Below are 57,090 nucleotides of genomic sequence, written 5' to 3' on the forward strand. Positions count from 1 at the left end.
GGGTGGGGGTGGCGGGGGGAACGCCGGGTGGGGGTGGCGGGGGAGTGCCGGGCGGCGGGGGTCAGCGATCGGCCAGGGCGCGGCGCAGGAAGGCGAGGCCGTCGGTGGCCAGGGCGTCCTGGCTGTCGGCGAGCGGGCGCCAGACCGAGGCGGCCACCGCGATGCTGTCGTTGTGCGCGGTGAAGGACTCCAGGCACAGCGGGCCGGTGTAGCCGGCCGCCGGCAGGGCCCGCAGGAAGCCGGGCCAGTCCAGGTGGTCGGCGCCGGGCGCGCCCCGGTCGTTGGCGCAGACCTGGACGTGCGCGATCCGGCCGGCGGCCTCCCGCACCGCGCCGACCAGGGACCGTTCCTCGATGTTCTGGTGGTAGGTGTCCAGGGCCAGCCCGACGCCCTCGGGTGGCAGTCCGGCCAGCGCGGTCAGCGTCTGGCCGACCGTGTTCAACAGGCTGGTCTCGTACCGGTTCAGCGGTTCGACGGCCAGCCGCACCCCGGCGGCGACCGCCTGTTCCACGACCGGCGCCAGGTACTCCCGCCACTGCGCGTAGGCCGCCGTCCGTTCGGCCGGCGTCATCCGCCAGGTGCGGCCGACGGCCGCGTAGACGGGCCCGGCGACCACGGGGGCGCCGGTGGCCTGCGCGGCGTCCACGCAGTGCAGCAGGTAGTCCTGGGTGCGGCGGACGGTGGCCGGCTCCGCGCACACCAGGTCGCGGCCCGGCGGCATCACCGCGACCACCGCGGCCGGGCGCAGCCCGTGCGTCGCCAGCAGCGCGGCGACCGGCCGCGGCGCCCAGTCGCCGGGCGACTCCAGCGGCAGCTCCACCGCGTCGAACCCCCAACGCGCCAGCCTGGGCACCGTCTCGGCCAGCGCGGCGTCGGTCACCGGGGAGTGCCAGATCCACGGGTTGGCGCCGATCGGCACGCCCATCAGCGGCCTCCCCAGTCCCCGGGGTAGCCGGGCAGGTCCGCGCAGCCGCACAGCGCGTAGTGCAGCGGCGGCAGCTCCGGGTCGAGGTAGGCGTCCCGGTTCTCCTCGGTGATCACCGGCTGCGGCAGCACCCACTCGCCCGGCACCGGCTCGCCGCGCAGCACCTTCAGCGCCGCGATGACCGGGGTGCGCCACTGGAACGTCGGGTAGCCGGGGGCGATGGCGGTCAGGTCGCGGTCGGCCCACGCCTGGAGGAAGTCCTGCTGGTCCTCCCCGGTGATGGGCGGCACCGGCAGGCCGGCGTCCTCGAACGCCTCGACGGCGGCCACGGCGGTGGCGCCGGAGTCCATCCACACCCCGTCGATGGTGCCGTGCCGCTGGATGGCGTCGGTCACCGCGGCCTTGGCCACCGCCGGGTCGCCCTCGGTGAACCGCACGTCGGCGACTTCCAGTTCGCTCTCCTCGAACGCCAACTCCGCCGCCGACCAGCGGTTCTCCAGCACGTCGACGCCGGGTGAGATGCGCAGGGCGAGGATCTTCCCGCCGGGTTCCACCCGCTCCACCAGGAAGTCGGCGGCCGCCGCGCCGTAGGCGTAGCCGCCCACCGGGTGGACGAAGGTCACCGGGCAGTCGGTGTTGACGCCCCGGTCGAAGACGATCACCGGCAGCCGCTGGCACGCCTCCTCCACGGCCGGGGTCAGCGTCGCCGTGGTGTTGGGGGAGACGATCAGCAGGTCGCAGTCCTGGGTGCTGAGCTGCTGGATGTCGGAGATCTGCTTGTCGTCCTTGCCCTCCGCGTCCAGCACGGTGAACTCGCCGATCTCCGGGTGCTGCGCCACCTCCGCCTCCATGGTGGTCAGCCCCACCTGCCGCCACGGGTTGAAGACGCCCGCGTTGGAGAAACAGAGGTGCACCTCGGCGTCGGGGATCGCGTACTCCTCGGTGCTCACCGGCTCGGGCCGGAGCATCTGCTCCCACGGCCGGTCCGCCGGGCCCTCCGGCGTCTCGCCGGCCAGCGCCAACTGCCGCTGGTACTCGTCCTCCTCGAAGAACTCCGCCGCCTCGGCGTCGCCGCCGGAGGCCGCCGGGTCGGCCGGCGCCTCGGGTGGCGCGTCCGACGAGCAGGCGGCGAGCAGGCCGGCGGCGAGCGCGGCGGCCAGCGCCGGGACGGCGCGCCGGCCGTTGTCGCTCCGGGGGTGTCGGCTCGTGGCGGGTCGGCTCACGGGGTGTCGGCTCCTGGTGGGTCGGCTCATGGGGTGGGGCCTCCAGACGAGGGGGTGAACGGGTCGGCGGGGGCCGCCGTCGGCGGCGGCCGGTTGGCGGAACGGCGGCGCCGGCGCGGCCGGTTGGCGGCGCCCACCGCCACGGCCGCGATCACGATCAGGCCCTGCACGGTGGACTCCAGGGCGCCGGCGACGCCCCGCAGGTTGAGCAGCGCGAAGAGCGCGGTCAGCGCGAAGGCGCCGGCCATCGCGCCCAGCACCGAGCCCCGGCCGCCGCCGAGCAGCACCCCGCCCAGCACCACGGCGGTGATGGCCTCGAACTCCATCCCGGAGCCGGCCTGGGCCGAGACCCCGGAGAAGCCGCCCACCAGCACGGCGGCCAGCGCCGCCGCCGCGCCGGACAGCACGAACGCGACCACCCGCACCCGGCCGGTGGCCACCCCGGACAGCTCGGCGGCCCGCTCGCTGTCCCCGGTGGCGATCAGTGTCCGGCCCAGCCGGGACCGGGTCAGCAGCCACACCGCGGCGCCCACCGCGGCACACACCAGCACCGCCCACGGCAGCCAGCCGAACGCGTCGTGCCGGCCCAACGCCCGGAAGTCGTCCGGCAGGTAGCCGGTCGGGGAGCCGCCGGTCCAGTAGAAGACGCCGCCCTCCAGGATCAGCATCATGCCGAGCGTCGCGATGAAGGACGGCACCCGGAGCACCGTGCTGACCAGCCCGTTGACCAGGCCGACCAGCGCGCCGGCCGCGACCAGCGCCAGCGTCACCAGCAGCCAGTGGGCGTCCGGGAACCGGTGGTAGACCTCGGCCGCCGCCACCACGCCGGTGGTGACGATCGCGCCGACCGACAGGTCGAAGTTGCCGCTGACGACGACCAGGTACTGGCCGGCGGCCAGCAGCACCAGCGGCGCGGCCCGGCGCACGAAGGCCAGCAGCCGGTCCGGTTCGAAGAACCCCGGGTCGGTCACGGCCAACGCGGCCAGCAGCAGCGCCAGCAGGACGAAGACCGGCAGCGCGGTGCCCAACCGGGCCGCCAGCCGGCCGAGTCGGGCGCCCGGCCGGGCGGTGGTCGCGGTCATGACGTCCTCCCGGTCCGGCGGCGGCCCCTGGCGTGGACGGCCACCGCGGCGATGATCACCACGCCGCGCAGCACGTTCTTGACGAACGGGTCGACGGCCAGCTGGTTGAAGACGCTGTCCAGCACCGCCAGCACGGTGACCCCGCCCAGCGTGCCCACCACCCCGCCGCGCCCGCCGGCCAGCAGCGTGCCGCCCAGCACCACGGCGGCGATGGACTCCAGGTCGTAGCGGGCCTCGGTGCCGGCCCAGGGGGAGCCGGCGCCGAACCGGGCGGCGAGGAAGAGCGCCGCCACGCCCACGCACAGCGCGCACAGCACATGGGCGATCACCACGGTGCGTTCGGTGCGCACCCCGGACAGCCGCGCGGCGTGCTCGTCGCCGCCGGTGGCGAACATGTGGTGGCCGAGCCGGGTGCGCCGCAGGACGAACCAGAGCAGCAGCGCCACCCCCAGCAGCAGGAACACCGAGATCGGCACCGGGCCGATCCGGTCGTACCCCAGCCGCTGGAAGGACCGCGCCACCTCGCCGGCCGGGCCGGTGTAGTTGTCCTCGATCCAGCCGCGCAGGATCAGCGCCACGCCGAGCGTCGCGATGAACGCGTTCACCTTCAGCCGGGTGACGATCAGCCCGTTGGCCAGGCCGACGCCCGCGCACAGCGCGAGCACCGCGAGCACGGCCGGCAGCATGTTGCCGTCCTGGCCGGCCATCACCTCGGCGGCCACCAGGGTGCCCAGCGAGGCCAGATAGGCGACCGAGAGGTCCAGTGAGCCGGTGAGGATCACCAGCGTCTGGCCGAGCGCGATCAGCCCGAGTGCCACGCTGTTCTGCAGGATGCCGGTGATGTTGGGCTGGGTGAGGAACTCCCCGCCGCGCGCGGTGACCACCAGCCAGCCGAGCAGGGTCACCGCCAGCGCCGCCAGCCAGATGCCGACCGCGGGGTCGGCCAGCCCGCGGCGTGCCCGCGCCCAGCCGCCGGCCGCCGGGGCCGGCGCGACCGCCGCCGCCCTCACGCCGCCCCCGTCCGGGCCGCGGCCGAGGTCGCCAGCCGCATGACCGCCTCCTCGTCGGCACCGGCCGGGAGTTCACCGGCCGGTCGGCCGTCCGCCAGCACCAGCACCCGGTCGCTCATGCCGAGCAGCTCGGGCAGCTCCGACGAGACCAGCAGCACCGCCAGCCCGTCCCGCGCCAACTCCCGTACCAGGGCGTGGATCGCGGCCTTGGCGCCCACGTCCACGCCCCGGGTCGGCTCGTCGAAGAGCAGCACCCGGGGGCGGGCGGCCAGCCACTTGGCGATCACCACCTTCTGCTGGTTGCCGCCGGAGAGGTAGCGCACCTCCTGCCGGGTGCCGCGGCCGGTCAGCCGGACCCGGTCCAGCAGCCGGCCGACCGTCGCCTCGTCGTCACCCCGTTCGCCGACCCCGACCGCCCGGGTCACCAGCAGGGTGTTGTCCCGCACGGACTGGCGCGGTACGAGCCCCTCGCTCTTGCGGTCCTCGCCGACCAGCGCGATCCCGGCGCGGATCGCCTCCCGGGGCCGGCGCGGCCTGACCTCCCGGCCGGCGACCGTCATGCCGCCTCGGGTGAACGGGTCGGCGCCGAAGAGCGCGCGGGCCAGCGCGCTGCGCCCCGAGCCCTGGAGCCCACCGACGCCCAGCACCTCGCCGGCCCGGACGGTCAGGTCGATGTCGGCCAGCCGTGCGTTCCCGCCGCCGGTGACGGTGAGCACCGGCGGGCCGAGGCTGCCCGGCGCGGCCCGCGGCGGGTAGTAGGCGTTCAGCTCGCGGCCCACCATGGCGCGCACCACCGTGGCCACGTCGGTCGCCGCGGTGGGCAGGCAGGTCACCCGCCGGCCGTCCTTCAACACCGTGATTCGCTGGGAGAGTTCGAAGATCTCCCGCATCCGGTGCGAGACGTAGAGGATGCCGAGGCCGCGTCGGGCCAGCCGGCGCACCAGGGCGAAGAGGGTGGTCACCTCGTGCTCGGCGAGCGCGGCGGTCGGCTCGTCCATGACCAACACCCGCACGTCGGCGGCGAGCGCCTTGGCCACCTCGACGATCTGCTGCCGGGCGACGGACAGTTGGCGTACCGGGGTGTGCGGGCCGATCTCCTCGGCGTGCAGCTCGGCCAGCAGCCGCGCGGTCCGCGCGGCCATCGCCGACCGGTCGACCAGCCCCCGGCGGGTGGGCTCCCGGCCGAGGAACACGTTCTCCGCCACCGTGCGGTCCGGCAGCAGGGCCAACTCCTGGTGGATGATGCCCACTCCGGCGGCCTGGGCCTGGGCCGGGTGGTCGAAGGCGCGCGCTGTTCCGTCGATCTCGATCCGGCCGGCGTCCGGGCGGTACTCGCCGCTCAACAGCTTCATCAGGGTGGACTTGCCGGCGCCGTTCTCGCCGACGACGGCGTGCACCTCACCCGGGGCGAGGTCGAGGGAGACGCCGTGAAGGACGCGGATGCCGAGGAAGCTTTTTGTCATGTCCTGCATCGACAGCAGCATGGGGGCAATGTCGAGGCGAAAGTAGTGGCTGTCAAGGCACAAAGAGCCGTCAACCGCGAGCAGAATGCGGGGAGTTGGTGACAGAAGACGGCCTACTTTCGCTGCCGGCGGCGAAAGTTCCCCTGGTCGTGTCGGGGGTGGGACAGGGTGGCCGTGTCGGGACGGTCGTTCGGGCACGCCGTTACCCTGGCCGGATGTTCTCGCCGCAGGGGCCCTCCGCGCGTGAGCTGGTCGGGCAGGCGCTCACCTCGGTGGAGCGCGGCTACGACCTGCTGGCGCCCGCCTTCGACCACACGCCGTTCCGCACCCCGGACGCCGTCCTGGCCGCCACCACCCGGGCATTGACCGGGCTCGGCCCGTTCGACCGCGGCCTGGACCTGTGCTGCGGCACCGGCGCCGGATTCCACGTGCTGCGGCGGCTGTGCCGGCGCGCGGTGGTCGGCGTGGACCGCAGCGCCGGCATGCTCGCGCAGGCGGCGGCGCAGGCGCAGGCGGCGGGTGGGGAACGCGCCGGCGGCCCGCCGCCCGCGCTGCTCCGGGCCGACGCCCGGGCCCTGCCCTTCCGGGGCGCCTTCGACCTGGCCGTCAGCTTCGGCGCCTTCGGCCACTTCCTCGCCGCCGACCGGCGCGCCCTGTTCGCCACCACCCGGGCCGCGCTGCGTCCCGGCGGCCTGCTGGCGTTCCCGGTCGCCGCCCCGCCCCGGGTCGGCTCGGCCGGCTACTGGCTGCTGTGGGGCTTCGACGCGGCGATGCGGGCCCGCAACGCGCTGTGGCACCCACCGTTCGTGATGTACTACCGCACCTTCCCGCTCTCCGTGGCCCGCGCCGAGCTGACCGCCGCCGGCTTCACCGGGGTCCGCACGCTGCCGCTGCCCGAGCTGGGGCTCCGCCCGGACGGTGCCCCGCGCTGCCGCCTGGTCCTCGCCCGGCGCCCGCCGGAGCCCGCGGCAGACCAGGCCGGACCGCCGCTGACCAGGAGGGACCACACCTGACCAGGACAGACCGCGCCTGACCAGCACAGATCACGGCCGTCCACCGCCGGACCGGGACCGACCGGGACCGACCGGGACCGACCCGCGGGTGTGACCGGCGGCCAGGTTGGTACCCGGCCCCCATGACGGTGACCAACACGGACCCCGATCCCTACCGGACCCCCGGCTACCGGCCCGGCGGCGCCACCCGCCCGGACGCCACGCCGCCCGGCGAGACCCCGCCCGCCGAGGGCGGTACCTCGTTCACCGGCCCGGACGACTCCCACAACCCGGTGACCGGCTGGGCGGCCGGCCCGCTGATCGCGGTGCTGGTGGTGGCCGGCCTGATGGTGGCCTTCTTCCTCGCCTACGCGGTCTGGTTCCTGGTGAACTGACCGGCGCGCGGTGGCTGCCCCGCCGCTCCGGCGGGGGCTTCCCTCAGCGGCCCGGCGTGACCAGGCCCGTCTCGTAGGCGACGACCACCGCCTGGGCCCGGCTGTCCAGGTGCAGCTTGCTCATCGTCCGGTTGAGGTGGGTCTTCACGGTGGCCGTGCTGATGTGCAGCCGGCCGGCGATGTCGGCGTTGGACAGGCCGAGGCCGGTCAGCCGCAGCACCTCCCGCTCCCGCGAGGTCAACGCCCCGAGGTCCCGGCGCGGCCCGGGCGCCGCGGTGGCGCACGGGGTGGCCTGCCGGGCGTAGGCCGCGACCAGCCGGCGGGTCACGCTGGGCGCGAAGAGCGAGTCCCCGCCGCCCACCGCCGCCACCGCCGCGAGCAGCCGCTCCGGGTCCGAGTCCTTCAGCAGGAACCCCGAGGCGCCGGCGCGCAGCGCGCCGTACACGTACTCGTCGAGGTCGAACGTGGTCAGCACCAGGACGCGCGGCGGCGGGTCCCGGTCGGCCTCGGCCAGGATGCGTTCGGTGGCCTGAATGCCGTTGGTGCCCGGCATCCGGATGTCCATCAGCACGATGTCCGGCCGGGTGCTGGCGGCGAGCCGCACCGCCTCCTCGCCGTCGCTCGCCTCCCCGACCACCTCCACCCCGGGGGCCGCGTTGAGCAGCCCGACGAGCCCGGCCCGGATCAGGAACTGGTCGTCCACGATCAACACCCTGGTCATGGCCTGCGGTCGTCCTCCTCTCCGCGGGCCGCCCCCGAGGTGGGCAGCGTCAGCTCCACGGCGAACCCACCCGCCGCGCGCGGGCCGATGGCGATGGTCCCGCCGTAGAGCTTGGCCCGCTCCCGCATGCCGATCAACCCGTGGCCGCCGCCCGGCGCGACTTCGGCCTGAATCACCCCCTTCCCGTCGTCCGTGACGCTGACCGCCACATGGCGTGGCCGGTACCGGAGTTCGACCGTCGCGTGCGCGCCGGGGGCGTGCTTGAGCACGTTGGTCAGCGCCTCCTGCACGACGCGGTAGGCACACAGGTCCACGCCAGGCGCCAGCGGGCGCGGCTCGCCGTCGACGCGCAGCGCCACGTCCAGTCCACCGCCCCGCACCCGGTCCACCAGCTCGCCGACCCGGGCCAGCCCCGGCATCGGCGCCGCGCTCTCCCCGGCCAACTCCCCGCCGCCCGGCGCGTCGTCGCGCAGCACGCTGAGCATCCGGCGCAGCTCGTCCAGCGCCTCCCGGCTGGTGCCGGCGATGGTGCCCAACGCGGCCCGCGCGGTCGGCGGGTCCGAGTCGAAGACGAAGCCGGCCAGCCCGCTCTGCACCGAGATCACCGACATGTGGTGGGCCACGATGTCGTGCAACTCCCGGGCGATGCGCCGCCGTTCGTCGGCGACCGCGCGCTGGGCGCGGGCCGCCTGCTCGGCCCGCAGCCGGCGGGTCAGCTCGGCGGCCCGTCGCGCCAGGGCGCCGAACCAGACCAGCACGCCGCAGAACAGCAGCGCCTGCGCCAGCACCGAGAGCAGCGACTGCCCGCCGCTGACGATCCCGCCGTACAACCACAGCGTGGTCAACACCCCGGCGCAGCCGACCGCCACCCGCACCGGCCGCGCCGAGGCCACCGTGTAGAGCGCCAACAACGGGCCGAAGGTGCACACCACCGGCCAGAAGCCGAGGCTGACGTACCAGAAACCGACCACCTGGGTGGCGCCGAACACCGCCACCGGCGCCCGGTTGCGCAACGCCACCGGCAGTTGGGCCGCCGCCGCCAACACGTGCGCCCGGGCATCCGGTTCCGGCCACCCCTCGGACGGCGCGTCGCGGCCGAGCAACAGCGCCACGCCCACCATCGCCAGGGCGATCGCCGCGTCCACGGCACTGGTGGCGCGCGAGGGCGCCGGGCGGTGCCGCCGGTCCGGGGATGACGACGTCCAGGGGCGCATCACCGCAGCGTAACGCCGGTCCGGCCGGGTCGAGTCAACCCAGCGCGGTACCGCGGAAGGTGGAGAAGCCACCTGGCTACTCCGTTGGTCGGTAGGGGATTTCCACCCCCGGCCGGACGCCAACGCCGCCCCCCGGTCCGTACTTTCGTACAACGGCCCCGCCCGAAACGGGTGTTCGGCCGCCCCCGGGCGTGCCGGCCCGGCCTCCTCGCGAGGGGGGAGGAGGAAGGCCGGCGCCCCGGGGCGCCCCCGCGCCCTCTCCCCGGCCGGCCTGCCGCCCGACCGCCCTGCCCCCGATCGCCCTGCCCCCGATCGCCTGCCGCCTCGCGCCCCGACCGGGCCTACTCCGGGCCCACCAGCGGGAGTCGGGCCGAGACCGCCGTCCCGTGCCCCGGCTCGGACTCGACGGTGAGCGAGCCGGCCACCCGCTCCGCCCTGGCCCGCATCCCGGCCAGCCCGAAGCCGCCGTGCCGGCCGCCGGGCGCCGGCCGCCGTGCGTCGAAGCCCCGGCCGTCGTCCCGGACGTCCAGCGTGACCTCGCCGTCCATGTAGCTCAGCGTGACGCCCACCCGGTCGGCCGCGGCGTGCCTGGCCACGTTGGCCAGTGCCTCCTGGGTGATCCGCAGCAGCGTGGCGGAGAGCTCGCCGTGCAGCTCGCCCACCGCCCCGGTGCGGGTGAACTCCGCCCGCACACCGCTGTGTTCGGCCCACCTCGCGACCGTGTCGCGGAGCACGTCGGGGAGTTCGTCGTGGGCCAGCCCCGCCGGGGCCAGGTTCCGCACCGAGCGGCGCGCCTCGCCCAGGCTGCCGCGGGCCAACTCGGCCGCCCGGTCGACGTGTCGGCGGGCCGTCGCCGGATCGGTCGCGGTGCTGACCGCCTGTAGCTGGGTGATGATGCCGGTCAGGCCCTGGGCGATGGTGTCGTGCAGCTCGGCCGCCAGCCGGGTGCGCTCGTCGGTGACGCCCGCCTCCCGCGCCTGCAACAGGAGTTGCGCCTGGAGGGCGGCGTTCTCGTCCAGCGCCCGCTGGAGCGCCGCGTTGGTCGCCTCCAGCTCGGCGATGGTCGCCGCCCGCTCCGTGGAGCGCTCCTCCTCCATCAGCAGCAGGTGCGTGACGACGGCCAGCAGCACGTTGTTGGCCAGCAGCAGCCCCGCGAACATCGCCCACCACTGCGCGCCGTCGAACGGCACCCCGCTGGCCTGCGCCGCGGCCACCGGGAGCGAGGCGGCGAAGGCCCCCAGCCGCGGCCAACGCCGGCCCCGTAGCAGGTCGTTGTTGTCGATGTAGCCGGTGACCGCGTAGAAGGCGAAGAACGGCGCCAGCCAGGTGAGCGCCACCGAAAGCGCCCACCGCGCGACGAAGTACCCGGCGGAGACGGCGTCCGCCGTCGGGTGCCGGCGGCCGGCCCGCCCCCACCACAGCTGGAGCGCCAGCGCCCCGACCACCAGCGCCAGCACCGCGCCGCGCTCGCCGGCCGTCGGCGTCAGTTCGGCCGCCGCGACCGACAGCACGGCGCCGGTGGCGAGCAGCCCGTACGGATGCCACCGGAGCACGGCCGCCCACCGGCGGTCCACCTCCGTCCCCGGTCTCGTCATCCCCCCAGTCTGCACAGCCCCGCCCCCCGTCCCCGTCCCGGCTCTGCTCCCCGCTGTTCCCCGCTACTCCCAGCGGAACCAGCGGACCGCCGCCGCCGAGGCGACCACGCCCCAGCCGACCAGGACCGCGAGCTGTGACCAGGCCGGCCAACCGCCGGCCGCCGCCCGGTCCAGCGCCTCGGCCGCCGCGCCGAACGGCGTGTACGCCACCACGTCCGCCAGCACGTCCGGCATGCTCCGCACCGGGATCCACAGGCCGGTGCAGAACAGCGCGGGGAAGTACACGGCCGTGCCGATGCCGGAGGCGTGCTTCGCCGTCCTGGCCAGCGCCGCGACCACGGCGCCCAGCGCCAGGCAGGCGACCGCCGCCAGCAGCAGCACCAGCGCGTACCCGGCGGCCTCGCGCGGCAGCGCCACGTCCAGCGCCCACCGGCCGACGGCCAACGACAGCAGCGCCGACAGCAGTGCCGCCGCGCCGTTCAGCGCCATCTGCGCGGACAGCAGCGTGGCCGGCCGCACCGGGGTGGTCGACATCCGCCGCAGCACGCCGAGTTCGCGGTAGCCGGTGAGGGTCGGCGGCAGCACCTGGAGGCCGGCCGTGACCAGCGCGATCAGCACCACCACCGGCACGTAGAGGTCGATCACCCGCAGGCCCCCGAGGTCCGCCTCGGCCTCGCGGAACATCGGCACCTGCCCCAGGACCAGCAGCAGCGCCGGCGGCAGCGCGATCGCCAGCAGGTTGGTGGGGTCGCGCCGGTAGAGCCTGGCCTCGGCGCGCAGCACGGCGGCCCGCGCCGAACGGCGCCGTCCGCCGGTCTCCGGGGCGAGCAGGGTCGTCTGGCCGGTCATGTACTGCTCCTGTTCGTACGGGCGGGGTCCACGGGGTGCCGGGCGCGGGCGGCGCCGGTCACGACGTGGTCAGGTCGAGGAAGGCGTCGTCCAGGGTGGCGTCCGTGACGCGGAGTTGGTGCGCCCTGATCCGGCTGCGGGCCAGCAGCGAGAGCACCGCCTCGACGGTCTCGTCGCCGCCGCTCAGGGTGATCCGGTCGCCCTCCCACCCGACGCTCGCCAGCCCCGGCAGCCCGCTCACCAGCTTCTCGTCCAACGGCTCCGACGGGGTGAACGAGATGACCGTGGCGCCGGCCGCCCGGCCGATCAGCCCGGCCGGCGTGTCCAGCGCGCTGATCCGCCCCTTGTCCAGCACCGCGATCCGGTCGCACAGCCGCTGTGCCTCCTCCATGAAGTGGGTGACCAGCAGCACCGTGACGCCGCTGTCCCGGACGTCCTCGATCAGCGCCCAGGTGTCCCGGCGGGCCCGCGGGTCGAGCCCGGTCGTCAGCTCGTCCAGTACCACCACCCGGGGCGCGCCGATCAGCGCGAGCGCGATGAACAGCCGCTGCTTCTGGCCGCCGGACAGCACGTGGAACCGGGTGCCGAGCCGGGCCGTCAGGCCCAGCCGTTCGGCCAGCGGGCGCCAGTCCAACGGGCGCGGGTAGAACGCCGCGTACAGCTCCAGGGCCTCCCGGACGGTGAGCTTGGCCTGCAGCGCGCTCTCCTGGAGCTGCGCGCCCAACACCCCGGTGACCGCGGCGTGGTCGGCGACCGGGTCGAGCCCCGCCACCCGGATCCGCCCGGCGTCGGGCACCCGCAGCCCCTCGACACACTCCACGGTGCTGGTCTTGCCGGCGCCGTTGAGGCCGAGGATGCCGAAGATCTCACCCTCCGCCACGTCGAAGGAGACGCCGTCCACGACGGTCCGGCCGCCGTAGGACTTGCGCAGGTCGCGCACCTCGATGATGGGCCGCCGGCCGTCACGGCCGGGCCTGTTCGTCCTGGTCATGGCCTGAGCATCGCGCCCGGCCGGGGCCCGCCACATCGGCCGACCCGCTCGACCCGGCCATCAACCGATCGGTTGACCCGCCTCGGCCGAACGTCAGTCGCCGCCGAGTATGCCCAGGTCGTAGCCGGCGGCGACCGCCGCGGCCCGGTCCCGCACGTCCAACTTCCGGTAGATGTGCGTCAGATGGGTCTTCACGGTGGCCTCGCTGATGAACAGCCGGGCCGCCACCGCCCGGTTGGACGTGCCCCGGGCGACCAGCGCCAGCACCTCACGCTCCCGCTCCGAGAGCGTCCCGTCGGCCGGCCGCGCCGGGGCGCGCAGCGCCCCCAGCAGCCGGGAGGCCACGGCGGGGGAGAGCACCGACCGGCCCTCGGCCGCCGCCCGCACGGCGGCCAGCAACTCCTCCCGGGGCGCGTCTTTGAGCAGGTACCCGGTGGCGCCCGCCTCGATCGCGGGCAGCGTGTCGCTGTCCGTGTCGTAGGTGGTCAGCACCAGCACCCGGGCCCGCGCGCCACGGCGCGCCAACTCGGCGATCGCCTCGACACCGCCCCCACCCGGCATCCGCAGGTCCATCAGCACCACGTCCGGGTCCAGCCGCAGCGCCGACTCCACGGCCTCGGCTCCGCTCGCCGCCTCCCCGAGCACCTCGAACCCGGCCACGGCACCGAACATGCCCCGCAGCCCGTCCCGCACGACGGGGTGGTCGTCAACGAGCAGCAGCGTGATGTCGCCCATGGCCCCCCACGGTACGACAGCCCGGCACCCCAGCCGCCCGTGGCCGGACACCCCATCCGTGCGGGTGCGCGGCCCCGACCGGGGTCAGCGGCCCGCCGGGACGGGCCCGCCGCCGCACGTGTCGTCCGGCCCGCCCGCGGTGTGGCTCCCACCCGACCGGCGATAGCGCCGTGCGACCTCGTGAAAGGCGGCCTTGGGACGGCGGGCGCCGGACTCGTCGACCGCCACGATCCCGAACCCCGCCTTGTCGAGGTCGAACCCGGGGTCCGCGCGATGCGGGAAGTCGGGCATCGCGAAGGTGAAGACGAAGCAGCCGTACACCCCCTCCGCCTCGTAAAGCGCGATGAGTTCACCGAGGTAGCGGGCCTGGACCCGCTCGTCGCGCGGGTGGTCACCACGCACCCGCGGGGCGGCGGCGAACCAGTTGACGATGCCGAAGGACCCGGCGCCCCGCAGCTCGGCCCCGACGAAGGCGCCACAGCCGAACTCGGTGATGACGACGGGCTTGCCGTGGCCCCCCACCAGTCCCCGCAGCCGTTCGACATAGCCGGCCTGGTTGCCCGCCGAGCGGTAGAGGCTGACGCCGACCAGGTCGAACAGCGACCAGTCGACGTTCTCCCACCCGGCCGCCGCGTAGCCGAGTGGCCCGTGGAAGCGGCGCCGGGCGGTGCGCACGGTGGCGCGGAGCAGACCGTCCAGCCGTCGGTCGACGCGGCGCCGCAGCAGACGGTGGAACCGCAGGATCAGCCGCAGGCGCAGGAACGACCAGCGTCCGGGAACGATGCCCGGCGCCGTGTGCGAGAACTCGCTGCCGACCAACAGCGTCACCCGACCCGGGTGTTCGCGGCGCAGCCGCTCGGCCGCTGTGGCGAGCCCGTCCAGGTGGTCGAGCAACCGCGCGACGGGCACGTCGGGCACGTGCGGCCGCAGGTGGACGTCGAGCCCGGTGCCGATGGCGAGGCGCGCCACCGCCACCAGCCGGGCCCCGTCACCGCCGACGAGCATCACCGCGGTGCAGCGCAGGTCGCGCGCGATGGTCCGCAGATCCCGTCGCACGTCGGCTTCGCTCGCCGTGTCGACCAGATAGGAGACGCCACGGACCGTCAGCACGCGCCGGCCTCCCGCCGCCCCGTGCGCCGCCACGCCACCAGCAGCAGCACCACCACCCCGGCCAACAGTGCCGCGTTGACGAGGTACTTCGTCGACGAGTCGACCTCGCCGAGCGGCTCGACCGCGAAGGCCAGCCCACCCCGCACGACCAGGGCGGCCCCCGCCACCGCGAGTACCTGCCGCGGCCCCCAACCGCGCCGCCCCGACCAGCACAGCAGCAGTCCGCACAGCGCGCAGAGCACGACGACGTTGACCGCGAGACCCCACCAGGTCGCCGGCAACAGGAGGTTGCCGACCCACACCCCGCCGGCGACGCCGCCCACCCACCACCAGGCCGGTGCCGCCAACGCGGACCCGGACCGCCCCGGCCGCACCGCGAACGCCGCCCCCACCAGCGCCACCACGGTCAGCCCGACCAGCGTCAACCGGCCAGCGCCGGCGCCCGCGTCGGCCCCGGTGTCCTGGTACACCAGGGCGGCGCTCAGCGCCCACAGCGACACCATCGCGCACAGCCCGCCCCGACCCAGCCACCGTCGATCGGCGAGCCGCCCGGCACTGGCCTCGACCACCGCGATCGGGGCGGCGAAACTCCAGACCACGTGCCCGCCCACGTAGTTCAGCAGGCTCGCGGCGTCGACCCCCAGGCCGGGGACGACCGTGCGCCACGGCTCGGTCGCCCACTCCGGATCGTCCGTCGCGACGTCACGGTGGAACAGACTCTGGTCGACCAGCCCCGCCTGGACCAGCCCGGCCGCCGCGCTGAGCAGCAGGACCGTCGGCCAGCCCCGGCCGGCCGTCCGGGCCGCCTCGCGGACGAGCACCGCGGCGGTGCCGTAGAGCGGAGCCAGGATCAGCAGACCGGCCAGCAGCTCCAGCGGCCGGCCGGTGCTCTCGCCGTAGCCGATGAGGTACTCCGCGCTGATCGGGGACAGCACCAACAGGCCGAGTACCGCGGCCCGTCGGCCGGTTGGTGAGCTCGGTGCGGAGGGGACGGTGCGGCCTGCCTCGGCCGCGGCGTGCGGGATCATGCCCCACACGCTAGGGAGCCGGCCGGCTCGCCCGCCTCTGCCGAACGGCCAGACCGACTGGCCAACCGGCCAGGTCCTACCACCGGCTAGGAGCGCGCCGACCGGGCGTCGTGCGCGAGCAGCGCCAGTTGGACCCGGTTGTCCAGGCCCAGCTTGGTCAGCGCGCTGGAGAGATGTGCCTTGACCGTGCCGACCGACAGATGCAGACGCGCCCCGATCTCGCTGTTGGAGAGGCTCTCGGCGACGGCCTCGGCGACTGCCCGCTCCCGGTCGCTGAGCAGCGCCAGCCGACGGCGGGCCCGCTCCGCCCGGCCGTCCCCGCCGCCCGCCGCCGCGTGCGCCATCAGGGCCCGGGCCGCGGCCGGGGACAGCGCGGGCTCGCCGCGGGCGGCGAGCCGCACAGCCGCCACGATCTCCGCCGGCTCGGCGTGCTTGAGCAGGTAGCCGGCCGCGCCGGCCCGCATCGCGGACACCACGAGGCCGGGCTCGTCGAAGGTGGTCAGCACGATCACCGGCGGCGCGTCCGCGCCCCCGCGCGCCAGCGCCCGGGTCGCCGCCAGGCCGTCCAGGACCGGCATCCTCAGGTCCATCAGGACCACGTCCGGCGAGTGTCGACGGGCCGCGTCGCCCACTTCGGCGCCGTTCGCCGCCTCCCCGACCACCTCGATGTCGCCCGCTCCCCGCAGCAGCAGGCGCAGGCCCGTCCGCACCAGGGGGTCGTCGTCGGCCAACAGCACTCGGATCACGGCGTCACCTCGCCGGCCACGGTAGCCGGGCACGCAACAGAAACGTGCCGCCGGCGGGCGAGTACTCCAGGGTGCCGCCGTCCAGCCGGACGCGTTCGGCGAGACCCGCCAGGCCGGCCCCGGCGCCCGGCACCCCGCCGGCACCGGCCGGCCGTGCGGGCAGCGCGTTGCGCACCTCGACCGTGAGCCCGTCTCCCGGCCCACCCGCCAGCCGCACCGTCGTCGGCGAACCGGGGGCGTGCTTGCGGGCGTTGGTCAACCCCTCCTGCACCACCCGGTACCCGGTGCGGTGCGACTGCGCGCGCAGCTCGCCGACGGTGGCGTGATCGAGACCGTCGAGCAGCTCGACCGGCTGTCCGACCGCCCTGGCGTCGGCCAGCAGGCCGCCGATGTCGGAGATCCGCGGCTGCCACCCACCGGCCGCCGCCGGGTCTCCCTCGGCACGCAGCAGGCCGAGCACCTCCTGCAACTCCCCGACGGCGGCGTGCGCGTTGCCGCGGATCACCTCCGCGCTGTCGGCCACCTCAGCGCCGCTGAGCGATGGTCCGACGCCCGTCGCCGCCTGCCGCGAGCGGTAGGCGAGCGCCCCCGCGTGCAGGGACAACAGGGAGACCCGGTGCGCCAGCACGTCGTGCATCTCGCGGGCGATCGCCCGCCGCTCGGCGCGCCGGGCCTCCGCCAGCCGACGCGCGTGCTCGGCCCGCTGCCCCGCCACGTCGGCGCGCAGTCGCGCCACCAACAGCCGCCGCGCGCGCAGGCCGTAACCGATCGAGAACGCGGCCAGCAGGTAGGTGAGCGAGAACGCGGCGTCGAACCACGCCTCGTCCCCCGCCGGCGACACCAGCGCGCCGGACGGCGTCACCAGCAGCACGTAGAGCCCGAGCACCGGCACCGCGCGCCGCTCGCGGACCCGTAGCCCGAGGTTGGCGACGAGCACCGCACCGGCCGGCAGGGCACTGCTGGCCAGCGCCACGGCGGGCACCCCGAGCAGCGCCACCGCCAGCGCGTGGCGCCGCCGCCACCACAGCGCCAGGCACGCCAACAGTCCCAGGACCGGATCGAGTTCCGCCACCCACCGCGGCATCTCGCCCCGCTCGCGCACCACGCCGAGGACCACCAGACCCAGCAGCACGGCGGCGCCGCACAGCGCCGTGTCGACCAGCCAGTCGCGCGAGGTGCGTCCACCCGGGGCCGCCCACTCCTCGACGCCGGGTCCACCGGCCCGCGGCCTCAACCCCCCGCACCGCCTCAGGGTACGCAGCGGTCCGCCGCGGGGCGGCGGCCGGCGGTGAAGGCGGCCGGGGGAACGCCCATGAAGTGGCGGAACTCGGCGGTCAGATGGGACTGGTCGTAGTAGCCGGCGGCGACGGCGATCTCCGACCAACGGCCGGCCTCGGCCGCGAGCACCGCGCGCAGCCGGTCGATGCGCGCGAACCGCTTGGGGGACAGGCCGGTGGCCTCGGTGAACAGGGCGCGGAGCCGGCGCTCGCCGAGCCGCAGCCGGGCCGCGACCGCGGCGACCGGGGTGGCGTCCGCCAACAACCGGGCCGCCACGTCGAGTTGTCCCGACGGCGGCGGCCGGTCGGCGAGCGCCGCGGTCAGCGCGCCGGTCGGGTCGGTGGCGAGGCGGTCGAGGTCCAGGCCCGGCAGCGCGTCGAGGGGCAGCGCCCGGTCGGTGAGTTCGCCCGGTCGCCGGCCGAACAGGGCCAGCGCCCGCCCGGGGCGCAGCCGGACCCGCACGCAGGAGTGGCCGGCCGCGCCGAGGTGGTACGACGCCCGGGTGCGGGGCCCCAGCGCGACCAACTCCCGCCTGTCCCGGCGCAGCAGCAGCGTGCTGGCGTGGTCGGGCAGGTCGACCGCCACCGAGTGGTCCGCCGTGGCGACGTCGACCCCGGCCACCCAGGGCCGCAGCGCGGGCGGCACGAGCAGAGAACTCACCCCACCCACGGTAGCCGGCCGACGGGGCACCGGCTGACGGCGGTCGGCCGACGGGCGGTCGGCCGACGGGCGGTCGGCCGACAGCGGTGCCGAATTCTCCTATCAGCGGCGGGGGGCGCGGTGCCATCGTCCCCCCATGATCCTTGTCACCGGTGCCACCGGCACCATCGGCCGGCACGTCGTCCGCCTGCTCACCGAACGGGGGCTGCCGCACCGCGCGATGTCCCGCCGCGCGCTGCCCGGCGGGGTGCGGGCGGACTTCACCGACCCGGACTCGCTGGCCCGCGCGCTCGCCGGCGTGGACGCCGTCTTCCTGCTGAGTGCCCCACCCGAGCCGACCGCGGACCACGAGATCGCGCTGACCACGGCCGCCCGGTCGGCGGGGGTCCGGAAGATCGTCAAGCTCTCCGCGATCGGCAGCGGCGCGCTGTTCGAGGGGGCGACCGTCGGCTGGTGGCACCTCGCGGCCGAGGAGGCGATCGAGGCCAGCGGGCTGGCCTGGACCATGCTCAGGCCGCCGAGCTTCGCCAGCAACTTCCTCTGGTACCGGCCCCTGATCGAGGCGGGGGAGCCGATCCCGAACCTGACCGGCGACGCCCGGCAGGCGGTCGTGGACCCGCGGGACGTGGCCGCCGCCGCGGTCACCGCCCTGACCGACCCGGCGCACGACGGGCAGCGGTACGACCTGACCGGCCCCGCGCCGCTCTCCTTCCCCGAGCAGGCGGCGACGCTGGCGGCGGTGCTCGGCCGGCCGGTGCGGGTCACCGAGGTGGACCGGCTCGACCAGCTGCCGGCGGGGATGGCCACCGGCGTCGGCTGGGCGCGTTCCGGTGGTGCGGACTACGTCACCGAGCACCTGCCGCGGATCCTCGGCCGCCCGGCGGGCAGCTTCGAGCGCTGGGTCCGCGACCACCGGCGGGAGTTCGCGGCCGCCGCCTGAGGGCCCGCCCGCACCCGCCCGCCCGAACCGCCCCGAGCGATCATCCGACCCGGTCCACGCACACGGCTCGGCCCCACCGCCCCCGAACGGGGACGGTGGGGCCGAGCCGGTGCCTGGTCGCGGCCGGTTCGATCGGTTCGATCGGGTCAGCTGGCGGCGGGCGGCGCGCCGACCACGTCGGCGTGCTCCTCAAGCCACTCGGCGACGCCGGCGGCCGGGTCGTCCGGGTGCTGGTTCACCACGAGGTCCTCCAGCGCGCCGTACTCCTCGTCGGAGAGCTGGATGCCCGCGATCCACTCGGCGACCTCGGGGAAGTCCCCGCCGAAGCCCTCGCGGCCCAGGAAGTGCAGGGCCTCGGCCTCACCGAGCGCGCCCTCCGGGTCCTCCAGGTCGCGCACCGGGAACTCGGCGTTGGCCCAGAACGGACGCCAGAGCGTGACGACGATCTCCTCCTGCGAGTCGATCGCGTTGCCCAGCTCGGTGAGCATCGTCGAGGTGGAGGAGGTCGCCAGCGAGAAGCCGGCCTCGTCCAGGCCGTACGTCGGGATGACGCTCTCCTGGGTGGCCTCGGTCAGGCCGGCGCCGGGCTCGATGCCGACGATCCGGCCGTCGAGCACGTCCACGTAGTCGGGCAGCTCGGCGATCGAGGTGATCTCGCTGTACTCGGGAACGGCGAAGGTGAGGACGGCGTTGTCGTAGTAGGCGCCGATGTCCTCGATGCGGTCCCCGTACTGCTCCATGTAGGAGGCGTGGGTCACCTCGGGCCAGGCCGAGGGGAACATGTCGACATCGCCCTCGGCGAGCGCCGTGTAGAGCACGCCGGCCTCGCTGATCTCCTCGTGCTCGACCGTGTAGCCGGCCTCTTCGAGGAGGTGCTCCAGCAGGTAGGCGGTGCTCAGGCCGTCCGTCCAGGACGGGATGTAGCCCAGGGTGATGGTGTCCCCGCCACCGGAGCCACCGCCGTTGCTCTCGTCGTCGTCCGAGTCGCCGCAGGCGGCCAGGGTCAGTCCGAGGGTCGCGGCGACGGCCACGGCGGAGAGCTGACGGCGCCGGGAGGTGGGGGTTCTCATGAGTTCTCTTCTCTCTTCGACAACAGGGGGGAGTGCGAGTTTTCTGACCCGGGGGGTCACGCCGCTGGCACGGTCGGCGACTTCCGCAACGAGGTGGCGTCCCGCCCGGCGGTGACCTCCTCGGTGGCGGCCCGCTCGCTGGCGGCCCGCTCGGCCGCCTGCCGGCGGCGGCGCAGGAAGGCGGTGAACGAGCGCCCGGTGGGCTGCCCGATGGCACCGGTGAGCCGGTCCAGGAAGATGGCCAGGATCACGATCGCCAGCCCGGCCTCGAAGCCGACGGCGACGTTGACCCGCGACAGCGACTCGACCACGATCTTCCCGAGCCCGTCGGCGCCCACGAAGCCGGCCATCACGGCCATCGACAGGGCCAGCATGATCACCTGGTTGACGCCGGCCATGATGGTCGGCAGCCCGAGCGGCAGCTGGATGCCCCGCAGGATCTGCCACGGCGTGCCGCCGAAGGCCTGCCCGGCCTCCACGGTCTCCTTGTCGACCTGCCGGATGCCCAGCTCGGTCAGCCGGACGCCGGGCGCCATCGAGAAGACGATGGTGGCCACCACACCGGGCGCGTAGCCGATGCTGAAGAAGATCACCACGGGCACCAGGTACACCAGCGCCGGCATGGTCTGCATCAGGTCGAGCACCGGCCGGACGACGGCGCTGACCGTGTTGTTGCGGGCGGCCAGCACGCCGACCGGGACGGCGATCAGCACCGCGATGAACGTCGCGACGAGGACCATGGCGAGCGTCTGCATCGCCGGCTCCCACAGCTCCATGCTCACGATCAGGCCGGTGCCCAGGAGCGCGAAGATCCCGAACCTGACCGACCGGACGGCCGTGCCCAGCAGCGCGAACAGGATGACGACGATCAGCGAGGGCAGGGTCAGCAGCCAGTCGCTGAGGCCCTCGACGAGGAACTCCAGCGAATCCTTGATGCTGTCCAGCAGCCCGGACATGTTGTCCTTGATCCACCGGATGCCGTCGTCCACGTACTCCCCGAGGGGGAGGTGCGGCAGCGAGTTCATCGGGCGCCTCCGGCGGTGGTCTCAAGGGCGGCCTCGGCCCCGTCGCCGCGCGGATCGTCGACGCTCGGCGGCGTCAACGCGCTGAGCAGGGTCACCCGGGGGATGATCCCGACCAGCGCGCCGGCCTCGTTCACCACGGCCAGCGGCGCGCGGGTCGCGGCCGCGTGCTGGAACAGGTCGGCCAGGAAGTCGTCCGGGCTCACCTGGGCGACTCCCTCGGTGCGCAGCGGCAGCGCCTCGACGCCCGCGCGCACGGCCTCGGCGATGTCCTCCTCGTAGACCACGCCCCGCACCCTGCGGTCGTTGCTGACCACCAGCAGCGCCTGGGTCTGGTGCTCACGCATCAGCCGGTGGGCCGCCTTCGGGCCGGTCTTGGGCCCGACCACGGCGACCGGGCGCTCCATCACGGCGCCCGCGGTCAGTACCCGGGTGCGGTCCACGTCGGCCACGAACTGCGAGACGTAGTCGTTGGCCGGCTCGTTGAGGATCTCCTCGGCGCTGCCGACCTGCACGATCCGCCCGTCGCGCATCATCGCGATCCGCTCGCCCAGCCGCATGGCCTCGTTGAGGTCGTGGGTGATGAACAGGATCGTCTTGCCCAGCTCGGACTGGAGCTCCAGCAGCTGGTCCTGCATCTCCTTGCGGATCAGCGGGTCCAGGGCGCTGAACGCCTCGTCCATGAGCATGATGTCGGTGCCGGCGGCCAGGGCGCGGGCCAGGCCGACCCGCTGGCGCATCCCGCCGGAAAGTTCGGAGGGCAGGTGGCCGCCCCAGCCCTTGAGCCCCACCAGGGCGAGGGCCTCCTCACCGGCGCGCTGCCGGTCGGCCCTGTTCACCCCGCGCAGTTCGAGGGCGTAGGCGGCGTTCTCGCCCACGGTGCGGTGCGGCAGCAGCGCGAAGTGCTGGAACACCATGCTCACCTTGGTGCGCCGCATCTCCCGCAGCCCGGCCGCGGAGAGGTGGGTGACGTCCTCGCCCCCGATGCGCAGGGTGCCGTCCGTCGGTTCCAGCAGACCGTTGATCATGCGGATCAGGGTCGACTTACCGGAGCCGGACAGCCCCATCACGACGAAGATCTCGCCGGGTTGAACGTCGAATGTGGCGTTGATTACCGCCGCCGTCAGTCCTTCACGACGGAGCTGTTCGCGGTCGGTTCCTTCGGCCAGCATCCGCACGCCACGCTGCGGTTTGCGGCCGAATATCTTGGTCAGGCCTTTCGCTTCTATGACCGGCACGATGCTCCAGGGTCGGGGACAAGGGACGGCCGCCTTCGCGTATCACACGCCGGGCGGCGGTGTCGGGGACGCACAATCCGATGACCGGGGACCCTACGACGCCGTCTACCCTTACATGAGCCACCCACAAGATGCACATTGCAGGTGTTCCGAGGCGATAACGATCGGCCTCTCGACGTGCTGATCCGGCGCGATGGTACGACAGCGGCGAAGCCGACCGAAGCGGTACTGTCCCCCGCCGCCCAGCCGACCAACCCGCCCCGGCCGCCACCCCGGTCCGGCTGGGAAACCAACAGCTCAGCGGTGTCGGGTCTGCGGGGACCCGAGCCGCTTCGGTCGTCGCCGACGCCGATCTCCGGCGCCGGGGCGCGCGGTCGTAACGTCGGAATTTCCCGCCTTGTCGAAGGTCGCGCCGGCCACGTTCCGGATATGAGCGAGTACGCCGTGAGCCCATCCCCCGACGCCCGGCGCACGACGTGATCGGGCCACTTCCCCGTCCCGCGCCCACCCGGCGGGCTGGGTGGCTCGGTCGCCTTCGGGGGAGGGATCTCGGGTCGCCGGAAGACGATTTGGGAAACTCGTTATCGACCTCGTATCGGATGTGAATTACCCGACGCGCCCCGCTTTTCCAGGGCGCGATGCCGGCGGAACGGCGAGTCCGATAGCGGGTATTTCGGCGGCCACTTGGGAAGTCGATCTCCGGCGCCGGTGTCGCGACTTACCGGTCGCCACCGAAGAAATCACCGGACCCCCGAACGGGCCGACCGCGCCGCACACACCGGAAAGACCCCGGTTCGGCCGGGGTCTTTCCGGCAGTGTCCCGGGGGACGTGAACCGCCACCAGGGACAGCCCGTCGTCAGGCCCCTGACCTGCGGTTTCCTCTACATGACGAGACCGGTGCCCGGCCTGCGCCTGGTGCCCGCTCACCCGACCGCTTGTTGTCACGCGTGGTGCGCGCGGCGCCGGTCCTCCGGTCCCGGGGTCACCCTGCTCGGGTCCCCGTCGCAGGGGGGCGGGCCTGGGTGGTGGGCTGTTGCACATGCCGTAGCGGCATGTGATGTCGTCGAGGCACCACAGGACGAAAGGCCCTTCCGCGATGCACCCATCCTTCACGCCTCCCCGCCAGGTCAAGATCGGTGATGCGGCCGCGTTCGCCGGGAGCACCCCGCGCGCGATTCGCCATTACCACGAGATCGGTCTGCTGCCGGAGCCCGAGCGAGGCGGGGACGGCCGTCGCCGTTACGGCTACCACGACATGATCCGTCTGCTGTGGATCCGCAGGATGGCGGACGCCGGCATCGGCCTCGACGACATGCGGGCCGCCTTCGACGAAGCCCGCGACATCGAGGAGAACCTGGGCCGGCTGGAGGAGGCCCTGGCCGCCAAGGAGGCCGACATCAAACGCCAGCGCGCCGTGGTCCAGCGCCTGCGGGCCGTGGGCAGCCCGCTCGGGCTGCTCTCCGAACTGGTGACGGACCGGCTCGGCCACCTGCCCCCGGGCGCGCTGCGTCCCTCCGACCTGGACACCCTGCTGGTCACGGAACGGATCTTCGGCCCGCTGGGCGCCGCCGTCCAGGCGAGCGTGTTCATCGTGCTGGCCACCCACCCCGACCTGAGGGCCGAGGACGACCGTCTCGACGCCGCCGAGGCCGCCCTCGACGACGGCATCGATCCCCATGACCCCCGCGTCGACGAACTCGCCGCACGGCGGTACGCCCACCACAAGGCCCTGGAGAAGGCCGCCGAGGCGGTCGGACTGGACGCGGACGAGGAGAAGCTCTTCGAGACCCACGACGTCGAGGTGCAGGACGAGGAGCCCGCACAGCTGAGCGCCTCCGAAGCGGTCACCAAGATGCCCTACGACTTCTCCCCCGCCCGGGTCCGCTGCATCGAACTCACGGCGGAACTCCTCGCCCGGGACCACTCCGCGGGCAGTTGATCGCCCGCCCCGACCAACGCGGCCCGGCAGCCGGTCAGATGCACACCCACGGCCGGCCGCCTCGGGCGGCCGCCCCGAGGCGGAACGGGAGAGTTCAGGCGTCGGCTGACGGAGCCAGATCGCTCGCGTTGGTCACGCCGCTGGTCACGGCATGCCCCTAGTAACAGAAAAACCCCAGGTCAACTGGGGTTTCTGGTGGTGTCCGAGGGGGGACTTGAACCCCCACGCCCTTAAACGGGCACTAGCACCTCAAGCTAGCGCGTCTGCCATTCCGCCACCCGGACAAGGCGCGGACGCGACTCCCTGGTCGCGCTCACGAGGGCAACCATAGCAAAGGTCAGCGGGCTCGTGAGCCGCCCGGCGGTGGGCCCGGGCCGGCCTTGGGATCGGGCCGGAGCGGGGGGAGGATGGGAGCACGTACCGCAGGAGGAGGCAGTGTGACCGAGAGCAGCCCCAGCCAGGACCGTGCCAAGCCGGGCCGCGCGGAGGAGGAGGTCGTCGAGCTGTGCCGCGACCTGATCCGGATCGATACCAGCAACTACGGCGACCACTCGGGGCCGGGTGAGCGGGCCGCCGCCGAGTACGTGGCGGAGCAGCTCGCCGAGGTGGGGCTCGAACCGCGGATCTTCGAGTCGCACCCGGGCCGGGCCTCCACCGTCGCCCGGATCGCCGGCGAGGACCCGTCCCGCCCGGCGCTGCTGATCCACGGCCACACCGACGTGGTGCCGGCCAACGCGGACGACTGGACGCACCACCCGTTCTCCGGCGAGATCGCCGACGGCTGCGTCTGGGGCCGTGGCGCGGTGGACATGAAGGACATGGACGCGATGACGCTGGCCGTCGTCAGGGAGCGGATGCGCACCGGCCGCAAGCCGCCGCGGGACATCGTGCTCGCCTTCCTCGCCGACGAGGAGGCCGGCGGCGTCTACGGTGCCCGGCACCTGGTCGACCACCACCCGGACCTGTTCGAGGGCGTCACCGAGGCCATCGGCGAGGTGGGCGGCTTCTCGTTCACCGTCAACGAGAAGCTGCGTCTCTACCTGGTGGAGACGGCCCAGAAGGGCATGCACTGGATGCGGCTGACGGTGGACGGCACCGCCGGCCACGGGTCGATGACCAACGACGACAACGCCATCACCGAGCTGTGCGAGGCGGTCGCCCGGCTGGGCCGGCACACCTTCCCGGTGCGGGTCACCAAGACCGTGCGGTCCTTCCTGGACGAGCTGTCCGACGCGCTGGGCACCCCGTTGGACCCGGAGAACATGGAGGAGACCCTCGCCAAGCTCGGCGGCATCGCCAAGTTGATCGGCGCCACCCTCCAGAACACCGCGGCGCCCACCCAACTCGACGCCGGCTACAAGGTGAACGTCATTCCCGGCCAGGCGACGGCGGCGGTGGACGGCCGGTTCCTGCCGGGCTTCGAGGAGGAGTTCCTGGCCGACCTGGACCGGGTGCTCGGCCCCCGGGTGCGGCGTGAGGACATCCACAGCGACAAGGCTTTGGAGACCAGCTTCGACGGGGCGTTGGTGGACGCGATGCAGACCGCGCTGGTCGCCGAGGACCCGATCGCCCGGGCCGTGCCGTACATGCTCTCCGGCGGGACGGACGCGAAGTCCTTCGACGACCTGGGCATCCGGGCCTTCGGCTTCGCGCCGCTGAAGCTGCCGCCGGAGCTGGACTTCGCCGGGATGTTCCACGGGGTGGACGAGCGAGTGCCGGTGGACGGCCTCCAGTTCGGCGTACGGGTGCTCGACCGGTTCCTCGATCAGTGCTGATCTGCCCTGACGATAATCGTTCGTTCGTGCGGAATTCCCCAAGTTAGGTGAATACCCGCGGGGTTTCGTGCCCTTGTTTTGGGCTCCTCGTTGCAACACATGCAGTCCCCGGCTGGGGTCCGCGTTGTCCATGAGGAGGAAGTAATGATCAAGAAGGTCGTCGCCACTGCGGCTGCCGCCAGCGGTCTGGCGCTGGCCGGTGCCGGGCTCGCGGTCGCGGACTCCGGTGCCGCCGGTGGCGCGTTCGGCTCGCCGGGCGTGATCTCGGGGAACAACATCCAGGTCCCGATCCACGTGCCGATCAACCTGTGTGGGAACACCGTTGACATCATCGCGCTGCTGAACCCGACGTTCGGCAACGTCTGCGTCAACGCCTGAGCGACACCCCCATCCCACGAGGGCTTGAGCCGGCGGTCCCGGAGCGCGTAGGCGCACCGGGGCCGCCCAGGCTCTCCGGCGGGCGCGGGTGCCCTCACCCCCCACCCCGCGACCCATCCCAAAGCAAGGCAGGGGAAAGAACCATGCGACAGGTCACGCGAAACGGCCTGCTCACCGTATTCGCCGCCGGCGGCGTGCTGGCCGCCTCCGGCGGTGTCGCCTTCGCCGACTCCGAGGCGGAGGGCGGCGCGGCGAACTCGCCCGGGGTCATCTCCGGGAACTCCGTCCAGGCGCCGATCCACGTGCCGGTGAACGTTTGCGGGAACACCGTCAACGTGGCCGGGCTGCTCAACCCGGCGTTCGGCAACACCTGCGTCAACGCGGGCGACGGCGGGGCGCGGGCGACCGGGGGCGCCAGCGGCTCGCCCGGCTTCATCTCGGGCAACTCGGTCCAAGCCCCGATCGACATCCCGGTCAACGCCTGTGGCAACAGCGTCGACGTGGTCGGCGCCCTCAACCCGACCACCGGCAACGAGTGCGCCAACGGCGTGAGCCCGGTGGAGAACGCGCCCAACCCGGAGGCGCCGCCGGAGGAGCCGAAGACCCCCGTCGAGGAGGAGCCCGCTCCCGAGGGTGAGTCCCCGGCCGGCGAGTCCCCCGAGGTGGTCCCCGAGGAGACCTCCCCGGAGCCGGTCACCGAGCCGGTCGCCGAGCAGCCGACGGCCACCGAGGAGACCACGCAACTCGCCGCCACCGGCGGCAACTTCGCGCTGCTCGCCGCGGTGCCGGTGGGGGCCGGACTGGTGCTCGGCGGGGCGCTGCTCTACCGCAGGTCCCGGATGGTCCAGCAGGGCTGATCCGGTCGGCGCCGCGCCCGAAGGGACAGCCCGACCGGCGCGCGCCGACAGAACGAGTGGGTCCCGACGGCGGGCCCACTCGTTCTTCTGTTTGTCCGGTGCGGCCCGCGGTCCCGGGGCGGTGCCCGATGGCCTGGCGCGGCCGGCCGCCTCCGGGGCACGGCCGGCCGGCCGTCGGGGGCGTTCGGCTGTTCCCGGGGGTCAGCCGCTGCCCGGGGCCGCCGTCACCGGTCGGGATCTCCGCAGGCCGGGCGCCTGGCCGCGCCCGGGGGGACGGCTCACCAGGTGGGCCGCAGCTGGCGGATGATCCGCCGGCGCAGCCGCACCCGACGGCTCCCGTCCGGGTAGAGGCGGAGCCGCGCCAGCTCCCAGTGTCCGTACTCGGCGTGCTCGGTCAGCAGACGGGTGGCGGCGGCGCGGGAGACCCCACGCGGCACGTACACATCGCGAAACTCGTATTCCGGCATCGAATCTATTGTGCGGCCAAGCCCAGGATGCCGATACCGTCTGCACCATGTCTGATGCTGCGCAGCCCACGGCTGCCGAAGTCCGTGCCGCCGCGGAGGCGCTCAAAGAAGCGCTCGACCGGCACCTGGCCGCCATCGAACGACGGGTGGCGGCCGGCGATGCGGAGGTCGAGGCGGCCGATGCCGCCGTGTTCGCCGCCTTTAACGAGATGGCGGCGGCGGGCGAGGTCTACGACGAGCTGCTCTACGACGCCTACGACGAGGTCACCCCCTTCGAGGTGCCGACCTCGGACGGGGCCAGCTACCAGGGCCCCGAGGAACCGGAGGTGCTGAGCGTCTACCAACGCCGGGACTACACCGTGGCCGAGCCACGGCGGCTGCTCGCCCAGGCCGCGCGCATCGCCGAGCTGGACTCCGAGGGGGTGGAGACGCCGGACGCCTCGGCCGAGCCGGCCGCCGGGCGCAGCGTCAAGGCGGCGCTCGGCGTGCTCTTCGGCGAGTTCGACGCCGACGAGATCGCCTCCCGGCACGAGGAGTTCGGCCTCGCCGAGGGCGACGCCACGCTCTGGGTCACCGCCCAGGACGAGCCGGCGGAGCCGGGGGAGTGGCTCTCCGCCCCCTTCGACTCCGTCGCCCCGGAGCGGGTGGTCTGCCGCTTCGACATCAGCGACGCGTTCGACGACGAGGCGTTGGACGCGGTGGACGAGGTGCCCCGCTGGCTCGGCTCCTGACCGGGGCGCCCGCCGGCGTCACCTCGCCCGCCCGGCACCGCGACCCGCCCCACCCGCCCGGCGGGCCCGGGCGGGGCGGGGCGGCCTCACCCCGCGTCCGACGCCGGCGGCGGCTGCTCGCGCAGCAGCGCGCGCAGCCGCGTGGCCCGCTCGCCGGCCGGCGGCGCCGCGACCGCCGCCGCCAGCGCCGGGCCGCAGCCCTGCACCACCGAGAGATGCCGGGCGGCCCGGCCGAACGCCGTGTACACCCAGCGGCGGTCCAGCGCGCCGGCCGCGTCCGCCGGGAGCACCACCACGGCGGCCGGCCAGCGCAGGCCGGCCGCCTGGTGGGCGGTGACCGCCCAGCCGTGCCGGACGGTCTCGGCGACCAGCTCCCGCGCCACCCCGAACTCGCCGTCCTCGTCCCGCAGTCGCAGCCCCCGCTCGTCGGCCCCGACCACCCGGGCCAGCCGCAGCCGGCCGGGCGCCGGGGAGTGCGCCACCCGGTCGCCCGGGTCGAAGCCGCCGAAGGCGCCGGGGCCCGCGTTGAGCCGCTCCTTGAGCGCCGCGTTGAGCGCCCGGGTGCCCGCCGGCCCGCCGTGCGCCGGCACGATCACCTGGATCTGCTCGGCGGCCAGCTCGAACGCCCGCGGGATGGACTCGGCGACCAGCTGGACCGCCCGGTGCACCGCCTCTCCCGGGGCGGTGACCGGCACGATCACCACCTCCCGGTCCGGCGCCGCCACCTCGACCAGCTCGCCGACACCGATGCCGGAGACCAGCTCGCCGACCGGGCCCGGGTCCGGCGTGCGGGAGACGACCTTCGGGAAGCCGCCACTGGCCAGCACGTCGGCCAGCACCTGGCCCGGGCCGGCCGAGCCCAGCAGCAGCGGGTCGCCGCTGAGCACCAGCCGGGCGCCGTCCGGCAGCGACTCCACCAGCGCGGCGGCCGGCTCGGCGGCCAACTGGCCGGCGTCCAGCACCACCAGCAGGTCCAGCGGGAACCGGCCCTCCGCGTCCCGCCCCGGGCCCTCCCGGCCGGCCAGCAGCCCGGCGACCGTGACCGCCGCCTCCGCCGCCTCGGCGCCCAGCGCCGCGGCCGCCCGCCGGCGGCCGGCCGGCTGGTGCGCCGCGACCGCGACGCGCAGCCCGAGCCCCCGGGCGGCGGCGGTCAGCGCCAGCGGCTCGGCCGCCGCCGTCGCGCCCCCCGTGTGCGCCAGCACGGCGGCCCCGGCCGCCGCCCGGACCAGCTCGCCGGCCGACGGGCCGGGCGCCGCCGCCGCGGCGGCCGCCCAGCCGTCGGCCGCCTCGCCGGCCGGCGGCGCCAGCGTGGCGCGCAGCCGGGCCAGGCCGTCGGCCAGGCTCTCCTCGGCCAGGGCGTACCGCTCCAGGCCCACCAGCAGCTGGATCTCGGCTTGCTCCGCCGGCTCCGCGCCGGGCTCGGGCGGCGGCGCGCCCCGGTCCTGGAAGACCAGCACGACGCCGTCCTCGATGCCGGCCCTGACCGCCTCCTCGGGCTCCGGCACGCCGTGCTCGGCGAGGCCGGCGGCCAGCGCGCCCGGCGTCAGCGCCGTGTGCCCGGCGAGCGCGGCCCGCTCCAGCAGCCAGCCGAGCAGCGCGGCGCCGCGCCGCTCGTCGCCCGGGCCGGCCTCGGCGCCGAGCAGCGCCCGGGCGAACTCGTCGGCCTGACCCGGCTGGACGCCCCGGGCGGCCAGCAGCTGCCAGGGGTCGGCGCGCAGCGCCTCGACCGCGCCGGCGCCGAGCGCGGCGGCGACCCGGGGCGCCAGCGCGGCCGGCGCGCCCCCGGCGGCCAGCAGCGCCGGCAGCTCCTCCGGGACCGCGACCGGCGCCCCCTCGGCGGCCGGCGGCGGCCCGCCGGCCGCCGGGCGCGCCGCGGGCCGGGGCGGGGCCGGCTGGTTGAAGAACGAGGCGGCGGCGCGCTCACCGCTCTCCACGGCGCGCACGGCGGCCCGCAGCTCCGCCGCCGGGTCGGCGGTGGGCGTGGCGTGCTCGGAGGTCACAGCGAACTCCAGTCCTGGTCGGGGTAGTGGTGCACCGGGGCGGAGACGTCGTCCAGGGCCCGGCGGATCTCATCGGGAAGACTAAGCGTCTCCACTGACAACGCCTCCTCCAGCTGGCGGGCCGACCGGACGCCCAGCAGCGGCGCCACCACGCCGGGCCGGTCCCGCACCCAGGCGAGCGCCACCTGCGCCGGCGTCACGGCCAGCCCGTCCGCGGCTATCGACACCGCGTCCACCACCCGGCTCGCCGCCTCGTCCAGGTAGGGGGCGACGAAGCCGGCGAGCACCTCGGACGCGCCCCGCGAGTCGGCCGGCCTGGCGCCGTCCCGGTACTTGCCGCTGAGCACCCCGCGGCCCAGCGGCGAGGACGGCAGCAGCCCGATGCCGAGGTCCAGCGCGGCCGGCAACACCTCGCGCTCCACGCCGCGTTGCAGCAGCGAGTACTCCATCTGGGTGCTGGCCAGCCGGCTCCGGCCGGGGGCGGCCAGCTGCCAGGTGGCGGCCTTGGCCAGCTGCCAGCCGGAGAAGTTGGAGACCCCGGCGTAGCGGGCCCGGCCGGAGCTGATCGCGATGTCCACCGCCTGGAGCGTCTCCTCCAGCGGGGTCTCCCGGTCGAAGGCGTGGATCTGCCACAGGTCGACGTAGTCGGTGCCCAGCCGTGCCAGGGAGGCGTCCAGGGCGGCGAGCAGGTGGCCGCGCGAGGTGTCGAAGCGGCGGTCCGGGTCGGGGACGCTGCCGGCCTTGGTGGCGATCACCAGGTCCCGGCGGGCCACCGAGCCGCCGACCAGCCGGCCCAGCATCGCCTCGGCCTCGCCGTCGGCGTACACGTCCGCGGTGTCCACCAGGTTGCCGCCGGCCGCCCAGAAGGTCCGCAGCAGTTCGGCCGCGCCCCGGTCGTCGATCTCCCGGCCCCAGGTGAGGGTGCCGAGCCCCAGTCGTGTCACGCGCAGTCCGGTGCGGCCGAGATGCCTGAGATCCATGGGCGTTGAGCGTACTTGCGGTACCGACTACAGTCCGGATGACCGGTGCGTTACCGGTCGGTAGGCGGCGGCGAAGGGGATCTCATGCGGCTCGGAATCAACCTCGGCTACTGGGGCGCCGGGATGGACGCGGACAACCTGGTGGTCGCCCAGGAGGCCGACCGGCTCGGCTACGCGGTCTGCTGGGTGGCCGAGGCGTACGGCTCGGACGCGCCGACGGTGCTCTCCTGGGTCGCCGCGCGGACCGAGCGGATCGACGTCGGCTCCGCGATCCTGCAGATCCCGGCCCGCGCCCCCGCGATGACCGCGATGACCGCGGCCACCCTGGACAGCCTCTCCGGCGGCCGGTTCCGGCTGGGCCTCGGGGTCTCGGGCCCGCAGGTCTCCGAAGGCTGGTACGGGGTGCGCTTCGACCGGCCGCTGGCCCGCACCAGGGAGTACGTGGAGATCGTCCGCAAGGCGATGTCCCGGGAGCGGCTGACCCACCAGGGCGAGCAGTGGACGCTGCCGCTGCCGGACGGCCCGGGCAAGCCGCTGAAGCTGACGGTGCACCCGATCCGGGAGCGGGTGCCGCTGTACATCGCGGCCATCGGCCCGAAGAACCTGGCGCAGACCGGGGAGATCGCCGACGGCGCGCTGGTGATCTTCTTCTCGCCGGAGCACGCGGAGGAGACCACGCTGCGCCATCTGCGGGCCGGGCGCGAGCGGATCGGTCAGTCGCTCGACGGGTTCGACCTGGTCCCGACCGTGCCGATGGCCGTCGGTGACGATCTGACGGCGCTCGCCGACCACTTCCGGCCGTACACCGCCCTCTACGTGGGTGGGATGGGCAGCCGCAAGCAGAACTTCTACCACGCGCTGGCACACCGGATGGGCTTCGGGCAGGCGGCCGACGAGATCCAGGAGCGCTACCTCGCGGGGGACCGGGACGGCGCCGCCGCCGCGGTGCCGCACGAGCTGATCGACGCCACCACGCTGATCGGCCCGGTGGACCGGATCGCCGACCGGATGCGGGCGTTCGCCGACGCGGGCGTCACCACCCTCTCGCTGTCGCCGGCCGGCTTCACCCGCGAGGAGCGGCTCGCCGGGCTGCGCGCCGGGGTGGCCGCGCTGGAGCGGGCCGGCCTCGGCTGAGCCGCGCGCCCGTACGGGCCGGGGGCCGTGGCGTTCGGGCGCCCGTTTGACCGGTGAACGGCCGCCGCCCCGCCAACTCCCGGGCCCCGCACGGGGGACGGCGGTCGGGCCAGGGGCGGCGCCGCCGGCCGGCTGTTCTACCCTGGGCGCCATGCCCACGCTGTTGCTTCTCCGGCACGGCCGGACCACCGCCAACTCCTCGGGGCTGCTCGCCGGCCGCACCCCGGGCGTCGATCTGGACGCCTACGGCCAGGAGCAGGCGCTGGCGCTGCCCGGCCGGCTGGCCGGGGTGCCGCTGGCCCTGGTGGTGCACAGCCCGCTGCTGCGCTGCGCGCGGACGGTGGCCCCGCTCGCCGAGGCGCGCCCGGAGCTGCCGGTGCACGCCGACGAGCGGGTCACCGAGTGCGACTACGGCGAGTGGACCAACCGGCCGCTCAAGGAGTTGGCCGAGAACCCCCTGATGCGCACCGTGCGGGCGCAGCCCTCGGCGGTGGTCTTCCCCGGCGGCGAGTCGCTGCGCGCCATGCGGCACCGGCTGGTGGAGGCGGTCCGGGAGTGGGACGCGAAGGTGGCCGAGGAGCACGGCCCGGACGCGGTCTGGCTGATGTGCACCCACGGCGACAACATCAAGGCGGTGGTCGCCGACGCGCTGGGGATGCATCTCGACCTCTTCCAGCGGCTGTTGCCGCACCCCGCCTCGGTGACCGCGATCCGCTACGCCGAGATCCCGCTGCTGCTGCGCTTCGGCGACACGGGGGATCTGGACGAGTTCGTGCCCCGCACCGAGGCCGCCGCCCGGGACGCCGCCGAGTCCACCGAGACCCCGGTGGGCGGCGGTGCCTAGGCCGGCTCGGACGGTTTCCGGGGGCCGCCGGGGGAGGTCCCGGGCCCGGGGGGACTTTCCGGTCACGCCCCGGGCGGGGTGATCGTCCGGCGCAGTAGGGTGCACGTGTCCCAGCAATCGATCCCCCGGAGCAGTACGTGTCCCGTCAGGTCTTCCTCTACGACCCTCCCGACCGCTTTGTCGCCGGGACCGTCGGGTTGCCTGGCCGCCGTACCTTCTTTCTACAGGCGTCGGCGGCCGGCCGTACCACCAGTGTCGCCCTGGAGAAGGCGCAGGTGGAGGCGCTCGCCGAGCGGATGGACGAGCTGCTGGACGAGGTGGTGCGCCGGTCCGGCGGCAACACCACGGTGCCGGCGGTGGCCCCCGCCGAGCTGGCCGACACCGGCCCGCTGGTCGTCCCCGTGGACGAGGAGTTCCGGGTCGGCACCATGGCGCTGGCCTGGGACGGCGAGAGCGAGCGCATGATCGTCGAGGCGCAGGCGCTGGTCGAGTTGGAGGCCACCTCCGAGGAGGAGTTCGCGGAGGCCGAGGAGCGGCTGCTGCGGGACGACGAGAACGGCCCGCCGATGCTGCGGGTGCGGCTCAGCGGCACCATGGCCCGTGCCTTCGCCAAACGCGCCCTCGACGTCGTCAACGCCGGCCGGCCGCCCTGCCCGCTGTGCAGCCTGCCGCTCGACCCGGAGGGACACGTATGTCCGCGCCAGAACGGATACCGCCGCAGCGGGGCGTGAGTACGGCGGAGCTGCTGAGCGAGGGCGAGCTGACCGTCCACGGACGGATCACCGACGCCTCCAACGCGGTGCTCTACGCCACCGTCTCGCTGGCCGGCCGCCGGCTGCCCTGCGTCTACAAGCCGGTCTCCGGGGAGCGCCCGCTGTGGGACTTCCCCGACGGCACGCTCGCCGGGCGCGAGGTCGCCGCCTACGCGGTCTGCCGGGCGCTGGGCTGGGACCTGGTGCCGCCGACGGTGCTGCGGGACGGGCCGCTCGGGCCCGGCATGTGCCAGGAGTGGGTGGGGCCGACGCCGGACGCCGCGGACTTCGCGCGCGGCCCGGAGCAGCTGCTGGCGCTGGTGGACGGCGAGCGGCCGGAGCCGGGCTGGAAGGCGGTCGGCTTCGCCGAGGTGGCCGAGGGCCGCACCGCGCTGCTGGTGCACGCCGACGACGCCCGGCTCCGCCGGCTGGCCACCCTGGACGCGGTGATCAACAACGCCGACCGCAAGGGCGGGCACCTGCTGCCGCTGCCCGACGGCCGGTTGTACGCCATCGACCACGGGGTGACGTTCCACGCCGAGAACAAGCTGCGCACCCTGCTGTGGGGCTGGGCCGGCGAGCCGCTGCCGCCGGAGATCCGCGCCGCGCTGGCCGCGCTCGACGCCGAACTGGCCGCCGGCGGCGAGCTGTTCGCGCGACTGGGGGAGCTGCTCAGCGAGGCGGAGCTGGCCGCGCTGGCCGGCCGGGTGGCCGCGCTGCTGGCCGCCGGCACCCACCCGGCGCCCAGCGGCGAGTGGCCGGCGATCCCCTGGCCGCTGATCTAGGTCCTGCTCGTCGGCTCGTCGGCTCGCCGGCCCGGAGCCCTCCGGCCGCGACGTGCCCGGTGGCGGTGCCGAAACGGGGCGCCGGGGCCCTGTCGTGGTGGACGGGGGGCTCCGGTTAGGCTCGGGGACATGTATGCCTGGCCCGCCTCGAAGGTTCCCGACCTGCCCGGTCAGAGCCCTGACCTGCGCCTCCACGACACCTCACGTGGCGCGCTGGTCACGGTGTCGCCCGGTCCGGTCGCCCGGCTCTATGTCTGCGGCATCACCCCCTATGACGCGACCCACATGGGACACGCGGCCACCTACACCGCGTTCGACCTGGTACAGCGGATCTGGCTGGACTCGGGACGCCGGGTCCACTACGTGCAGAACGTCACCGACGTGGACGATCCCCTGCTGGAGCGGGCCGAGGCCACGGGCGAGCCGTGGACCGAGCTGGCCGAGCGGGAGACGGCGCTCTTCCGGGAGGACATGACGGCGCTGCGGATGCTGCCGCCGGAGCACTACGTCGGCGCGGTGGAGGCGATACCGGGCATCGTCCCGGTGATCGAGCGGCTCCGCGACGCGGGCGCCGCCTACGACGTGGACGGCGACACCTACTTCTCGGTCGCCGCCGACCCGCACTTCGGCTCGGTCTCCAGGCTGGAGCCGGCGGTGATGCGGGAGCTGGCCGCCGAGCGCGGCGGCGACCCGGACCGCCCCGGCAAGAAGAACCCGCTGGACCCGCTGCTGTGGCGGGCCGCCCGGCCGGGCGAGCCGTCCTGGGACGGCGCCAGCCTGGGGCCGGGGCGTCCCGGCTGGCACGTGGAGTGCGTGGCCATCGCCCTGGACCACCTGGGCATGGGCTTCGACGTCCAGGGCGGCGGCTCCGACCTGGTCTTCCCGCACCACGAGATGGGCGCCTCGCACGCCCAGGTGCTGACCGGCGAGTTCCCCTACGCACGGGCGTACGTGCACGCCGGGATGGTGGGGTACCAGGGCGAGAAGATGTCCAAGTCCAAGGGCAACCTGGTGCTCGTCTCGCGGCTGCGGCGGGACGGTGTCGACCCGGCGGCGATCCGGCTGGCGCTGCTGGCGCACCACTACCGGGCGGACTGGGAGTGGACCGACGCGGTGCTCGCCGACGCGGTGGCCCGGCTGGGCCGCTGGCGGCACGCCGTCTCCCGCCCGGAGGCGGCGGGTGCCGAGGCGCTGCTCGCCGAGGTGCGCGCGGCGCTGGCGGAGGACCTGGACGCGCCGGCGGCGCTGCGTGCGGTGGACCGCTGGGCGGCGGCGCAGGAGAGTGCCGGCGGCACGGACCCGGGCGCGCCCGGCGTGGTCAGCCGCGCGCTGGACGCCCTGTTGGGCGTCGCCCTGTAGGACCGCGGGCCGGACGACGCGGGCGGTGGGCCGGTGCCGGCCCACCGCCCGCGTCGCGTCGGCCGTCAGGTGGCGCGGCGGTAGGTCACCGGCGGCCGGGGCGTGGTGTCCACGGTGAGGGCGAAGATGTCGGGGCGCGCGTAGTGGCCGACCACGTCGAGGTCCAGGCTCTGCCGGATGATCTCCTCGCGGTCGACCTCCGCGTACAGCAGGCACTCCTCGTCGTACACCGGCCCGGCGACGATCTCGCCGCGTGGGGAGACCACGGCGGAGCCGCCGCGCATCAGGACGTCGTCCGGCTCGGTGCCGAACAGCGGGGCGTACTCCGCCGGATAGTCCCGGCGCCGCATCACCTGGCAGGTCGTCAGCACCCAGCAGCGGCCCTCCAGGGCGATGTGCCGCATGCTGGCCAGCCAGCTGTCCCGGTCGTCGGCGGTCGGGGCACAGTAGATCTCGACGCCCTGCCCGTACATCGCGGTGCGCAGCAGCGGCAGGTAGTTCTCCCAGCAGACGACGCTGCCCAGCCGGCCGGCTGGGGAGTCGACCACCGGCAGCGTGGAGCCGTCGCCGAAGCCCCAGACCAGCCGCTCGGAGCCGGTGGGCATCACCTTGCGGTGGTGGCCGACGCGCCGCCCGTGCTGGTCGATCAGCACGATGGTGCAGTAGAGGGTGCGGCCGGCGCGTTCGACGGTGCCCAGCACCACGAAGACGCCGTGCGTGCCGGCGGCCTCGGCGACCGTCGCCAGCTCCGGGCCGGCCAGTTCTACGGCGCCGCGCCAGCAGCGCAGGAACTCGTCCCGCCCCTCCTCGGTGCGGCGGCCCACCGGGCTGCCGAAGGCCAGCCCCTTCGGGTAGGTACCGAGGAACGCCTCGGGGAAGACGACCACCTCGGCGCCGCCGGCGGCGGCCTCGGCGATCACGTCGACGGCCTTCTCCACGGTGGCCGCCGGATCGAAGGCGACGGAACCGAACTGGGCGAGGGCGATCCTGGTCATGGGGTGGTGCTCCAGTGCTCGACGGACAGGGGAAGGTGGTGGGGGACGGGTCGCTCAGCCGGGTGGCTCGGGGACCAGCCGGGCGGCCAGCGCCGCCAGCTGCCCCACCAGCCACCGCACCCGCGGGTCGTCCGAGTTGCTCCGGTGCCACAGGGCGGACACGGTGAACTGGGGCAGCGCCACGGGCGGTTCGGTGGCCTCCAGGCCGTATCGGGCGGCGAACACCTCGGCGGCGTGCCGTGGCATGGTGGCGATGGCCGGCGTGCTGGCCAGCAGCAGCGGCACCATGGCGAAGTGCGCGGTGGAGGCGATCCGGCGGCGGGTCAGGTTCTCCGAGTCGAGCACGTCGTCGACGATGCCGCGGGTGCCGTCCGCGCTGATCATCACGTGCGGCAGCGACACGAACTCGGCCCGGGTCAGCGGGCCCCGCCGGCCCAGCGCGCGCGGGTCGTGGAGGCAGGCGTAGCGGGAGGCGAACAGCGTCCGGCTGTGGATCTCCGGGCCCCACGCCGCCGCGGCCGTCACCCCCACCTCGACCTGCCCGGTCTCCAACAGCCCGGCCACCGTCATCCGGTTCGCCTGGAGGCAGAACACCGACGAGTCCGGCGAGGCGTCGGTGACCTGGGTGATCAACGCGGGCAGCAGCAGCGCCTCCACGTCGTCCGACATGCCGAGCCGGAAGACGGTGCCGCTGCGCGCCGGGTCGAAGGCCGGCTCGCCGGCGATGGCGATCTTCAGGCTGTCCAGGCCGCGCCGCACCGGCGCGTGCAGCCGGTGGGCGCGGGCGGTGGGCGCCATCCCGCCGGGCGCCCGCGTGAACAGCGGGTCGTCGAAGAGCTTCCGCAGCCGGCCGAGCGCCGCGGAGACGGCGGCCTGGCTCATGTGCAGCTGCTCGGCCGTCCTGGTGACGTTCCGCTCGCGCATCAGCGTCGCGAAGACGACCAGCAGGTTCAGGTCGTAGCCACGCAGCTCGCCGACCGGGTCGTCGGGGGTCACGGGAGCACCGCCAGCACCGTCGGGGCGTACGGCAACAGGCCGGTCCCCGGGTGGCAGTTGACGTACTCGAACGCGGCCGTGCGGGGCAGCACGAACACCTCGTGCCAGGTGACGACGGTGCGCTCCGGGCCGTACCGCCGGTTCTTCTCGATGGCGTGCTGGTAGATCGCGGCGTGCGTGGCGTGCCCGGCCGCCCACTCCTCCAGTGCGGCCAGACTGTGGAAGTGGCCCAGCACGGAGGTCTCCCGCAGCGGCCGCAGGCTCTCCCGGTCCAGGCTGGTCAGCACCCGCAGCGACAGGGTGCCGGCGGTGTCGGCCGCCCGCCGCAGGTGGTCCATGCCGGCCATCAGCTTGGGCCGCAGGACCTCCTCGTAGTCGGCGAGCTGTTCGCCGGTCGCCGGCTGCCAGTACTGGCCGGACCGGATGACGGCGGTGTGGTGGCCGCACTCGGCGCGCAGCCGGCGCCGCTGGGAGGCGACGGGCGGGGTGCGGCGCCGGTGCGGCCCGGCGGGCTCCAGCGGGTCGATCGCCGAGACCGGCAGCCGGTCGCGGGCCGCGCCGAAGTAGCCGTTGGTGGTCATCGACACCATCCGGGTGCCGTCGCAGGCCGCCAGGCCGAAGGCGCGGCGCGGGTCCGAGTAGATGGTCTCGGCGCGCTCCGGGGGCACCTGGACCACCTCGTGCCAGGCGCCGTGTTCGGCGGTCGCCGCGTCGAGTCCGTGGAACCAGCGGGCCAGTGGTGCCGAGCGGAGCCAGCGGGCGTGCGCGGTGGCGTCCCGCCAGTAGCCCAGGTGCACCAGGTTGTACGCGCCGGTCTCGTCGGTGTGCGACAGCAGCTCCCAGGCCTCGGGGGCGTCCGGGTCGCCGGCCGGGTGGCTGGCGCGGGCCGCCGCCAGGAACTCGGCGACCGCGCCGGCCCGTTCGTCGCCGCACTGGACGGCCAGGTAGTCGCTGGTCAGCAGGGAGGTGGGGGCGTCCAGGCCGAGCGTCCAGCGCGGGGCGCGGGGCTGGTGCCCGGCGGGGCGGCGGGCCGGCAGCGCCCTGGGGTAGTCGGGGGTCCAGGTCACTTCGCGGCCTCCCGCCGGCCGGCGCCCGCGCCCGGTCGGCGCCGGTCGCGGAACGGGGAGCTGACGGCGCCCAGGTCGATGCCCCTGGTCTCCCGGACGAGCAGGCCGCCCACGATGGCCAGCGCGGAGAGCAGCCCGACCCAGATCCAGAACACCCAGGCCAGGCCCGACTCGTCGAACCAGGTCATCAGGTAGGGGGCGGTGCCGCCGAAGAGCGCCACCGAGACCGAGGTGGCCAGCGCCACCCCGGCGGCCCGGGTGTGGGTGGGGAACAACTCGGAGATGAACGCCGGGTACATCGCCGCGCCCATCGCCCACACGCCCATGCCGACGGCCTGGGCGACGAACAGTGTCCACGGCTCGTCGGTGATCAGCAGCGAGAGCGGGTAGTAGAGGACGATCGCGGCGATCCCCATCGCGATGATCATCGGCCGCCGGCCGATCCGGTCGGAGACGGCGCCCCAGAACACCAGCAGTCCGAGCGCCACGGCCTGGGCCAGCAGGCTGGCGGTGAAGGCGGACTGCGAGTCCATGCCGCGCTGCGAGATGGCGAACGAGGAGGCGAACGTCGCCCACACGTAGTAGGCGCAGTTGTGGCCGCAGGCCAGCAGCACCACCAGCAGGCCGAGCCGGAGCGCCTGGCGCCGGCCGAGCCGTGGGGCGGCCGCCGCGTCCGCGCCCCCCTTGGCGGTGAACTCGGAGGTCTCCTCGGCGGTCTTGCGCAGCCACAGCACCAGCAGGCCGAGCAGCGCGCCGAAGACGAACGCGCCCCGCCAGCCGTAGTCGGCGGTGCCGTCCTCGCCGAACAGGGTGGTACAGACGGTGCCGAGCGCGGTCGCCAGCATCACGCCGAGGGTGACCGCGAAGAACACCGAGCTGGACCAGAGGCCGCGGTGCCGGGGCGGCGCGATCTCCGAGACGTAGGTGTAGGAGACGCCGGACTCGCCGCCGTGCGCGAGTCCCTGGGCCAGCCGGGCCACCAGCAGCAGCACCGAGGACCAGACGCCGATCTCCTCGTAGCCGGGCACCAGGGCGATGGCCAGGCTGGCCACGGACATGATGGTGATGGTCACGACCAGCACCAGCTTGCGGCCCCTGCGGTCGGCCAGCCGGCCGAAGACCAGGCCGCCGAGCGGGCGGGCCAGGAAGCCGACGGCGAACACCGCGAGCGTCGAGAGCAGCGCGGAGGACGGGTTCGACTTGTCGAAGAAGTGCGCGGCTATGTAGGTGGAGAAGATCGAGTAGAGGGTCCAGTCGAACCACTCCAGGACGTTGCCGGCGACCGCCGCACGCAGGGAGCGCAACTGCCCCTCCCTGGGCCGCCAGTCGCCCGGGCGGCCGGCGTCGGTCGGTGACGGGGCGGGGTCGGGGGACGGCGACGGCGAGGGGGACGGGGACGGGGAAACAGACACGCTGGGCCTCCAGGGACGGGAAACCCGGCCGCGTCGGGGGAACGGAACGTGACCGGTGCGAAGAAGGTACGTGCGGGAATGTGTTCAGGAAAACAAATACTGGCTATGGTCAGTATTGATGCGGTTAATATCACCCTCATCACCACATTCCCCGCCCCCCGGCCAGTGCGGCTCCCGTCGTCGAACGGCCCGCTGCCCGGGCGCCGTCCGGGCATGGAAAAGCGCGCCAACTCACCGTGGACACAGGTGAGTTGACGCGCGTCGCGTGGTCCGTGCGGGGGCCCGGCCGGCTACTCCTCGGGCTCCTTGCCGCCGGCCTCCGGCGAGCCGCCCTCGCTCTCCGGCGGCCGGGGCCGCCGGCCCCGGCCGCTGCCCGGGTCGCGCAGGTACGAGCTCTGGTCGCCGCCCGGCGGGGCCCCGTCCCGGCGCCGCAGATAGCGCTCGAACTCCTTGGCGATGGCCTCGCCGGACGCCTCCGGCAGCTCCGCCGTGTCCCGCGCCTCCTCCAGGGACTTGACGTACTCCGCCACCTCGCTGTCCTCGGCGGCCAGTTGGTCGACGCCGAGCTGCCAGGCGCGGGCGTCCTCCGGCAGGTCGCCGAGCGGGATGCCCAGGTTCAGCAGGTCCTCCAGCGCGTGCAGCAGCGCCAGGCTCGCCTTGGGGTTGGGCGGCTGGGCCACGTAGTGCGGCACCGCGGCCCAGAGCGTCACGGCCGGGACGCCGGCGTGCCCGCACGCCTCCTGGAGGATGCCCACGATGCCCGTCGGGCCCTCGTACCTGGACTCCTCCAGATCCAGCGTGCGCGCCAGGTCCTCGTCCGAGGTCACGCTCGTGACCGGAACGGGGCGGGTGTGCGGGGTGTCGCCCAGCAGCGCGCCCAGCACCACCACCATCTCCACCCCCAACTCGTGGGCGAAGCCGAGGATCTCGTTGCAGAACGAGCGCCAGCGCATGCTGGGCTCGATCCCGCGCACCAGGACCAGGTCCCGGCGCCGGACCGGGCCGTCCTCGGAGCCGATCCTGACCACCGAGAGCCTGGTCGTCGGCCAGGTGATGCGGCGCACGCCGCCGTCCAGCCAGATGTGCGGGCGGTTGACCTGGAAGTCGTAGTAGTCCTCGGCGTCCAGCGCCGCGAACACCTCGCCCTTCCACTCCCGTTCCAGATGGGCCACCGCGGCGGAGGCGGCGTCACCAGCATCGTTCCAGCCTTCGAACGCGGCCACCATGACCGGGTCAACCAGCTCGGGGACTCCGTCGAGCTCGATCACCCAGCGCCTCCTCCCGGCCGGGACGGGACGGTTGTTGTCCGACCCGGCTGCATCAAGTTTCCGTGCGGCCCCAGCCTACGGCGTGACCGTGCCCAGCCGGCCGTCCTCGTACGCCTGCCCGGGGCAGGCTTGTCGCCGAACCGGGCGGCTTCCGCGAGGCGCTGCCGGGCGCCCGGCCTCGCATGGCGCGATCTCGTCGGTCAACTCACGCCGGGTGGTGGCGCGTTCAGCGCTCACGGTGGCTGGCCGGTCACCGAGGGGAAGCGCAGGTCACGGCGGTGCGGCGGACCGACCGTGGAGTCGGGCAGAGGTTCGAGGTGGGGCGCGGAGGAGTGGGGCGCGGGCTCCGCCCGGTCCGGCGGCCGGGCGCCCGGGGGGCGTGGACGCGCGGCAAGCCCGGCGCGTGCGCCGGGGCGCGCCGGTCCCCGCCGGGTGGTGACCGGTCAACCCGGGCCCCGGGCCGGCCGGTTGACGGCCGATCCGGGGCAACGGCGGTGGCCGGGTCGGGCCGGTGCCACGGTGCCCTGGCCCCCGCGCCCCGCCGGCGCGCTCAGCCGGCCTCGCCCAGCACCTCGGCGACCCGCCGCCGCACCTCGGGGGTGTCCAGGCCGCGCACGGTCAGGGTGGTCCGGCGGCGGAGCACGTCGTCCACGGTCTCCGCCCACTCGTGGTCCCTGGCGTACACCAGCTGGGCCATGATCTCCGGGCTGTCCGGGTGCACCCGCTCGCCCAACGCCCGGTCGCGGCGGACCAGTCCGGCGATGTCCAGGGCCAGCGAGCCGTAGTGGGTGGCCAGGTGGGTGGCGGTGGCCGGGCCGAGGGCCTGGCCCAACTCCGGGTCGGCCAGCAGCCGGTGGGCCACCGCGTTGGGGCTGGCGACGCCGGGCAGCGGCACCCGCCGCACCAGGTCGCCGACCGGCTCCATCCCGCCGCCCAGCGGGTCGCCCGGCAGCTTGGCCAGCTTGCGCAGCACGGCGCGTCCGATGTGCCGGTAGGTCGTCCACTTGCCGCCGGCCACCGACAGCATGCCGCCGACGCCCTCGGTCACCACGGTCTCCCGCTTGGCCCTGGCGCTCCCGCCCGGGCCGCCGGGCAGCACCCGCAGGCCGGCGAAGGCGTAGGTCATCAGGTCCCGGTCCAGCTGCTCGTCGCGCACCGAGTGGCCGGTCTCGTCGAGGATCTGGGTGATGTCGGCCTCGGTGGGCGCCACCTCGGCCGGATCGCCCTCGTAGGCCTCGTCGGTGGTGCCCAGCAGCAGCTGGTCCTCCCAGGGCAGCGCGAAGGTGATCCGGTACTTGTCCACCGGGGTGGCCAGCGCCACCGGCCAGGGCGCGACCCGCCGCATCACCAGGTGGGTGCCCTTGGACAGCCGGACGCTGGGTGCCGCGTGCTTGTCCTCCATCCGGCGCAGCCGGTCCACCCAGGGGCCGGTGGCGTTGAGCACCAGCCGGGCGTCGACCCCGAACTCCGAACCGTCCAGCCGGTCCCGCAGCTCGGCGCCGGTGACCCGGCCGCCGGTCAGCCGCAGGCCGGTGACCTCGGCGTGGTTGAGCACGGTGGCGCCGGCCTCGGCGGCGGCCCGCACGGTCATCACCGCGACCCGGGCGTCGTTCATCTGGTGGTCCCCGTAGACCGCGACGGCCTTCAGGTGCTCGGTGCGCAGCGCCGGCACCTCGGCGGCGGCCTTGGCGGGGGAGATGACCCGGCCCACGCCGTCGCCGAAGGCGGAGAGCGCCGAGTAGGCGAAGACGCCGGCGCCCAGCTTGGCGGCGCCGTGCGGGCCGCCCTGGTAGACCGGCAGGTAGAAGGTGAGCGGGTTGACCAGGTGCGGGGCGACGTCCTTGGCCAGCACCCGTCGCTCGTGGTGGTTCTCGGCGACCAGCCGCACGGCGCCGGTCTGCAGGTACCGCAGGCCGCCGTGGACCAGCTTGGACGAGGCGGACGAGGTGGCGCCGGCGAAGTCGCCGGCGTCCACCATCGCCACCCGCAGGCCCGACTGGGCGGCGTGCCAGGTCACCGAGGTGCCCAGGATGCCGCCCCCGATCACCAGCAGGTCGTAGGTCGCCTCGGCGAGCCGCTGCCGGGTCTCGGAGCGCCGTTCGGCGCGGGTTATGGCGGCCGGTTCGGCGGTCGGGCGCGGGGTGTTCATCTGATGTCAGCCTTCCTCATCGAGCCAGCCCATGGTCCGTTGCACGGCCTTGAGCCAGAACTGGTACTCCCGGTCGCGCTCGGCCGGGTCCATCTGCGGGGTCCACTCCGCGGCGCGGCGCCAGTTGGCTCGCAGGTCCTCGATGTTGGACCAGAAGCCGACGGCCAGGCCGGCCGCGTAGGCGGCGCCGAGGCAGGTGGTCTCGGAGACCATGGGCCGCACCACGGGGGCGTCCAGAAAATCCGAGATGTTCTGCATGAGTAGATTATTGGAGGTCATTCCGCCGTCCACCTTCAGGGAGGTCAGCTCGACGCCGGAGTCCTTCCGCATGGCGTCGACGATCTCCCTGGTCTGCCAGGCGGTGGCCTCCAGCACCGCCCGCGCGATGTGCGCCTTCGTCACGTAGCGGGTCAGCCCGGCCATCACGCCCCGGGCGTCGGAGCGCCAGTAGGGGGCGAACAGCCCGGAGAACGCCGGCACGAAGTAGGCGCCGCCGTTGTCGTCCACCGAGCGGGCCAGCGTCTCGATCTCGGCCGCGCTGTTGATCAGGCCCATCTGGTCCCGCATCCACTGCACCAGGGCGCCGGTGATCGCGATGGAGCCCTCCAGCGCGTACACCGGCTGCTGGTCGCCGATCCGGTAGCCCACCGTGGTGACCAGGCCGGCGTAGGAGTTGATCGCCTGGTTGCCGGTGTTCATCAGCAGGAAGGTGCCGGTGCCGTAGGTGGACTTGGCCTCGCCGACCGAGAAACAGGTCTGGCCGAAGAGCGCCGCCTGCTGGTCGCCCAGCGCGGAGGCCACCGGGACCCCGTCCAGCACGCCGCCCTTGGCGTGCCCGTAGACCTCGGACGAGGACCGGATCTCCGGCAGCACCTCCATCGGCACGCCGATCGACTCGCAGATCCGCTCCTCCCAGCGGAGCGTGCGGAGGTTCATCAGCATGGTGCGGGAGGCGTTGGTGACGTCGGTGACGTGCACCCCGCCCGAGGTGCCGCCGGTGAGGTTCCAGATCACCCACGAGTCCATCGTCCCGAAGAGGATCTCGCCCCGCTCGGCGCGCTCCCGCAGGCCCTCGACGTTGTCCAGCAGCCAGCGGATCTTCGGGCCGGCGAAGTAGGAGGAGAGCGGCAGCCCGGTCTCCCGGCGGAACCGGTCCTGGCCGACGTTGCGGCCCAGCTCCCGGCAGAGCGCGTCGGTGCGGGTGTCCTGCCAGACGATGGCGTTGTGCACCGGCTCGCCGGTGGTGCGGTCCCACAGCAGGGTGGTCTCGCGCTGGTTGGTGATGCCGATCGCCTTGACGTGTTCCTTGGCGACCTCGGCCTTGGCCAGGGCGCCGGCGACGACTTCCTGGACGTTGGTCCAGATCTCCTTCGCGTCGTGTTCCACCCACCCCGGTTTGGGGAAGATCTGCTCGTGCTCCTTCTGTTCGACGGAGACGATCCGTCCGTCGCGGTCGAAGACGATGCAGCGGCTGGAGGTGGTGCCCTGGTCGATCGCGGCGATGTACTCGCGGTCCGGTGCGTCAGACATGGTTGGCGACTCCTGGTCGTGGCGGGTGCGGTGGTGCGGGGATCGGGTACCCGGCGCGGGGCGCGGTCAGAACAGCAGGTTGTGGATGACGGCCCCGAGCACGGCGCCGATCAGCGGTCCGACGACGGGAATCCAGGAGTAACCCCAGTCCGAGCCGCCCTTGTTGGGCAGGGGGAGGAGCGCGTGCACGATCCGCGGGCCGAGGTCGCGGGCCGGGTTGATGGCGTAGCCGGTCGGGCCACCGAGCGAGAGGCCGATGCCGAGCACCACCAGGGCCACCATCAGCGGCCCGGTGCCGGAGAGCGCCAGGTCGTCGTTGACCCCGATGGCCAGCACCGCGATGACCAGCACGGCGGTGGCGATGATCTCGGTGGCGAGGTTCTGTGCCGTGTTGCGGATCTCCGGCGCGGTCGAGAAGATCCCCAACACCGGCCCCGGCTCGCCGGCCGCGGGGGCCCGGCGCTCCTCGGTCCTGGCCGTGGTCTCGTCGAAGGCGCGCGGGCCCGGCGTGCGCGAGCCGCTGACCTCCTCGCGGTCCAGCAGGTGCGCCTGGAAGTGGCCGTAGTAGGTGAGCCAGACCAGGGTGGCGCCGATCATCGCGCCCAGCATCTGTCCGGCGACGTAGGTGGGCACGTTGGTCCACTCGCCGGTGTCGATGGCGATGCCGAGGGTGACCGCCGGGTTGATGTGCGCGCCGGAGAGCTGGGTGGAGACGTAGGCGCCGGTGAGCACCGCCATACCCCAGCCGAAGGTGATCACGATCCAGCCGGCTTCGAACGATTTCGATTTCTTGAGCACGGTGCCGGCGACCACGCCACCACCGAGCAGGATCAGTACGGCGGTGCCGAGCACCTCGCCGAAGAAGATATCGGAGCTGGACACCCGCGACTCCTTTGTCCTTCGTCCAGGGGGATTCCTGGTCGACATCCGTCCAGTGTTCGACATTATCGACCAACGAACGGCAGTTTTCTCCCCGGGGAGGAGTGCGTCAAGTGGGTGCGCGCCAGCTACCTCTCCGGTGTCTGGATTGTCCTAGAAACGGCCGGCTCCCAGATCGCGCGACACGGCCCGCGCGCAGTCCCTGACCGCCGCCACCAGCGCGGGGCGCGGGGTCGAACCGTCCAGCACGCGTTCCACCGCTCCAGTGATCCCGACCGCGCCGACCGGCATCCGGCGGCGGTCCACGATCGGCGCGGCGACGGACGCGACGCCGTCCCAGGTCTCCTCGATGTCGCTGGCCCAGCCGCGCGCCCGCACCTCGTCCAGGGTCCGCTCGAAGGCCGCCGGATCGGTGGCCGTCGCGGGGGTGAGCGCGGTGAACCGGGTCTCCAGCGCCTCGCTGTGCGCCACCGGGTCGTAGGCGGTCAGCACCTTGCCCAGCGCGGTGCTGTGCAGCGGCTGCATCGCCCCCACCTCCAGCACCTGGCGGCTGTCGTCCGGGCGGAAGACGTGGTGCACGATCAGCACCCCGCGCTGGTGCAGCACGCCCAGGTAGGCGCTCTCCCCGCTCGACCTGGCCAGGTCGTCGGTCCACACCAGCGCCCTGGCCCGCAGCTCGTGCACGTCCAGGTAGCTGTTGCCCAGCCGCAGCAGCTCGGCGCCCAGCTGGTACTTCCCCGACGCCTCGTCCTGCTCGACGAAGCCCTCCTGCTGGAGGGTGCGCAGCAGGCCGTGGGTGGTGGCCTTGGCCAGCCCTATCGCCGAGGCGACCTCGGAGAGCCCCAGGCGCCGCTCGCCGCCGGCGAGCAGGCGGAGTACCGCCGCGGCGCGTTCGATCGACTGGATGCTCCGAGCCATGAGGCCGCCTCCCTGCGTGCTCCGCCTCGACCGCGTGGTCTGTTCGACATTGTCGAACCACAGTGGGGGATGTCGATACCCCCAGGCCAGGGAAGAGTTTAAGGCCGTCCGTTTCCCGGAATGGACCGCTCCCACAGCCCGGTCGCCGGTTAGGCTGCTGAGGTGCGCCGCCTCCTGGCGGGCGCATAGCCGACAGCCGTCGCACTCTGGGAGAAAAGCCCATGGCTCTTGCCAGCAGTCTGCCAACCGTCCCCCAGGCCCAGCGCGCCCAGGCCCTGCGGGACGCCCTCGCCAGCCGCGTCGTGGTCGCCGACGGCGGGATGGGCACGATGCTCCAGGCCCAGGACCCCTCGCTGGAGGACTTCCAGCAGCTGGAGGGGTGCAACGAGGTCCTCAACGTCACCCGGCCCGACATCGTGGCCAACGTCCACCGCGAGTACCTCTCGGTCGGCGTCGACTGCGTCGAGACCAACACCTTCGGCGCCAACCTGGCCGCCCTCGGCGAGTACGACATCCCCGAGCGGGTGCGGGAACTGTCCGAGGCCGGCGCCCGGGTGGCCCGCGAGGTCGCCGACGAGTTCGCCGCCGAGGACGGCCGGCTCCGCTGGGTGCTCGGCTCCATCGGCCCCGGAACCAAGCTGCCCACCCTCGGCCACACCAGCTACCGGCCGCTGCGCGACGCCTTCCAGCAGAACGCCGAGGGCCTGATCGCCGGCGGCGCCGACGCCCTGCTGGTGGAGACCAGCCAGGACCTCCTCCAGACCAAGGCCGCCACCCTGGGCGCCCGCCGCGCGCTGGCCGCCCTCGGCGTCGACCTGCCGCTGCTGGTCCAGGTGACCGTGGAGACCACCGGCACCATGCTGCTCGGCTCGGAGATCGGCGCCGCGCTGACCGCCCTGGAGCCGCTGGGCATCGACATGATCGGGCTCAACTGCGCCACCGGGCCGGCCGAGATGAGCGAGCACCTGCGCCACCTCGCCCGACACAGCGAGCTGCGGCTGTCCTGTATGCCCAACGCCGGCCTCCCCGTGCTCGGCAAGGACGGCGCGCACTACCCGCTGACCCCCGAGCAACTCGCCGACGCGCACGAAGAGTTCGTCAACGAGTTCGGGCTGTCCCTGGTCGGCGGCTGCTGCGGCACCACGCCCGAGCACCTGCGCCGGGTGGTGGAGCGGGTTCGCGGCCTCACACCCCCCGAGCGCGACCCGCGCCCGGAGCCCGGCGCCTCGTCGCTCTACCAGAGCGTGCCCTTCCGGCAGGACACCGCCTACCTCGCCATCGGCGAGCGCACCAACGCCAACGGCTCCAAGAAGTTCCGCCAGGCCATGCTGGACGGCCGCTGGGACGACTGCGTCGAGCTGGCCCGCGAGCAGATCCGCGAGGGCGCCCACCTGCTGGACCTCTGCGTCGACTACGTCGGCCGGGACGGGGTGGCCGACATGGCCGAGGTGGCCGGCCGGCTGGCCACCGCCTCCACCCTGCCGATCGTCCTGGACTCCACCGAACCGGCCGTGCTGGAAGCCGGGTTGGAGCGCCTCGGCGGCCGGGCCGTGATCAACTCGGTCAACTACGAGGACGGCGCCGGCCCCGAGTCCAGGTTCGCCAGGGTCGCCGGGCTGGCCGCCGAGCACGGGGCCGCGCTGATGGCCCTGACCATCGACGAGGAGGGCCAGGCCCGCACCACCGAGCACAAGCTGGCGGTCGCCGAGCGGCTGGTCGCCGACCTCACGGAGAACTGGGGCTTCGCGCCGTCCGACATCCTGATCGACTTCCTCACCTTCACCATCTGCACCGGACAGGAGGAGTCCCGCAAGGACGGCGTCAACACCATCGAGGCGATCCGGGAGTTGAAGCGCCGGCAGCCCGAGGTGGGCACCACGCTCGGCCTGTCCAACATCTCCTTCGGCCTCAACCCGGCCGCCCGGCTGGTGCTCAACTCCGTCTTCCTGGACGAGTGCGTCCGGGCCGGCCTGGACTCGGCCATCGTGCACGCGGCCAAGATCCTGCCGATCGCCCGGATCGACGAGGAGCAGGTCCAGGTCGCCAGGGACCTGATCTACGACCGCCGGCGCGAGGGCTACGACCCGCTGCAGCGCTTCCTCACCCTCTTCGAGGGCGTGGACACCAAGTCCATGAAGGCCGGCAAGGCCGAGGAGCTGGCCGCGCTGCCGCTGGAGGAGCGGCTGCGCCGCCGGATCGTCGACGGCGAACGCAAGGGCCTGGAGGCCGACCTCGACGCGGCGCTGGCCGAGCGGCCCGCGCTGGAGATCGTCAACGACACCCTGCTGGAGGGCATGAAGGTGGTCGGCGAGCTGTTCGGCTCCGGCCAGATGCAGCTGCCCTTCGTGCTCCAGTCCGCCGAGGTGATGAAGAACGCGGTGGCCTACCTGGAGCCGCACATGGAGAAGACCAGCGACGACGGCAAGGGCACCATCGTGCTGGCGACCGTCCGGGGCGACGTCCACGACATCGGCAAGAACCTGGTGGACATCATCCTGACCAACAACGGCTACAACGTGGTCAACCTCGGGATCAAGCAGCCCGTCTCGGCCATCGTGGAGGCCGCCGAGGAGCACCGGGCCGACGTCATCGGCATGTCCGGCCTGCTGGTCAAGTCCACCGTCATCATGAAGGAGAACCTGGAGGAGCTGAACCGGCGCGGCCTGGCCGGCGGTTACCCGGTGATCCTCGGCGGCGCCGCCCTCACCCGCGCCTACGTCGAGCAGGACCTGCACGAGATCTACGAGGGCGAGGTCCGCTACGCCAGGGACGCCTTCGAGGGGCTGCGGCTGATGGACGCGCTGGTCGCCGTCAAGCGCGGCGTGCCGGGCGCCACCCTGCCGGCGCTCAAGCAGCGCCGGGTGGCCCGCCGGGACACCCCGGCCGTCGCCGAGGTGGCCGAGGCGGTGCCGGCCCGCTCCGCCACCGCCACCGACGTGCCGCTGCCCGCCGCGCCGTTCCTCGGCACCCGGGTGGTCAAGGGCATCCCGCTCAAGGACTACGCCGACTGGCTGGACGAGGACGCGCTCTTCAAGGGCCAGTGGGGCCTGAAGGCCGGCCGCGGCGACGACGGACCCGACTACGCCGAGCTGGTGGAGACCGAGGGTCGGCCCCGGCTGCGCGGCTGGCTGGACAGGCTGCACACCGACAACCTGCTGGAGGCGGCCGTCGTCTACGGCTACTTCCCCTGCCACGCCGAGGGCGACGACCTGGTCATCCTCGACGAGGAAGGGGCGGAGCGGACCCGGTTCACCTTCCCCAGGCAGCGCCGCGGCCGCCGACTCTGCCTGGCCGACTTCTTCCGCCCGGCCGACAGCGGCGAACGGGACGTGGTCGCCCTTCAGACCGTCACCATCGGCCCCCGGGTCAGCGAGGCCACCGCCGAGCTGTTCGCCGCCGACGCCTACCGCGACTACCTCGAACTGCACGGCCTGTCCGTGCAGTTGGCGGAGGCGCTGGCCGAGTACTGGCACGCCAGGGTCAGGTCGGAGCTGGGCATCGCGCAGGCCGACCCGACCGAGCTGTCCGGCATGTTCCGCACCGAGTACCAGGGCTGCCGCTACTCGCTCGGCTACCCGGCCTGCCCCGACCTGGAGGACCGCGCGAAGATCGCCGACCTGCTGGACTCCAAGCGCATCGGGGTCACCCTCTCCGAGGAGTTCCAGCTCGACCCGGAGCAGTCCACCGACGCCATCGTCGTGCACCACCCGGAGGCCAACTACTTCAACGCCCGCTGACGCGTCCCGGCCCCCGTTCAACCACCGGCCACTGGGCCGACCAGGTGAGGTCGGCTGTTCGGCTCGGAACGGTTCCCCCGGCCGACGTAGACTGAACGGTCCGGTGCTGGCCGGTCGCCCTCCCGGGCGGCCGGCCAGTTCGCTCCCCACGGAGGTTGCGGATGACGAGTTCCACCCCCGCCCTGGACACCCGGCCGGCCCCCGGGGCTCCGCAGGCGGTGCTGCTGGACATGGACGGCACCCTGGTCGACACCGAGGACTTCTGGTGGGACGCCGAGGTCGAGGTCTTCGGCGCCCTGGGCCACGTGCTGGACGAGGCGCACCGCGAGGTCGTGGTGGGCGGCCCGATGACCCGCTCCGCCGGCTACCTGATCGAGGTCACCGGCGCCGACATCACCCTGGACGAGGTCCGCGACCTGCTCAACACGGCCTTCCTGCGCCGGCTGGAGCGTGGCGTGCCGCTGATGCCGGGCGCCCGCCGACTGCTCACCGAGCTGGCCGCCCACCGGGTGCCCACCGCCCTGGTCTCCGCCTCGCACCGCGAGGTGATCGACCGGATACTGCGCTCGTTGGGCGCCGAGTTCTTCGCCACCACCGTCGCCGGCGACGAGCTGCCCCGCACCAAGCCGCACCCGGACCCCTACCTCGCCGCCGCCCGCCGGCTGGGCGCCGAGCCCGCCCGCTGCGTGGCCGTCGAGGACACCGCGACCGGCGTCGCCGCCGCCGAGGCGGCCGGCTGCCGGGTGGTGGCGGTGCCCTCCGTGGCGCCCATCGCGCCGGCGGCCGGCCGCACCGTCGTCGCCTCGCTGGCCGAGGTCGATCTGGACTTCCTGCGGCGGGTGGTCGCCGGCCCCGCCGCCGGGGCCGGCACCACGACGCCGGACGACGCGCTGGCCGAGAACCACTGACGACCGGGAACCACTGACGACCGAAGCCACCAGGGCGACACCGCCGGCGGGGTACCGGCCCGGCCCGGCAACGACGGGAGGAGCGAGCGGATGCGGACCCACCGGACGAGACGACGCCGAATCCTGGCCCCCGCCCTGGTCACCCTCCTGCTGGCCGGCTGCGGCCTGACCGGCGGCGGGGACGGCGGCGGCCGGATCACCGTGGGCATGACCGACGAGGTGCTCTCCGTCGATCCGGCCTCCGGCTACGACCCGGGCTCCTGGCTGGTCTTCAGCAACGTCTTCCAGTCCCTGCTCAGCTTCCCGCCCGGCGGCACCGAGCCCCGCCCCGAGGCCGCCGAGGAGTGCGGCTTCACCGACCGGGCCAGCCAGCGCTACACCTGCACCCTCAGGGACGGCCTCACCTTCAGCAACGGCAACGACCTGACCTCGTGGGACGTCGCCTTCTCGCTGGAACGGACGCTGCGCATCGACGACCCCGACGGGCCGGCCGTGCTGCTGGCCAGCATCGACGAGATCGAGACGCCCGACGACCGGACGGTGATCTTCCACCTCGACCAGCCGGACGCCACCTTCCCGCAGAAGATCGCCTCCGGCGCCGGCTCCATCGTCGACCACCGCGAGTACCCGCCCGACCGGCTGCGCACCGACGGCGAGGCGGTCGGCTCCGGCCGCTACACGCTGGCCGACTACCAGGCCGACGAGGCCGTCTTCGAGACCAACGGGAGCTACCGGGGGCCGGCCGAGGCCCGCAACACCGGTGTCACCCTGCGGCTCTTCCACGGCGACCAGCAGGCCCTGGCGGACGCGGTGGACGGCGGCGAGGTGGACATCGCCTACCGGGGGCTGGCGGCCGGCGACATCGCCGCCCTGCACTCCGCCGACCGCAGCGGCGCCGGCGAGCTGAAGGTGGTGGACGGCACCAGCGCCGAGGCCCAGTACCTGGTCTTCAACCTCGCCGACCCGGTCACCGGCAACCCGGCCGTCCGGCGCGCGGTCGCCCAGCTCATCGACCGCGAGGCGCTGGTCCGCGACGTCTACCAGCGGACCGTCGAGCCGCTCTACTCGGTGGTGCCGGCCGGTATCACCGCCCACAACACCGCCTTCTTCGACCGCTACGGCGGCAGCCCCGACCCGGCGGCCGCGGCCGCCACGCTGCGCGCGGCCGGCATCACCGAGCCCGTCGAGCTGACCCTGTGGGTCACGCCGGCCCGCTTCGGCCCGGACACCGTCGCCGCCTTCGAGCACCTCGCCGGCCAGCTGAGCGCCAGCGGGCGGTTCCGCGCCTCGGTGCGCGAGGTGCCGGCGGACGAGTTCGCCCGGGGCGTCGCGGACGGCGCCTACGGTGCCTTCGTCCGGGGCTGGGTGCCCGACTTCCCCGACCCGGAGAACTTCACCGACCCGTTCTTCGGGCCGGACAACGTCCTGGCCAACGGCTACGACGCGGGCCGGATCGCCGACGAGCTGCTGCCGGCCACCCGCCGGGCCGCCGACCGGGCCGAGACGGTGGCCGACTTCGGTACCGTCCAGGACATCGTGGCCGAGGAGTTGCCACTGATCCCGATCTGGCAGGGCCGGCAGTACGCGGTGGCCAGGGAGGACGTCAACGGGCTCCAGTGGACCCTGGACCCGTCCACCGTCTTCCGTTTCTGGGAGCTGGAGCGGGCCGGCTCATGACCCGGCCGCCGGGCGCGACCCGGCCCGACAGGGGGAGGACCCGATGGAACGGCACGCCGGGCGCAACCGGTTCAGCGGCCGCGCGCACACCGTGGTGCAGGCCGCCCACATCCACGGCGGGATCCACCTGCCCGGCCGGGCCCGCGGCCCAGGCGCCGAGCGGGCCAGGCGATTAGCCGGGACGGTGGCCGGCGCGGACACGCTGGCCGAGGCGGTGCGCGGCGAATGGTCCCAGGCCGCCCGCGACCGGGGCCTGTATCCGACCGTCGAGGTGCGCTGGAGCTGGCAGCGCCGCCCACACCCGGAACCGGCCGAGGCTCCCTTCCCGGCCCTGCCCGACCTGCCGGCTGGCCCCGACCCGGTGGCTGGCCCCGACCCGGCGGCGCCCGCCGTGCCGCCGGCCCGGACGGCCGGCGGCGGCCTCGGCGACCTGCTGCGGGCCTACCGGCGGCAGCGCTCCGGCCGGCTCGTCGTGCTCGGCGCCGCCGGCGGCGGCAAGTCGGCCGCCGCGATCCTCACCCTGCTCGGCGCGCTGCGGCACCGCCAGCGGCTCACCGACGACGCCGCCCGCCTCGCCTTCCCGGTGCCGGTGCTGCTCCCCGTCACCAGCTGGGAGCCCGACCGGCAGCACCTGACCGACTGGCTGGTCGGCCAGCTGGAGTCCCGCTACCCGTTCCTGCGCCGCCGCGCCCACGGGCCCGAACTGGCCGCCCGGCTGGTCGCCGAGGGCCGGATCGCCCTCTTCCTGGACGGTTTCGACGAGTTGGCGCCCGCCCTGGGCGACGCGGCGCTGGCCGCCATCGACCGGTCCGCGACCTACCGGGTGGTGCTCTTCTCCCGGCCCGAACGGTTCGCCGAGGTCGGCACCGGCCGCCTCCGGGGCGCCGCGGTGCTCTCCCTCGAACCGCTGCGCCCGGCGGACGTCGTCGACTACTACCGGCGCTGCCACGGCCACCCGGCCGGCGAGCCCTGGGCGGAGCTGATCGCCCACCTGACGGACCACCCCACCGGCCCCCTCGCCCGGGCCCTTGACTCGCCGCTGACCCTGACGCTGCTCCACGACGCCTACCCGGACCCGGCCACCCGCGCACTGCTCGCCGACGGGCGACCCGCGGGCCGCGAGGAGGTGCTCGTCACCCTGCTGGGCCGCCTCGTCGACCTCGCCTACCAGCCGGCCCCTGGACCAGCCCGGGTCCGCTACGAACCGGCCGCCGCCCGCCGCTGGTTGGCCTTCCTCGCCGCCGGGATGACCCGGCACGCCGCCTACGAGCTGGACTGGCGGCGCCTGCACTGGTGGGCGCCGCCGCTGCCCAGGATCGCCTTCGTCGCGCTCTGCGGCCTGCTGGTCGGCGGGCTGAGCGGCGCGGTGATCTTCGGGCCCGGCGGATACGTGGCCGTCGGGCACACCGGCGTCCGCTTCGGCGTGGGGTACGGGATGGGACTCGGCGTGCTGTTCGGCCTGCTGGTGGCGACGGTCGCGGAGTTCCGCGACCCCCGCTGGCACCGGCTGCGCCGGTTCCTCACCCGCGGCGGCCCGGCTCGCCGCTCCGACCCGGCGGTCGGCGTGACGACCGCGGTGCTGGTGGGGCTGACGGTCGGCAACCAGACCAGCTACCCGTGGGGGCTGGCCGCCGGCCTCGCCGTCGGCGTGCTGGCCGCCCGGGACGCGGCCCGGGTCCAGCCGGAGCCGGGCCGGACCGCCTGGTCCCGGGCCAGAGCCGGCCTCGCGCGGCTGGCGCCGCGCGCCGGGGCCGCGGCCGGCGTGGTCGTCGGCCTGGCCTACGGGACCACCAAGCACGCCGTCTACGGCCTGTCCGCCGGGCTGACCGGCGCCTTGGTGATCGGCGTCCTGGTCGGCGCCGTCCGCCCGGCCGCCGGCACCGACCAGGACGCCGACCCGGGTGCCGCCTGGGCTCGCGAACTGCGGCACACCGTGCTCTTCGGGGTGCTCGCCGGGCTGCTCGTCGGACTGGTCTTCGGCTACGGCAACTCCCGGGCCGCCGGCTGGGGCGCCGGGCTGGTCGCCGCCCTCGGCCACGCGGTGCCCATCGGGCTGGCCAGCGCCGTGGCCGTCTCCGACACCGTGCGCACCACGCTGGCGCTGCTCCAGCTCTGCCCCCGGCTCCCGGTGCGCGGCATCCGCTTCCTCCGGGACGCGCACGCCAGGGGCGTGTTGCGGGCGGACGGGACCAGCTACCAGTTCCGGCACGCCAGGCTCCAGGACCAGCTCGCCGCCGAACACGACCCGGCTCGCTGAGACCAGGCTCGGCCCGGCCGGGTCAGTTGCCCGGCCGGACCAGCCCGCTCTCGTAGGCGAAGACCGCCGCCTGCACCCGGTCCCGCAGCTCCAACTTGGTGAGCACATGGCCCACATGGGTCTTCACCGTGGTCTCGCTGACGAACAGCTCGGCGGCGATCTCGGCGTTGGACAGGCCACGGGCCACCAGCTTGAGCACCTCGACCTCCCGCTCGGTGAGCGTGCCGAGCGCGTCCGGCACCGGCTCCTCGCCGGACGGCAGCTTCGAGGCGTACATGTCCAGCAGGCGGCGGGTGACGCTGGGCGCCAGCATCGCCTCGCCGTTGGCCACCACCCGGATCGCCTGCACCAGCTCGCCCGCCGGCGCGTCCTTCAACAGGAAGCCGCTGGCCCCCGCGCGCAGCGCCTCCACCACGTACTCGTCCAGATCGAAGGTGGTCAGCACCAGCACCTTCACCGGCCCGTCCTTGGCCGGCCCGGTGATCTGCCGCGTCGACTCCACCCCGTCCATCCGCGGCATCCGGATGTCCATCAGCACCACGTCCGGTTGCAGGGCGCGCACCTGCTCCAACGCCTGGAGACCGTCGCCCGCCTCACCCACCACGGTCAGGTCGGGCTCCGCCTCCAGGATCATCCGGAATCCGGTGCGCAGGAGCGGCTGGTCGTCCACGAGCAGTACCCGGATCGGCATGCGGTCGCCCTTCGGTCGGGGGGACGGCCGCGCCGGGGCGCGACCGCCGGGATCCACCGGCCATTCTGGCTCACCCGGCCGCGCCACCGGCGGCCGGGCGCTCCGCGTCCGCCGACTCCCGTCCGCCGCCGGCCTGCTCGGGCAGCGGCAGCGGGACCGGCAGCGGATAGGGCGGGGGAGTGCCACCGAACTCCGGGCACCGTGACTGGTGGTCACACCAGGAGCAGAGCCGGCCGCGCCGCGGCCGCCAGTCGCCCGAGTCGGTCGCCCGGGAGATGGCGTCCCACAGGGCCAGCACCTTCCGCTCGACGGCCAGC

General features: G+C 74.4%; 49 protein-coding genes, 1 tRNA gene and 1 pseudogene (1 of these 51 only partly in view). 17 read left to right on the plus strand and 34 right to left on the minus strand.

Annotated elements, in window-relative coordinates; translation table 11 throughout:
• Window positions 1-61: 61 nt before the first annotated feature.
• Genes RM844_RS26760 through RM844_RS26780 form a run of 5 tightly spaced genes read right to left on the minus strand, consistent with a single transcriptional unit; the run spans window position 62 to window position 5,721 of the window.
• A complete protein-coding gene (locus tag RM844_RS26760; protein ID WP_311669971.1) occupies window positions 62-925 on the minus strand; it encodes a sugar phosphate isomerase/epimerase family protein in 864 nt (287 codons plus the stop codon).
• Window positions 925-2,148, minus strand: coding sequence for a substrate-binding domain-containing protein (locus RM844_RS26765; protein WP_311669972.1), 1,224 nt, complete (start codon window positions 2,146-2,148; stop codon window positions 925-927). Before RM844_RS26765 ends, RM844_RS26760 begins: the two co-directional genes overlap by 1 nt.
• 26 nt (window positions 2,149-2,174) lie before the next feature.
• Window positions 2,175-3,230, minus strand: a complete 1,056-nt coding sequence (locus RM844_RS26770) for an ABC transporter permease (protein ID WP_311669973.1) — start codon at window positions 3,228-3,230, stop codon at window positions 2,175-2,177.
• On the minus strand, window positions 3,227-4,240 hold the full coding sequence (locus RM844_RS26775; RefSeq protein WP_394814604.1) for an ABC transporter permease: 1,014 nt from the start codon (window positions 4,238-4,240) through the stop codon (window positions 3,227-3,229). The genes RM844_RS26770 and RM844_RS26775 overlap by 4 nt, the downstream gene beginning before the upstream one ends.
• The gene (locus RM844_RS26780) at window positions 4,237-5,721 is read right to left on the minus strand and encodes a sugar ABC transporter ATP-binding protein (protein ID WP_311670064.1); all 1,485 of its coding nucleotides are present in this window, start codon (window positions 5,719-5,721) and stop codon (window positions 4,237-4,239) included. The genes RM844_RS26775 and RM844_RS26780 overlap by 4 nt, the downstream gene beginning before the upstream one ends.
• Window positions 5,722-5,918: 197 nt before the next feature.
• Here RM844_RS26780 and RM844_RS26785 point away from each other — a divergent pair, with 197 nt between their 5' ends.
• Window positions 5,919-6,716: a class I SAM-dependent DNA methyltransferase gene (locus RM844_RS26785; RefSeq protein WP_311669974.1), complete on the plus strand. Its 798-nt coding sequence runs from the start codon at window positions 5,919-5,921 to the stop codon at window positions 6,714-6,716.
• A 122-nt stretch (window positions 6,717-6,838) separates the two neighbouring features.
• Window positions 6,839-7,090, plus strand: coding sequence for a DUF6480 family protein (locus RM844_RS26790; protein ID WP_311669975.1), 252 nt, complete (start codon window positions 6,839-6,841; stop codon window positions 7,088-7,090).
• A gap of 43 nt (window positions 7,091-7,133) precedes the next feature.
• On the opposite strand, the gene RM844_RS26795 is transcribed toward RM844_RS26790, so the two are convergent.
• The 11 genes from RM844_RS26795 to RM844_RS26845 form a co-directional block, all read right to left on the minus strand.
• On the minus strand, window positions 7,134-7,811 hold the full coding sequence (locus RM844_RS26795; RefSeq protein ID WP_311669976.1) for a response regulator transcription factor: 678 nt from the start codon (window positions 7,809-7,811) through the stop codon (window positions 7,134-7,136).
• Complete coding sequence (locus RM844_RS26800) at window positions 7,808-8,932, minus strand: sensor histidine kinase (protein WP_311670065.1); 1,125 nt, start codon at window positions 8,930-8,932, stop codon at window positions 7,808-7,810. The genes RM844_RS26795 and RM844_RS26800 overlap by 4 nt, the downstream gene beginning before the upstream one ends.
• A 434-nt stretch (window positions 8,933-9,366) precedes the next feature.
• A complete protein-coding gene (locus tag RM844_RS26805) occupies window positions 9,367-10,620 on the minus strand; it encodes a sensor histidine kinase (protein WP_311669977.1) in 1,254 nt (417 codons plus the stop codon).
• Window positions 10,621-10,683: 63 nt separating this feature from the next.
• The gene (locus RM844_RS26810; protein WP_311669978.1) at window positions 10,684-11,469 is read right to left on the minus strand and encodes an ABC transporter permease; all 786 of its coding nucleotides are present in this window, start codon (window positions 11,467-11,469) and stop codon (window positions 10,684-10,686) included.
• 58 nt (window positions 11,470-11,527) lie between these two features.
• Window positions 11,528-12,460, minus strand: a complete 933-nt coding sequence (locus RM844_RS26815; protein ID WP_311669979.1) for an ABC transporter ATP-binding protein — start codon at window positions 12,458-12,460, stop codon at window positions 11,528-11,530.
• A gap of 93 nt (window positions 12,461-12,553) precedes the next feature.
• On the minus strand, window positions 12,554-13,195 hold the full coding sequence (locus RM844_RS26820) for a response regulator transcription factor (protein WP_311669980.1): 642 nt from the start codon (window positions 13,193-13,195) through the stop codon (window positions 12,554-12,556).
• 84 nt (window positions 13,196-13,279) lie between these two features.
• Window positions 13,280-14,305: a hypothetical protein gene (locus RM844_RS26825; RefSeq protein ID WP_311669981.1), complete on the minus strand. Its 1,026-nt coding sequence runs from the start codon at window positions 14,303-14,305 to the stop codon at window positions 13,280-13,282.
• A complete protein-coding gene (locus RM844_RS26830) occupies window positions 14,299-15,333 on the minus strand; it encodes a hypothetical protein (protein ID WP_311669982.1) in 1,035 nt (344 codons plus the stop codon). Before RM844_RS26830 ends, RM844_RS26825 begins: the two co-directional genes overlap by 7 nt.
• A gap of 86 nt (window positions 15,334-15,419) precedes the next feature.
• Window positions 15,420-16,079, minus strand: coding sequence for a response regulator transcription factor (locus RM844_RS26835; protein ID WP_311669983.1), 660 nt, complete (start codon window positions 16,077-16,079; stop codon window positions 15,420-15,422).
• Window positions 16,080-16,083: 4 nt separating this feature from the next.
• Window positions 16,084-17,313, minus strand: a complete 1,230-nt coding sequence (locus RM844_RS26840; RefSeq protein ID WP_311669984.1) for a sensor histidine kinase — start codon at window positions 17,311-17,313, stop codon at window positions 16,084-16,086.
• Window positions 17,314-17,327: 14 nt separating this feature from the next.
• Entirely contained in the window at window positions 17,328-18,017 is a 690-nt protein-coding gene (locus RM844_RS26845) for a helix-turn-helix domain-containing protein (protein WP_311669985.1), read from the minus strand.
• 136 nt (window positions 18,018-18,153) lie between these two features.
• On the opposite strand from RM844_RS26845, the gene RM844_RS26850 reads away from it, so the two are divergent.
• Window positions 18,154-18,957, plus strand: coding sequence for an NAD(P)H-binding protein (locus RM844_RS26850; protein WP_311669986.1), 804 nt, complete (start codon window positions 18,154-18,156; stop codon window positions 18,955-18,957).
• Window positions 18,958-19,103: 146 nt separating this feature from the next.
• Here the strand turns inward: RM844_RS26850 and RM844_RS26855 are convergent, their stop codons facing one another.
• The 3 genes and pseudogenes from RM844_RS26855 to RM844_RS26865 form a co-directional block, all read right to left on the minus strand.
• The gene (locus RM844_RS26855) at window positions 19,104-20,027 is read right to left on the minus strand and encodes a glycine betaine ABC transporter substrate-binding protein (RefSeq protein WP_311669987.1); all 924 of its coding nucleotides are present in this window, start codon (window positions 20,025-20,027) and stop codon (window positions 19,104-19,106) included.
• A gap of 170 nt (window positions 20,028-20,197) precedes the next feature.
• Window positions 20,198-20,776, minus strand: a pseudogene (locus tag RM844_RS33780) (ABC transporter permease); the annotation flags it as partial.
• Between the two features lie 272 nt (window positions 20,777-21,048).
• Complete coding sequence (locus RM844_RS26865; protein WP_311669989.1) at window positions 21,049-22,287, minus strand: quaternary amine ABC transporter ATP-binding protein; 1,239 nt, start codon at window positions 22,285-22,287, stop codon at window positions 21,049-21,051.
• Window positions 22,288-23,384: 1,097 nt separating this feature from the next.
• On the opposite strand from RM844_RS26865, the gene RM844_RS26870 reads away from it, so the two are divergent.
• Complete coding sequence (locus RM844_RS26870; RefSeq protein WP_311669990.1) at window positions 23,385-24,227, plus strand: MerR family transcriptional regulator; 843 nt, start codon at window positions 23,385-23,387, stop codon at window positions 24,225-24,227.
• A gap of 196 nt (window positions 24,228-24,423) precedes the next feature.
• On the opposite strand, the gene RM844_RS26875 is transcribed toward RM844_RS26870, so the two are convergent.
• Window positions 24,424-24,511 (minus strand) — tRNA-Leu (locus RM844_RS26875).
• A 123-nt stretch (window positions 24,512-24,634) separates the two neighbouring features.
• Between RM844_RS26875 and RM844_RS26880 the strand changes: the two genes are divergently transcribed.
• From RM844_RS26880 to RM844_RS26890, 3 genes are all read left to right on the plus strand, one after another.
• Window positions 24,635-26,002, plus strand: a complete 1,368-nt coding sequence (locus RM844_RS26880; protein ID WP_394814606.1) for a M20/M25/M40 family metallo-hydrolase — start codon at window positions 24,635-24,637, stop codon at window positions 26,000-26,002.
• A gap of 144 nt (window positions 26,003-26,146) precedes the next feature.
• Window positions 26,147-26,380: a chaplin gene (locus RM844_RS26885; RefSeq protein ID WP_311669992.1), complete on the plus strand. Its 234-nt coding sequence runs from the start codon at window positions 26,147-26,149 to the stop codon at window positions 26,378-26,380.
• Window positions 26,381-26,523: 143 nt separating this feature from the next.
• Complete coding sequence (locus RM844_RS26890) at window positions 26,524-27,237, plus strand: chaplin (protein ID WP_311669993.1); 714 nt, start codon at window positions 26,524-26,526, stop codon at window positions 27,235-27,237.
• Window positions 27,238-27,515: 278 nt separating this feature from the next.
• Here RM844_RS26890 and RM844_RS26895 read toward each other — a convergent pair whose 3' ends face one another.
• Window positions 27,516-27,704 carry a DUF5703 family protein gene (locus tag RM844_RS26895; RefSeq protein WP_059008558.1) on the minus strand — a complete coding sequence of 63 codons (189 nt, stop codon included), beginning with the start codon at window positions 27,702-27,704 and terminating at the stop codon, window positions 27,516-27,518.
• 47 nt (window positions 27,705-27,751) lie between these two features.
• Between RM844_RS26895 and RM844_RS26900 the strand changes: the two genes are divergently transcribed.
• A complete protein-coding gene (locus tag RM844_RS26900) occupies window positions 27,752-28,435 on the plus strand; it encodes a hypothetical protein (RefSeq protein WP_311669994.1) in 684 nt (227 codons plus the stop codon).
• A gap of 86 nt (window positions 28,436-28,521) precedes the next feature.
• On the opposite strand, the gene RM844_RS26905 is transcribed toward RM844_RS26900, so the two are convergent.
• Both RM844_RS26905 and RM844_RS26910 read right to left on the minus strand, forming a co-directional pair.
• A complete protein-coding gene (locus RM844_RS26905; protein WP_311669995.1) occupies window positions 28,522-30,435 on the minus strand; it encodes a helix-hairpin-helix domain-containing protein in 1,914 nt (637 codons plus the stop codon).
• The gene (locus RM844_RS26910; protein ID WP_311669996.1) at window positions 30,432-31,415 is read right to left on the minus strand and encodes an aldo/keto reductase; all 984 of its coding nucleotides are present in this window, start codon (window positions 31,413-31,415) and stop codon (window positions 30,432-30,434) included. The genes RM844_RS26905 and RM844_RS26910 overlap by 4 nt, the downstream gene beginning before the upstream one ends.
• Window positions 31,416-31,499: 84 nt before the next feature.
• Here RM844_RS26910 and RM844_RS26915 point away from each other — a divergent pair, with 84 nt between their 5' ends.
• The 5 genes from RM844_RS26915 to mshC all read left to right on the plus strand — a co-directional run bounded on the left by RM844_RS26915 (window position 31,500) and on the right by mshC (window position 36,289).
• Window positions 31,500-32,549, plus strand: coding sequence for an LLM class F420-dependent oxidoreductase (locus RM844_RS26915; protein ID WP_311669997.1), 1,050 nt, complete (start codon window positions 31,500-31,502; stop codon window positions 32,547-32,549).
• Between the two features lie 151 nt (window positions 32,550-32,700).
• On the plus strand, window positions 32,701-33,393 hold the full coding sequence (locus RM844_RS26920; protein WP_311669998.1) for an MSMEG_4193 family putative phosphomutase: 693 nt from the start codon (window positions 32,701-32,703) through the stop codon (window positions 33,391-33,393).
• 137 nt (window positions 33,394-33,530) lie between these two features.
• Window positions 33,531-34,124 carry a DUF3090 domain-containing protein gene (locus RM844_RS26925; RefSeq protein ID WP_311669999.1) on the plus strand — a complete coding sequence of 198 codons (594 nt, stop codon included), beginning with the start codon at window positions 33,531-33,533 and terminating at the stop codon, window positions 34,122-34,124.
• A complete protein-coding gene (locus tag RM844_RS26930) occupies window positions 34,085-34,930 on the plus strand; it encodes an SCO1664 family protein (protein WP_311670000.1) in 846 nt (281 codons plus the stop codon). The genes RM844_RS26925 and RM844_RS26930 overlap by 40 nt, the downstream gene beginning before the upstream one ends.
• A gap of 129 nt (window positions 34,931-35,059) precedes the next feature.
• A complete protein-coding gene (gene mshC, locus RM844_RS26935) occupies window positions 35,060-36,289 on the plus strand; it encodes a cysteine--1-D-myo-inosityl 2-amino-2-deoxy-alpha-D-glucopyranoside ligase (RefSeq protein ID WP_311670001.1) in 1,230 nt (409 codons plus the stop codon).
• A gap of 65 nt (window positions 36,290-36,354) precedes the next feature.
• On the opposite strand, the gene RM844_RS26940 is transcribed toward mshC, so the two are convergent.
• From RM844_RS26940 to RM844_RS26980, 9 genes are all read right to left on the minus strand, one after another.
• Window positions 36,355-37,284 carry a carbon-nitrogen hydrolase family protein gene (locus RM844_RS26940; protein WP_311670002.1) on the minus strand — a complete coding sequence of 310 codons (930 nt, stop codon included), beginning with the start codon at window positions 37,282-37,284 and terminating at the stop codon, window positions 36,355-36,357.
• Window positions 37,285-37,338: 54 nt separating this feature from the next.
• On the minus strand, window positions 37,339-38,280 hold the full coding sequence (locus tag RM844_RS26945; protein WP_311670003.1) for a LysR family transcriptional regulator: 942 nt from the start codon (window positions 38,278-38,280) through the stop codon (window positions 37,339-37,341).
• The gene (locus tag RM844_RS26950; protein ID WP_311670004.1) at window positions 38,277-39,347 is read right to left on the minus strand and encodes a phenylacetaldoxime dehydratase family protein; all 1,071 of its coding nucleotides are present in this window, start codon (window positions 39,345-39,347) and stop codon (window positions 38,277-38,279) included. The genes RM844_RS26945 and RM844_RS26950 overlap by 4 nt, the downstream gene beginning before the upstream one ends.
• Window positions 39,344-40,651 carry an MFS transporter gene (locus RM844_RS26955; protein ID WP_311670005.1) on the minus strand — a complete coding sequence of 436 codons (1,308 nt, stop codon included), beginning with the start codon at window positions 40,649-40,651 and terminating at the stop codon, window positions 39,344-39,346. Before RM844_RS26955 ends, RM844_RS26950 begins: the two co-directional genes overlap by 4 nt.
• A gap of 398 nt (window positions 40,652-41,049) precedes the next feature.
• The gene (locus tag RM844_RS26960; RefSeq protein ID WP_311670006.1) at window positions 41,050-42,027 is read right to left on the minus strand and encodes a PAC2 family protein; all 978 of its coding nucleotides are present in this window, start codon (window positions 42,025-42,027) and stop codon (window positions 41,050-41,052) included.
• 550 nt (window positions 42,028-42,577) lie between these two features.
• Complete coding sequence (locus RM844_RS26965) at window positions 42,578-44,176, minus strand: glycerol-3-phosphate dehydrogenase/oxidase (protein WP_311670007.1); 1,599 nt, start codon at window positions 44,174-44,176, stop codon at window positions 42,578-42,580.
• Window positions 44,177-44,182: 6 nt separating this feature from the next.
• Complete coding sequence (gene glpK / locus RM844_RS26970; protein ID WP_311670008.1) at window positions 44,183-45,706, minus strand: glycerol kinase GlpK; 1,524 nt, start codon at window positions 45,704-45,706, stop codon at window positions 44,183-44,185.
• Between the two features lie 66 nt (window positions 45,707-45,772).
• Window positions 45,773-46,588, minus strand: coding sequence for an MIP/aquaporin family protein (locus tag RM844_RS26975; protein WP_311670009.1), 816 nt, complete (start codon window positions 46,586-46,588; stop codon window positions 45,773-45,775).
• 150 nt (window positions 46,589-46,738) lie between these two features.
• Window positions 46,739-47,503, minus strand: a complete 765-nt coding sequence (locus RM844_RS26980) for an IclR family transcriptional regulator (RefSeq protein WP_311670010.1) — start codon at window positions 47,501-47,503, stop codon at window positions 46,739-46,741.
• Window positions 47,504-47,724: 221 nt separating this feature from the next.
• Between RM844_RS26980 and metH the strand changes: the two genes are divergently transcribed.
• From metH to RM844_RS27000, 4 genes are all read left to right on the plus strand, one after another.
• Window positions 47,725-51,240 (plus strand): methionine synthase, encoded by a 3,516-nt coding sequence (gene metH, locus RM844_RS26985; protein ID WP_311670011.1) that lies wholly within the window; start codon window positions 47,725-47,727, stop codon window positions 51,238-51,240.
• A gap of 161 nt (window positions 51,241-51,401) precedes the next feature.
• Window positions 51,402-52,148, plus strand: coding sequence for an HAD family hydrolase (locus RM844_RS26990; protein ID WP_311670012.1), 747 nt, complete (start codon window positions 51,402-51,404; stop codon window positions 52,146-52,148).
• Window positions 52,149-52,238: 90 nt separating this feature from the next.
• A complete protein-coding gene (locus tag RM844_RS26995) occupies window positions 52,239-53,825 on the plus strand; it encodes an ABC transporter substrate-binding protein (RefSeq protein ID WP_311670013.1) in 1,587 nt (528 codons plus the stop codon).
• 43 nt (window positions 53,826-53,868) lie between these two features.
• Window positions 53,869-56,082: a hypothetical protein gene (locus RM844_RS27000; RefSeq protein ID WP_311670014.1), complete on the plus strand. Its 2,214-nt coding sequence runs from the start codon at window positions 53,869-53,871 to the stop codon at window positions 56,080-56,082.
• A gap of 22 nt (window positions 56,083-56,104) precedes the next feature.
• Here RM844_RS27000 and RM844_RS27005 read toward each other — a convergent pair whose 3' ends face one another.
• Both RM844_RS27005 and RM844_RS27010 read right to left on the minus strand, forming a co-directional pair.
• On the minus strand, window positions 56,105-56,773 hold the full coding sequence (locus RM844_RS27005; protein ID WP_311670015.1) for a response regulator transcription factor: 669 nt from the start codon (window positions 56,771-56,773) through the stop codon (window positions 56,105-56,107).
• A 70-nt stretch (window positions 56,774-56,843) separates the two neighbouring features.
• Window positions 56,844-57,090, minus strand: partial view of a RecB family exonuclease gene (locus tag RM844_RS27010; RefSeq protein ID WP_311670016.1) — the 3' end only. It continues 770 nt past the right edge of the window; 247 of the gene's 1,017 nt are visible here — the last part of the coding sequence; its start codon lies beyond the right edge, outside the window; its stop codon occupies window positions 56,844-56,846.

The organism is Streptomyces chisholmiae, assembly GCF_031845445.1.
Taxonomy (GTDB): Bacteria; Actinomycetota; Actinomycetes; order Streptomycetales; family Streptomycetaceae; genus Streptomyces; species Streptomyces chisholmiae.

Excerpts from the sequence above, each read along its gene's own strand:
- RM844_RS26770 (WP_311669973.1), bottom strand. The coding sequence starts at position 3,230 with ATGACCGCGACCACCGCCCGGCCGGGCGCCCGACTCGGCCGGCTGGCG.
- RM844_RS26910 (WP_311669996.1), bottom strand. The coding sequence starts at position 31,415 with ATGGATCTCAGGCATCTCGGCCGCACCGGACTGCGCGTGACACGACTG.
- RM844_RS26995 (WP_311670013.1), top strand. The coding sequence starts at position 52,239 with ATGCGGACCCACCGGACGAGACGACGCCGAATCCTGGCCCCCGCCCTG.
- RM844_RS26890 (WP_311669993.1), top strand. The coding sequence starts at position 26,524 with ATGCGACAGGTCACGCGAAACGGCCTGCTCACCGTATTCGCCGCCGGC.
- RM844_RS26895 (WP_059008558.1), bottom strand. The coding sequence starts at position 27,704 with ATGCCGGAATACGAGTTTCGCGATGTGTACGTGCCGCGTGGGGTCTCC.
- RM844_RS26850 (WP_311669986.1), top strand. The coding sequence starts at position 18,154 with ATGATCCTTGTCACCGGTGCCACCGGCACCATCGGCCGGCACGTCGTC.
- RM844_RS26920 (WP_311669998.1), top strand. The coding sequence starts at position 32,701 with ATGCCCACGCTGTTGCTTCTCCGGCACGGCCGGACCACCGCCAACTCC.
- RM844_RS26795 (WP_311669976.1), bottom strand. The coding sequence starts at position 7,811 with ATGACCAGGGTGTTGATCGTGGACGACCAGTTCCTGATCCGGGCCGGG.
- RM844_RS26915 (WP_311669997.1), top strand. The coding sequence starts at position 31,500 with ATGCGGCTCGGAATCAACCTCGGCTACTGGGGCGCCGGGATGGACGCG.
- RM844_RS26785 (WP_311669974.1), top strand. The coding sequence starts at position 5,919 with ATGTTCTCGCCGCAGGGGCCCTCCGCGCGTGAGCTGGTCGGGCAGGCG.
- RM844_RS27000 (WP_311670014.1), top strand. The coding sequence starts at position 53,869 with ATGGAACGGCACGCCGGGCGCAACCGGTTCAGCGGCCGCGCGCACACC.
- RM844_RS27005 (WP_311670015.1), bottom strand. The coding sequence starts at position 56,773 with ATGCCGATCCGGGTACTGCTCGTGGACGACCAGCCGCTCCTGCGCACC.
- RM844_RS26790 (WP_311669975.1), top strand. The coding sequence starts at position 6,839 with ATGACGGTGACCAACACGGACCCCGATCCCTACCGGACCCCCGGCTAC.
- RM844_RS26885 (WP_311669992.1), top strand. The coding sequence starts at position 26,147 with ATGATCAAGAAGGTCGTCGCCACTGCGGCTGCCGCCAGCGGTCTGGCG.
- RM844_RS26930 (WP_311670000.1), top strand. The coding sequence starts at position 34,085 with ATGTCCGCGCCAGAACGGATACCGCCGCAGCGGGGCGTGAGTACGGCG.
- metH (WP_311670011.1), top strand. The coding sequence starts at position 47,725 with ATGGCTCTTGCCAGCAGTCTGCCAACCGTCCCCCAGGCCCAGCGCGCC.
- mshC (WP_311670001.1), top strand. The coding sequence starts at position 35,060 with ATGTATGCCTGGCCCGCCTCGAAGGTTCCCGACCTGCCCGGTCAGAGC.
- RM844_RS26805 (WP_311669977.1), bottom strand. The coding sequence starts at position 10,620 with ATGACGAGACCGGGGACGGAGGTGGACCGCCGGTGGGCGGCCGTGCTC.
- RM844_RS26880 (WP_394814606.1), top strand. The coding sequence starts at position 24,635 with ATGGGAGCACGTACCGCAGGAGGAGGCAGTGTGACCGAGAGCAGCCCC.
- RM844_RS26990 (WP_311670012.1), top strand. The coding sequence starts at position 51,402 with ATGACGAGTTCCACCCCCGCCCTGGACACCCGGCCGGCCCCCGGGGCT.
- RM844_RS26940 (WP_311670002.1), bottom strand. The coding sequence starts at position 37,284 with ATGACCAGGATCGCCCTCGCCCAGTTCGGTTCCGTCGCCTTCGATCCG.
- RM844_RS26870 (WP_311669990.1), top strand. The coding sequence starts at position 23,385 with ATGCACCCATCCTTCACGCCTCCCCGCCAGGTCAAGATCGGTGATGCG.
- RM844_RS26820 (WP_311669980.1), bottom strand. The coding sequence starts at position 13,195 with ATGGGCGACATCACGCTGCTGCTCGTTGACGACCACCCCGTCGTGCGG.
- RM844_RS26965 (WP_311670007.1), bottom strand. The coding sequence starts at position 44,176 with ATGAACACCCCGCGCCCGACCGCCGAACCGGCCGCCATAACCCGCGCC.
- glpK (WP_311670008.1), bottom strand. The coding sequence starts at position 45,706 with ATGTCTGACGCACCGGACCGCGAGTACATCGCCGCGATCGACCAGGGC.
- RM844_RS26900 (WP_311669994.1), top strand. The coding sequence starts at position 27,752 with ATGTCTGATGCTGCGCAGCCCACGGCTGCCGAAGTCCGTGCCGCCGCG.
- RM844_RS26815 (WP_311669979.1), bottom strand. The coding sequence starts at position 12,460 with ATGACCAGGACGAACAGGCCCGGCCGTGACGGCCGGCGGCCCATCATC.
- RM844_RS26855 (WP_311669987.1), bottom strand. The coding sequence starts at position 20,027 with ATGAGAACCCCCACCTCCCGGCGCCGTCAGCTCTCCGCCGTGGCCGTC.
- RM844_RS26980 (WP_311670010.1), bottom strand. The coding sequence starts at position 47,503 with ATGGCTCGGAGCATCCAGTCGATCGAACGCGCCGCGGCGGTACTCCGC.
- RM844_RS26760 (WP_311669971.1), bottom strand. The coding sequence starts at position 925 with ATGGGCGTGCCGATCGGCGCCAACCCGTGGATCTGGCACTCCCCGGTG.
- RM844_RS26830 (WP_311669982.1), bottom strand. The coding sequence starts at position 15,333 with ATGATCCCGCACGCCGCGGCCGAGGCAGGCCGCACCGTCCCCTCCGCA.
- RM844_RS26810 (WP_311669978.1), bottom strand. The coding sequence starts at position 11,469 with ATGACCGGCCAGACGACCCTGCTCGCCCCGGAGACCGGCGGACGGCGC.
- RM844_RS26800 (WP_311670065.1), bottom strand. The coding sequence starts at position 8,932 with ATGGTGGGCGTGGCGCTGTTGCTCGGCCGCGACGCGCCGTCCGAGGGG.